Annotated in this window: 54 protein-coding genes; 33 read left to right on the top strand and 21 right to left on the bottom strand. The window is 73.3% G+C overall.

The genetic code is table 11. The annotated features are described in order from the left end of the window. Positions 1–46 precede the first annotated feature (46 nt). The 3 genes from ACFQ8C_RS14220 to ACFQ8C_RS14210 all read right to left on the bottom strand — a co-directional run bounded on the left by ACFQ8C_RS14220 (position 47) and on the right by ACFQ8C_RS14210 (position 7,047). The gene (locus tag ACFQ8C_RS14220) at positions 47–4,954 is read right to left on the bottom strand and encodes a DNA-binding protein (RefSeq protein ID WP_383456331.1); all 4,908 of its coding nucleotides are present in this window, start codon (positions 4,952–4,954) and stop codon (positions 47–49) included. After that, complete coding sequence (locus tag ACFQ8C_RS14215) at positions 4,951–5,808, bottom strand: DUF4132 domain-containing protein (protein ID WP_383456328.1); 858 nt, start codon at positions 5,806–5,808, stop codon at positions 4,951–4,953. The genes ACFQ8C_RS14220 and ACFQ8C_RS14215 overlap by 4 nt, the downstream gene beginning before the upstream one ends. A 315-nt stretch (positions 5,809–6,123) precedes the next feature. Continuing rightward, positions 6,124–7,047, bottom strand: a complete 924-nt coding sequence (locus ACFQ8C_RS14210; protein WP_383456326.1) for an NADP-dependent oxidoreductase — start codon at positions 7,045–7,047, stop codon at positions 6,124–6,126. Positions 7,048–7,186: 139 nt separating this feature from the next. Here ACFQ8C_RS14210 and ACFQ8C_RS14205 point away from each other — a divergent pair, with 139 nt between their 5' ends. Beyond that, on the top strand, positions 7,187–8,272 hold the full coding sequence (locus tag ACFQ8C_RS14205) for a GlxA family transcriptional regulator (protein WP_383456323.1): 1,086 nt from the start codon (positions 7,187–7,189) through the stop codon (positions 8,270–8,272). An 87-nt stretch (positions 8,273–8,359) separates the two neighbouring features. On the opposite strand, the gene ACFQ8C_RS14200 is transcribed toward ACFQ8C_RS14205, so the two are convergent. Both ACFQ8C_RS14200 and ACFQ8C_RS14195 read right to left on the bottom strand, forming a co-directional pair. Further along, positions 8,360–8,707, bottom strand: coding sequence for a hypothetical protein (locus ACFQ8C_RS14200; RefSeq protein WP_383456320.1), 348 nt, complete (start codon positions 8,705–8,707; stop codon positions 8,360–8,362). 62 nt (positions 8,708–8,769) lie between these two features. Further along, positions 8,770–9,165 carry a GNAT family N-acetyltransferase gene (locus ACFQ8C_RS14195; protein WP_383456317.1) on the bottom strand — a complete coding sequence of 132 codons (396 nt, stop codon included), beginning with the start codon at positions 9,163–9,165 and terminating at the stop codon, positions 8,770–8,772. A 205-nt stretch (positions 9,166–9,370) separates the two neighbouring features. Here ACFQ8C_RS14195 and ACFQ8C_RS14190 point away from each other — a divergent pair, with 205 nt between their 5' ends. Next, positions 9,371–9,811 (top strand): phage tail protein, encoded by a 441-nt coding sequence (locus tag ACFQ8C_RS14190; protein WP_383456315.1) that lies wholly within the window; start codon positions 9,371–9,373, stop codon positions 9,809–9,811. A 657-nt stretch (positions 9,812–10,468) separates the two neighbouring features. On the opposite strand, the gene ACFQ8C_RS14185 is transcribed toward ACFQ8C_RS14190, so the two are convergent. Further along, complete coding sequence (locus ACFQ8C_RS14185) at positions 10,469–11,044, bottom strand: TetR/AcrR family transcriptional regulator (RefSeq protein ID WP_383456312.1); 576 nt, start codon at positions 11,042–11,044, stop codon at positions 10,469–10,471. 147 nt (positions 11,045–11,191) lie between these two features. On the opposite strand from ACFQ8C_RS14185, the gene ACFQ8C_RS14180 reads away from it, so the two are divergent. From ACFQ8C_RS14180 to ACFQ8C_RS14160, 5 genes are all read left to right on the top strand, one after another. Continuing rightward, entirely contained in the window at positions 11,192–12,016 is an 825-nt protein-coding gene (locus tag ACFQ8C_RS14180) for an SDR family NAD(P)-dependent oxidoreductase (protein ID WP_383456309.1), read from the top strand. 199 nt (positions 12,017–12,215) lie between these two features. Then, a complete protein-coding gene (locus tag ACFQ8C_RS14175) occupies positions 12,216–12,464 on the top strand; it encodes a hypothetical protein (RefSeq protein WP_383456307.1) in 249 nt (82 codons plus the stop codon). After that, the gene (locus ACFQ8C_RS14170; protein ID WP_383456305.1) at positions 12,442–12,702 is read left to right on the top strand and encodes a hypothetical protein; all 261 of its coding nucleotides are present in this window, start codon (positions 12,442–12,444) and stop codon (positions 12,700–12,702) included. The genes ACFQ8C_RS14175 and ACFQ8C_RS14170 overlap by 23 nt, the downstream gene beginning before the upstream one ends. Continuing rightward, positions 12,648–13,169 (top strand): hypothetical protein, encoded by a 522-nt coding sequence (locus tag ACFQ8C_RS14165; RefSeq protein WP_383456302.1) that lies wholly within the window; start codon positions 12,648–12,650, stop codon positions 13,167–13,169. Before ACFQ8C_RS14170 ends, ACFQ8C_RS14165 begins: the two co-directional genes overlap by 55 nt. 410 nt (positions 13,170–13,579) lie before the next feature. Further along, positions 13,580–15,481 (top strand): rhamnogalacturonan lyase, encoded by a 1,902-nt coding sequence (locus tag ACFQ8C_RS14160; protein ID WP_383456299.1) that lies wholly within the window; start codon positions 13,580–13,582, stop codon positions 15,479–15,481. 39 nt (positions 15,482–15,520) lie between these two features. Here ACFQ8C_RS14160 and ACFQ8C_RS14155 read toward each other — a convergent pair whose 3' ends face one another. From ACFQ8C_RS14155 to ACFQ8C_RS14145, 3 genes are all read right to left on the bottom strand, one after another. After that, on the bottom strand, positions 15,521–15,760 hold the full coding sequence (locus ACFQ8C_RS14155) for a hypothetical protein (protein WP_383456296.1): 240 nt from the start codon (positions 15,758–15,760) through the stop codon (positions 15,521–15,523). Then, positions 15,757–15,936 (bottom strand): hypothetical protein, encoded by a 180-nt coding sequence (locus ACFQ8C_RS14150; protein ID WP_383456293.1) that lies wholly within the window; start codon positions 15,934–15,936, stop codon positions 15,757–15,759. The genes ACFQ8C_RS14155 and ACFQ8C_RS14150 overlap by 4 nt, the downstream gene beginning before the upstream one ends. Positions 15,937–16,098: 162 nt before the next feature. Then, positions 16,099–16,671 (bottom strand): RICIN domain-containing protein, encoded by a 573-nt coding sequence (locus tag ACFQ8C_RS14145; RefSeq protein WP_383456290.1) that lies wholly within the window; start codon positions 16,669–16,671, stop codon positions 16,099–16,101. Positions 16,672–16,843: 172 nt separating this feature from the next. Here ACFQ8C_RS14145 and ACFQ8C_RS14140 point away from each other — a divergent pair, with 172 nt between their 5' ends. Then, positions 16,844–17,977, top strand: coding sequence for a sensor histidine kinase (locus tag ACFQ8C_RS14140; protein WP_383456287.1), 1,134 nt, complete (start codon positions 16,844–16,846; stop codon positions 17,975–17,977). Next, positions 17,965–18,606: a response regulator gene (locus ACFQ8C_RS14135; protein WP_383456284.1), complete on the top strand. Its 642-nt coding sequence runs from the start codon at positions 17,965–17,967 to the stop codon at positions 18,604–18,606. The genes ACFQ8C_RS14140 and ACFQ8C_RS14135 overlap by 13 nt, the downstream gene beginning before the upstream one ends. Positions 18,607–18,808: 202 nt before the next feature. Here the strand turns inward: ACFQ8C_RS14135 and ACFQ8C_RS14130 are convergent, their stop codons facing one another. After that, positions 18,809–19,258: a MarR family winged helix-turn-helix transcriptional regulator gene (locus tag ACFQ8C_RS14130; protein ID WP_383456281.1), complete on the bottom strand. Its 450-nt coding sequence runs from the start codon at positions 19,256–19,258 to the stop codon at positions 18,809–18,811. Between the two features lie 52 nt (positions 19,259–19,310). Between ACFQ8C_RS14130 and ACFQ8C_RS14125 the strand changes: the two genes are divergently transcribed. The 5 genes from ACFQ8C_RS14125 to ACFQ8C_RS14105 all read left to right on the top strand — a co-directional run bounded on the left by ACFQ8C_RS14125 (position 19,311) and on the right by ACFQ8C_RS14105 (position 23,618). After that, positions 19,311–19,766 (top strand): hypothetical protein, encoded by a 456-nt coding sequence (locus ACFQ8C_RS14125; protein ID WP_383456278.1) that lies wholly within the window; start codon positions 19,311–19,313, stop codon positions 19,764–19,766. A gap of 104 nt (positions 19,767–19,870) precedes the next feature. Next, positions 19,871–20,308 carry a VOC family protein gene (locus ACFQ8C_RS14120; protein WP_383456275.1) on the top strand — a complete coding sequence of 146 codons (438 nt, stop codon included), beginning with the start codon at positions 19,871–19,873 and terminating at the stop codon, positions 20,306–20,308. A 77-nt stretch (positions 20,309–20,385) separates the two neighbouring features. Further along, on the top strand, positions 20,386–20,604 hold the full coding sequence (locus ACFQ8C_RS14115) for a hypothetical protein (RefSeq protein ID WP_383456273.1): 219 nt from the start codon (positions 20,386–20,388) through the stop codon (positions 20,602–20,604). A 251-nt stretch (positions 20,605–20,855) separates the two neighbouring features. Next, positions 20,856–22,316: a basic amino acid/polyamine antiporter gene (locus tag ACFQ8C_RS14110; RefSeq protein ID WP_383456270.1), complete on the top strand. Its 1,461-nt coding sequence runs from the start codon at positions 20,856–20,858 to the stop codon at positions 22,314–22,316. Between the two features lie 36 nt (positions 22,317–22,352). After that, positions 22,353–23,618 carry an arginine deiminase gene (locus tag ACFQ8C_RS14105; protein ID WP_383456268.1) on the top strand — a complete coding sequence of 422 codons (1,266 nt, stop codon included), beginning with the start codon at positions 22,353–22,355 and terminating at the stop codon, positions 23,616–23,618. A gap of 48 nt (positions 23,619–23,666) precedes the next feature. On the opposite strand, the gene ACFQ8C_RS14100 is transcribed toward ACFQ8C_RS14105, so the two are convergent. Genes ACFQ8C_RS14100 through ACFQ8C_RS14085 form a run of 4 tightly spaced genes read right to left on the bottom strand, consistent with a single transcriptional unit; the run spans position 23,667 to position 29,144 of the window. Next, positions 23,667–26,048 (bottom strand): beta-glucosidase, encoded by a 2,382-nt coding sequence (locus ACFQ8C_RS14100; RefSeq protein WP_383456266.1) that lies wholly within the window; start codon positions 26,046–26,048, stop codon positions 23,667–23,669. Positions 26,049–26,056: 8 nt separating this feature from the next. Further along, positions 26,057–26,875 (bottom strand): carbohydrate ABC transporter permease, encoded by an 819-nt coding sequence (locus ACFQ8C_RS14095; protein ID WP_383456263.1) that lies wholly within the window; start codon positions 26,873–26,875, stop codon positions 26,057–26,059. Then, positions 26,875–27,843 carry a carbohydrate ABC transporter permease gene (locus tag ACFQ8C_RS14090; RefSeq protein ID WP_383456260.1) on the bottom strand — a complete coding sequence of 323 codons (969 nt, stop codon included), beginning with the start codon at positions 27,841–27,843 and terminating at the stop codon, positions 26,875–26,877. The genes ACFQ8C_RS14095 and ACFQ8C_RS14090 overlap by 1 nt, the downstream gene beginning before the upstream one ends. Further along, on the bottom strand, positions 27,840–29,144 hold the full coding sequence (locus ACFQ8C_RS14085) for an ABC transporter substrate-binding protein (RefSeq protein WP_383456257.1): 1,305 nt from the start codon (positions 29,142–29,144) through the stop codon (positions 27,840–27,842). The genes ACFQ8C_RS14090 and ACFQ8C_RS14085 overlap by 4 nt, the downstream gene beginning before the upstream one ends. Before the next feature lie 148 nt (positions 29,145–29,292). On the opposite strand from ACFQ8C_RS14085, the gene ACFQ8C_RS14080 reads away from it, so the two are divergent. Then, positions 29,293–30,315: a LacI family DNA-binding transcriptional regulator gene (locus tag ACFQ8C_RS14080; protein ID WP_383456254.1), complete on the top strand. Its 1,023-nt coding sequence runs from the start codon at positions 29,293–29,295 to the stop codon at positions 30,313–30,315. Between the two features lie 230 nt (positions 30,316–30,545). On the opposite strand, the gene ACFQ8C_RS14075 is transcribed toward ACFQ8C_RS14080, so the two are convergent. Then, entirely contained in the window at positions 30,546–31,124 is a 579-nt protein-coding gene (locus ACFQ8C_RS14075; RefSeq protein ID WP_383456251.1) for a TetR/AcrR family transcriptional regulator, read from the bottom strand. A gap of 214 nt (positions 31,125–31,338) precedes the next feature. Here ACFQ8C_RS14075 and ACFQ8C_RS14070 point away from each other — a divergent pair, with 214 nt between their 5' ends. The 3 genes from ACFQ8C_RS14070 (at position 31,339) to ACFQ8C_RS14060 (ending at position 33,139) form a co-directional block, all read left to right on the top strand. Next, the gene (locus tag ACFQ8C_RS14070; RefSeq protein ID WP_383456248.1) at positions 31,339–31,986 is read left to right on the top strand and encodes a CatB-related O-acetyltransferase; all 648 of its coding nucleotides are present in this window, start codon (positions 31,339–31,341) and stop codon (positions 31,984–31,986) included. A gap of 95 nt (positions 31,987–32,081) precedes the next feature. Next, on the top strand, positions 32,082–32,423 hold the full coding sequence (locus ACFQ8C_RS14065) for a PadR family transcriptional regulator (RefSeq protein WP_383456246.1): 342 nt from the start codon (positions 32,082–32,084) through the stop codon (positions 32,421–32,423). Further along, positions 32,420–33,139, top strand: coding sequence for a hypothetical protein (locus ACFQ8C_RS14060; RefSeq protein WP_383456244.1), 720 nt, complete (start codon positions 32,420–32,422; stop codon positions 33,137–33,139). The genes ACFQ8C_RS14065 and ACFQ8C_RS14060 overlap by 4 nt, the downstream gene beginning before the upstream one ends. Before the next feature lie 223 nt (positions 33,140–33,362). Here ACFQ8C_RS14060 and ACFQ8C_RS14055 read toward each other — a convergent pair whose 3' ends face one another. After that, positions 33,363–35,441 (bottom strand): FAD/NAD(P)-binding protein, encoded by a 2,079-nt coding sequence (locus ACFQ8C_RS14055; RefSeq protein WP_383456241.1) that lies wholly within the window; start codon positions 35,439–35,441, stop codon positions 33,363–33,365. Continuing rightward, positions 35,438–36,451, bottom strand: a complete 1,014-nt coding sequence (locus tag ACFQ8C_RS14050; protein WP_383456239.1) for an amino acid ABC transporter permease — start codon at positions 36,449–36,451, stop codon at positions 35,438–35,440. The genes ACFQ8C_RS14055 and ACFQ8C_RS14050 overlap by 4 nt, the downstream gene beginning before the upstream one ends. Before the next feature lie 570 nt (positions 36,452–37,021). On the opposite strand from ACFQ8C_RS14050, the gene ACFQ8C_RS14045 reads away from it, so the two are divergent. From ACFQ8C_RS14045 to ACFQ8C_RS14010, 8 genes are all read left to right on the top strand, one after another. Continuing rightward, the gene (locus ACFQ8C_RS14045) at positions 37,022–38,149 is read left to right on the top strand and encodes an LLM class flavin-dependent oxidoreductase (protein ID WP_383456237.1); all 1,128 of its coding nucleotides are present in this window, start codon (positions 37,022–37,024) and stop codon (positions 38,147–38,149) included. Further along, positions 38,146–38,661 (top strand): GNAT family N-acetyltransferase, encoded by a 516-nt coding sequence (locus ACFQ8C_RS14040; protein WP_383456234.1) that lies wholly within the window; start codon positions 38,146–38,148, stop codon positions 38,659–38,661. The genes ACFQ8C_RS14045 and ACFQ8C_RS14040 overlap by 4 nt, the downstream gene beginning before the upstream one ends. After that, complete coding sequence (locus ACFQ8C_RS14035) at positions 38,658–39,608, top strand: ABC transporter substrate-binding protein (RefSeq protein WP_383456231.1); 951 nt, start codon at positions 38,658–38,660, stop codon at positions 39,606–39,608. The genes ACFQ8C_RS14040 and ACFQ8C_RS14035 overlap by 4 nt, the downstream gene beginning before the upstream one ends. 3 nt (positions 39,609–39,611) lie before the next feature. After that, complete coding sequence (locus ACFQ8C_RS14030; protein ID WP_383456228.1) at positions 39,612–40,559, top strand: amino acid ABC transporter permease; 948 nt, start codon at positions 39,612–39,614, stop codon at positions 40,557–40,559. Continuing rightward, the gene (locus ACFQ8C_RS14025) at positions 40,556–41,323 is read left to right on the top strand and encodes an amino acid ABC transporter ATP-binding protein (RefSeq protein ID WP_383456226.1); all 768 of its coding nucleotides are present in this window, start codon (positions 40,556–40,558) and stop codon (positions 41,321–41,323) included. Before ACFQ8C_RS14030 ends, ACFQ8C_RS14025 begins: the two co-directional genes overlap by 4 nt. A gap of 141 nt (positions 41,324–41,464) precedes the next feature. After that, positions 41,465–42,448, top strand: coding sequence for an ABC transporter substrate-binding protein (locus ACFQ8C_RS14020; protein ID WP_383456223.1), 984 nt, complete (start codon positions 41,465–41,467; stop codon positions 42,446–42,448). A gap of 18 nt (positions 42,449–42,466) precedes the next feature. Continuing rightward, the gene (locus tag ACFQ8C_RS14015; RefSeq protein WP_383456220.1) at positions 42,467–43,534 is read left to right on the top strand and encodes an LLM class flavin-dependent oxidoreductase; all 1,068 of its coding nucleotides are present in this window, start codon (positions 42,467–42,469) and stop codon (positions 43,532–43,534) included. 245 nt (positions 43,535–43,779) lie between these two features. After that, a complete protein-coding gene (locus ACFQ8C_RS14010) occupies positions 43,780–44,751 on the top strand; it encodes an alpha/beta hydrolase (RefSeq protein WP_383456217.1) in 972 nt (323 codons plus the stop codon). A 90-nt stretch (positions 44,752–44,841) separates the two neighbouring features. Here the strand turns inward: ACFQ8C_RS14010 and ACFQ8C_RS14005 are convergent, their stop codons facing one another. Next, positions 44,842–45,627 carry an NYN domain-containing protein gene (locus tag ACFQ8C_RS14005; RefSeq protein ID WP_383456215.1) on the bottom strand — a complete coding sequence of 262 codons (786 nt, stop codon included), beginning with the start codon at positions 45,625–45,627 and terminating at the stop codon, positions 44,842–44,844. 216 nt (positions 45,628–45,843) lie between these two features. Here ACFQ8C_RS14005 and ACFQ8C_RS14000 point away from each other — a divergent pair, with 216 nt between their 5' ends. Both ACFQ8C_RS14000 and ACFQ8C_RS13995 read left to right on the top strand, forming a co-directional pair. After that, the gene (locus ACFQ8C_RS14000) at positions 45,844–46,401 is read left to right on the top strand and encodes a hypothetical protein (RefSeq protein WP_383456213.1); all 558 of its coding nucleotides are present in this window, start codon (positions 45,844–45,846) and stop codon (positions 46,399–46,401) included. A 3-nt stretch (positions 46,402–46,404) separates the two neighbouring features. Next, positions 46,405–47,928 carry a NucA/NucB deoxyribonuclease domain-containing protein gene (locus ACFQ8C_RS13995; protein WP_383456210.1) on the top strand — a complete coding sequence of 508 codons (1,524 nt, stop codon included), beginning with the start codon at positions 46,405–46,407 and terminating at the stop codon, positions 47,926–47,928. Between the two features lie 62 nt (positions 47,929–47,990). Here the strand turns inward: ACFQ8C_RS13995 and ACFQ8C_RS13990 are convergent, their stop codons facing one another. Further along, positions 47,991–48,620 (bottom strand): TetR/AcrR family transcriptional regulator, encoded by a 630-nt coding sequence (locus ACFQ8C_RS13990; protein ID WP_383456208.1) that lies wholly within the window; start codon positions 48,618–48,620, stop codon positions 47,991–47,993. 107 nt (positions 48,621–48,727) lie between these two features. On the opposite strand from ACFQ8C_RS13990, the gene ACFQ8C_RS13985 reads away from it, so the two are divergent. Beyond that, a complete protein-coding gene (locus ACFQ8C_RS13985) occupies positions 48,728–49,588 on the top strand; it encodes a haloalkane dehalogenase (protein ID WP_383456205.1) in 861 nt (286 codons plus the stop codon). A 42-nt stretch (positions 49,589–49,630) separates the two neighbouring features. On the opposite strand, the gene ACFQ8C_RS13980 is transcribed toward ACFQ8C_RS13985, so the two are convergent. Further along, positions 49,631–50,593 (bottom strand): helix-turn-helix domain-containing protein, encoded by a 963-nt coding sequence (locus ACFQ8C_RS13980; protein WP_383456202.1) that lies wholly within the window; start codon positions 50,591–50,593, stop codon positions 49,631–49,633. A 345-nt stretch (positions 50,594–50,938) separates the two neighbouring features. On the opposite strand from ACFQ8C_RS13980, the gene ACFQ8C_RS13975 reads away from it, so the two are divergent. The 3 genes from ACFQ8C_RS13975 to ACFQ8C_RS13965 all read left to right on the top strand — a co-directional run bounded on the left by ACFQ8C_RS13975 (position 50,939) and on the right by ACFQ8C_RS13965 (position 52,096). Beyond that, positions 50,939–51,271 carry a hypothetical protein gene (locus ACFQ8C_RS13975; protein ID WP_383456199.1) on the top strand — a complete coding sequence of 111 codons (333 nt, stop codon included), beginning with the start codon at positions 50,939–50,941 and terminating at the stop codon, positions 51,269–51,271. An 80-nt stretch (positions 51,272–51,351) separates the two neighbouring features. Beyond that, a complete protein-coding gene (locus ACFQ8C_RS13970) occupies positions 51,352–51,684 on the top strand; it encodes a hypothetical protein (RefSeq protein WP_383456196.1) in 333 nt (110 codons plus the stop codon). Positions 51,685–51,802: 118 nt separating this feature from the next. Beyond that, the gene (locus tag ACFQ8C_RS13965) at positions 51,803–52,096 is read left to right on the top strand and encodes a hypothetical protein (RefSeq protein WP_383456193.1); all 294 of its coding nucleotides are present in this window, start codon (positions 51,803–51,805) and stop codon (positions 52,094–52,096) included. 46 nt (positions 52,097–52,142) lie between these two features. Here ACFQ8C_RS13965 and ACFQ8C_RS13960 read toward each other — a convergent pair whose 3' ends face one another. After that, positions 52,143–52,643, bottom strand: a complete 501-nt coding sequence (locus ACFQ8C_RS13960; protein WP_383456190.1) for a hypothetical protein — start codon at positions 52,641–52,643, stop codon at positions 52,143–52,145. A gap of 275 nt (positions 52,644–52,918) precedes the next feature. Between ACFQ8C_RS13960 and ACFQ8C_RS13955 the strand changes: the two genes are divergently transcribed. After that, on the top strand, positions 52,919–54,904 hold the full coding sequence (locus tag ACFQ8C_RS13955; protein ID WP_383456187.1) for an ATP-binding cassette domain-containing protein: 1,986 nt from the start codon (positions 52,919–52,921) through the stop codon (positions 54,902–54,904). The last annotated feature ends 98 nt before the right edge of the window (positions 54,905–55,002 follow it).

Here is a 55,002-nt window from a genome sequence, read left to right as displayed (position 1 = left end):
CCCGGCGCCCCGACGGAGCGGGACGCGCCGGGGCCGCCAGGGCCGGTCAGCGCCGCCGGCGGGTGCGCTTCACCTTGAGCTCCTCGAAGCGCGGCAGGTCGCCGTCGGCGATCCGCCGCCACGCCCGCGCGTACAGCTCGGCCACCGGCTCGGCCGGCACCAGCGGCCCGAGGACGGGCCGCCCGCCCCCTGCCAGGCCGAACAGCGACAGCTTCCACTGCTCGACGGGGAGCACCGGCGCCGACTGGTCCACCCAGGCACCCGGCAGGAACAGCGAGCGCCCCGCGCGGGCCCGGACGGCCGACACCACCAGGTCGGTGGCGGCGAGCTCGGCCCGCGCCGCCTTCAGACGCGCCGGCTTCCACCCCGTCCACCGAGCCGTGTTCCGGTCGGTCGGATCGGGCAGGGCCAGCAGCATCAGGTACAGCGCCGCCGCGTCGGCCCCCAGTCCGTGCGCGGCCGCCGCCTCCGCCACGAGCGCGGGCACCGAGCGCGACGGATCCTGCGGCCACCACGTGCCGTCCCCGTCGGCCGCTCCCGCCACGGGCGCGCCCGGATCGGCCAGCAGCCGCGCGAACGCCGGGTCGTGGCAGCGGCGCAGCGCCGCCTCGACCGACGTGGGCTCCTGGTCCGGCCCGCGCAGCGCCACCAGGTACGGGTCCGAGCCGGTGGAGTCCAGCAGCGAGGTCCGCAGCGCGGGCAGCGGCTGCCCGTCGTGCGTGGCCATCAGCACCGCCCCGTACCGCTCGTGGTCCGGTGCGGTCTCCGTCGGGGCACCCGCCACCTTCCGGAACTCCGCCAGGCTCGTGAAGTGCCCGACCGCGAGGAGCAGCTCCGGCGCGGCCAGCCGCTGCCGCAGGGCCGTCAGCGCGCCCGGCAGCGCCGCCCGCAGCGGGTCGCCCGCCGGAAGCCGGTGGGCCAGCCAGGTCATCAGACCCAGGGCCCCCGCCAGCACGGAGCCGGTGAACGGGGCTTCGGCGGGCGTCACCGGCTCCGGCCGGTCGTTCTGGATCCGCCACGCCACGTCCGCGCCGAGCTCGGGGGAGCCCGCCGGGTCCAGCAGCGCCGGCAGCGCCCGGGCCACGGGCCAGCCGCCGCGCACGGCCCGCGCGGCCTCGGCCGTCAGCCAGTCGGGGACCGGGACCCGGCGGCCGACCCGCGCGTTCCACACCGCGGCCGCCGCGGTCACCTCCGGGCCCTCGGTCCACAGGCGCGCCGGGTCGTCGGGCAGCAGCGCCGCCACCACCTCCTGGCGCACCTCGACCGACAGGGCGCGCAGCTCGTCCCGGGCGTGCCCGGCCTCGGCGACCTTCAGGCCGAGGGTCTTGCGCAGCTCCAGGGGCAGGAAGTTGTTCTCGTGGCTGTCGATCCCCGGCATGCCGGCCAGGACGAGCCCGGCGAGCGCCCGGGAGGCCCCGGTGAGCCGGCCGAACTCCTCGGCCGCCGCGGGCAGGAACGGCGCCGCGCCCCGAGCCTCCGCCTCCTTCAGGAACGCGGCCGCCCAGCCGGCACCGCGCTCGCGGTCACCGACGGGCCCGTCGGCGCGCACCGTGTACGGCCCGGGCACCTCGAACCGCCCGCTCGGGTCGTACAGCAGGGCACCGAACTCCCGGCCGTCCGGGACGCCGTCGCTGTGCTCGGTGAGCCCGAGGGCGGCACCGCCGCCGAGCGGCACCACGCTGCGGTGCGAGGTGTTCCGGCTCTGACCGTGGGGGTCGGTCAGATGCGGCTCGCCGAGGTGGAGCAGCACACGCCGCCAGCGGTCGGCGGATCCGGCCGCCGACAGGACGCCCAGGGCGTCGGTCATCGAGAGCAGACCGCGCAGCGCGGCCCGGTGCGCCTCGTCCGCGCCGGGCGCGACGGCCCGGTAGGCGAGCGCCGCGGGCCGGTCGAGGAGCTGCGTGAACGGCAGCCCGGACCAGGGCAGCGACGGCAGGTCGAAGTGGAGCCGGCCGGGCACGGCCGGGGCCTCCGCGTCGGCGCGCACCGCGGCCAGCTCCTCCAGATAGCGGTGGGTCACGTCCGACTCGGAGCCCCACCGGTAGTAGCCGGAGCCCACCACGCCGTTGAGCGCCTGGGCGAGGACCCGGTCGGACGGGCCCGCGACCCGCTCGACGACGGGCTCGGCCGTCGGGTGGAGCCGGGCGGCGACCGTGTCGAGCCTCCTCTGCTGCCAGACGGCGAAGAACAGCACCTTCACGACACCGGCGACGAGCTCGGGCGCGGTGACCGCGGGGAAGGCGGTGCCCACGAGGGCCACGACGTCCTCGACGCGCTCCGCGTCGACGGCGGCCTTCAGCAGAGTGCCGGCGGTCTCCGCGTCGGCCACGCGCAGCGCGGCCGACCCCTGCGGGTCGCGGGGGCGGAGCGCGTACAGGAAGGGCAGCGGCGGCAGCGGCGCCGCGGCGGTCTTGAACAGCTCGCTCCGGCCGCTCTCGGCCGTCGCCGTGACGACGCCGTCCGGGTCGGTGAGCGACAGCTTCCGCCACTCCCGGCTCAGCGCGCGCGGGCGGTCGTCGCCGGGGAACACCAGTGCCGCGATCGGCATGTCGGCCCCCTCGGGCAGCACCACCTCCCGTCCGGCGGTGTCACCGGCGTGCCAGCCGTTCCCCCGCAGCCGCACCACGCGCCAGCCCAGCAGCCCGTCGACGGGCGCGCCCACGGCGGAACCCTCGACGGCCGGCGCCGGCCGCAGCCAGGAGGAGAACGCCGCGAGCGTGGCGTCCGGGGCGTGCGGCCGCAGCGCGTCGGCCAGGAAACCGGGCTGCGAGCGCCGCCCGTAGGCGCCCTCGGCGGGGTCGTACTCGACCCAGCCGCTCTCGTCCGGCCCGGTGCCGTTCTCGAACACCCAGTACGACGTCCCGTCGGAGATCACGGGGACCTCCATGGGGAGCCGGGTGTCCCCGGCGTGCAGCACGCCGCGGCCGGTGGTGCGGCCGCCGCCGGGCAGCGCCAGGCTGACCTGGCCGGACCGCAGCGACCACGCGTTGACGTTCTCGTCGAGCGTGACCAGCCGGTCGGGCGCCGTGTGCCAGTACCCCTGCGCCGGGCCGTTGCCGTACCCGCTCCAGAAGACGAACAGGGCGCCGTCCACGTAGTGGAAGCCGCGGCTGCGGACCGAGGACGCCGCGGAGGACGGGATGCGCAGGTCATGGACGAGGAGGGTGGAGTCGGCGTCGATCACCCGGACCTGGGTGGCGTTCGACACGATCAGATGGGGCCAGGCCTCGACCACGGTCAGCTGGTCCGGATCCGACGACAGCTCCGCCACCGTCCGCTCCCACTCCGGCCAGTGGAACTCCTCCCACACACCGCCGCGCAGGGAGCGCGCCAGCGTCTCGCCGAGGTCGGCGCCCGCCGCTGCGGCCACCTCGTCCGGCGCGAGCGCCAGGGCCTCGGACGGCAGCCACGCCAGGGTGGACAGGGCCTTCGGCAGGGCGGGAAGCCCGGCCGCCCCCGACTTCCGGGCCACCTCGCCGGTCCAGCGGGCGAGCAGCAGGCGCCCGCCGGACGAGGCGGCCAGCCGGCGCAGGACGTCCGCGTCGTGGCCGCCTCCGCCGAAGCCGTCCGCACCCCGGTCGAAGGACCGGTGGAAACGCGGGTCGGCGGCGAGCGCGGCCAGGTCCCGGGGCCGCTCGGACTGGTGCCAGTCCATCAGGTCCAGCGCCGTGTCACGCGGGCGGTCGTCCCGCTCCGGCGCGGTCACGGGGACGTCCAGGGCGAGCAGCAGGTCCAGCAGGTTGACGTCCTCCACACCGACCCGCAGCGCGCGCCGCCCCTCGGGGCGGGCCGCCAGATCGGCGCGGATCCGTGCCGCCGCCCGCTCGACCAGCTCCAGCAGCGCCGTCGGGGTCGGCCGCCGGCCCCAGCCGCGGTGCCGGGCGGCGTGGTAGCGCTCCAGCCAGCCGGCGGCACCGTCGGCGCACTGCTCCTCGGCGGGCCGCTCCGCGTCGGCGAGGCCCGCGTCGGCACCGGACTCCGCGAGGATCTCCAGCCACAGCTCGCTCAGGGCGCCGTCGTCCGACGTCGGCGTCAGCGTGAGCAGGCTGCCCCGGACCGCCGGCACGCGCCGGGCCAGCGCGACGAGGGGGGCGCGGTGCGCCTTCCACCAGCCCGCCGCCGCCCGGAGGGTGGCCGGCAGCGGCAGCAGCTCGGCGAGGAAGTCCTGCTCGGCCTCGCCGCCGGACCGGCCCGCGGCGCGGGCGAGCCGCCGCAGCTCCGTGGTGGCCTGCGCGGACGGGGCGAGCCCGCCCGCCGTACGGCGCACGCACAGCCGCCGGAACCGCTCGTACGCCTCCTCCGGCGCGAGCCGCGCCGACAGCTCCTTGCCGTAACCGGACAGCACCTTCACCGGCAGCGCGCCGGCGAGCGCGAACTCCAGGAACACGGCGTCGAGCCGGTCCTCGTCGACCGCCAGCCCGTGCTGCGCCTCGCTGGTGCGGGCGCGGCCGAACAACTGCCCCGCGTACGTGGTGTTCTCCACCGCGAGGAAGACGCGCGCGGCCTGCTCGTAGAAGACGGGCAGGAAGTGGGGCACGGAGGAGGCGAGCCGACCGGCCAGTTCGAGGCAGGCGTCGAGCGCCGCCTTCGGCTTGGTCTTGGCCTGCCGCGCGAGCCGGTCCAGCTCGGGCACGACGGCCAGCGCGTGATGCCCGTCCTCCGGGTGGTGCACCAGCACCCACTCGGGGAAGCCGAGCTCCTGACGCCGGCCCAGGCCCACCACGACCGGTTCGGCCGCGGGTTCGAGCCCGAGGAAGCCCGCGGCCAGGTCCTCGGCGGCGCCGAGTTCGGCGGCGGTGAGCCGTACGACGACCCGGTCCTCGCCGAGCACCGGATGGCGGTAGACCCGTGCCGTCAGCTCCACCGCGGAGGGCCCGGCCCCCACGGTGTCGGCCGGGAGCACGGCCCCGGCGTCCAGCAGCTCCGTCTCGTTCGTCGTGGTCGTGCCGGTCACGCGTTCCCACCCTCTTCGATCGTGCGGCCGGCGTAGAGCGCGGCGGCCATGCGCATCCCCTCGGACCAGGCGACCGGTCCGACCCCGTCGAGCCGCACCGCGCGGCCGTCCTCGTCGTGCCAGCTGAGCCCGCCGGTCTCCGACTCCCCGTCCCAGTACGGCTCGCCGATCCACACCGAGGCCTCGGTCGTCCGGCCGCCGTCGCGGACCTTGCAGGTGGCGTACCCGCCGGAGACCCGGTAGCCGAGCCCGGTGGCCCGTGCGGCGAGCCCGAAACGGGAGGCGAACTTCCCGCCCGCGTAGTCGCGGACCTCCGTCGCGTTCGCGGCGTGCGCCTCCGGACGCGTCCAGGTGGCGCGGTGGATCTGCTCCACCCGCTGGGTGATGCCCAGTTCGGCCGCGAACTCCCGTACGTCGTCCAGATCGGGGAGCAGCACCGGATGCGGCAGGGTGACCGCGCGCGGCGCCAACCGCACCGTCTCGCCGTCGAGATCGACCACCTTGAGCCCGCCGTCGTCCGACACGTCCCTCAGGAAGCCGACCTCGTCCGGGTCGTCCCCCACGACGGCCATGTCCCGCAGCGCGGACCGCCACGCCTCGTCCGGCCACACCCGGGCGACCAGTGCCGTCGGCACCGGCAGCGAGGACACCATCCAGGCGTCCACCTGGGCCACGCACGCGTCCGCGTGCCGGTCCAGCCACTCGGAGAGCCGCTTCAGCCGGTCCACCCCGGGGTCGTCCCGAAGCGCCTTCGGCACGGTCTTCAACTCCCGCCCCCCGGACCGGCGGGCGACCACCCGCCCGCCCTCGCCGAGGGTCACCTCGTACCCCTCGCCCGCGTCCACCCACGCCATCTGCCGCGCCCCTCCACCCGTACGTCACTCGTCCACGCAGCCGGAACCAGGGGCACAGCGCCCCTTGAACTGCGGTAGGAGCACGACACTATGCGGCGCCACTGACAACGCGTCCGCCCGCCCTCACCGGCCGCCGTTCAGGGCGGCCCGGCAAGGACGGGCGGCTGGACGGCGGGTGAACGGGCGGACGGGCGGGTGGCGGACGGACGGGCGGACCGGCGGCGTACGGAAGGCGGGGCGGAGGCCGGCGCGGAAGGCCGGCGGACGGGCGGACGGACGGGCGGACGGGCGGACGGGCGGACCGGCGGACGGGCGTCAGACCACCGACAGGACGATCTTGCCGGTCGTACGCCCCCGCTCCCCGAGCTCGTGGGCCTTCGCCGCCTCGGAGAGCGGCAGCACGGTGTCGACGACAGGACGCAGCGCCCCCCGCTCCACCAGCGCCGCGATCTCGCGCAGACCGAGGTGGTCGGGCTCGACCAGGACCCAGGAGGCGCGCACGCCCTCGGGGGCGGCGGGGACGTCGTCCGGCCCCGGCAGGGTGACGAGCCGGCCACCCGCCCGCAGCACCTTCAGCGAACGCTCGGCCGTCTCCCCGCCGAGCGCGTCGAGGACGACGTCGACGTCGGACACGGCGTCCTCGAACCGGACCTCGCGGTAGTCCAGGACCTCGTCCGCACCGAGCTCCCGGAGCAGCTCGTGCTTGGCCGCGCTCGCCGTGCCGATCACGTACGCCCCGCGCGCCTTGGCGATCTGGACCGCCAGGTGCCCCACCCCGCCGGCCGCCGCGTGCACCAGCACCCGCTCGCCCGGCCGCACCCGCGCCGCGTCGACCAGCGCCTGCCAGGCGGTCAGCGCGGCCAGCGGCAGGGCCGCGGCCTCCACGTGGCTCAGCGACGCCGGCTTCGGCGCGAGGTGGCGGGCCGGCGCCACGACGTACTCGGCGTAGCCGCCCGCCTGCCGGGGAAACAGCGGCATCCCGAAGACCTCGTCACCCGGACGGAGGACCCCGACGCCCGGTCCCACGGCCTCGACCGTGCCGGAAACGTCCCAGCCGACCACCGGCAGGGCGTCCCACGCGATGAGCGCGCCACTCGCCCGGGTCTTCCAGTCCACCGGGTTCACACCGGCCGCGTGAACCCGCACCAGGACCTCGTTCAGGCCGGGTACGGGGCGCTCCACCTCGCGCTCGACGAGCACCTCGGGTCCGCCCCACTGCTCCACGACCATCGCACGCATGTTCTTTCCTCGTTCTCTCACCGTCGGTGTCCACCGGATCCCTTCCGGCGGCGACCCGTCCACCATCGCGCCTTCCGCCGTCGTCCGGTGTTGGCCCGCTGGCCACTATGTGACAGGATTTGGCCAGGAGGCCCCGACCATGACCGACACCGAGAAGACCGAGAAGACCGAGACGACCGGGCGGACCGAACAGGCCGGGCGGACCGAGCGGACCGGGAGTGCGGCGGACGCACCCGCCCACCGCGTCGCGGTGCTCGCCCTCCCCGGTGTGCCGCCCTTCGAGCTGGGCATCCCGTCCCGCGTCTTCGGCAGCGCCGAGGACGCCGGGGGCCGCCCCCTGTACGAGGTCACGGTCTGCACCGCCGACGGCGCCCCCGTCCTGAGCGACGCCGGATTCGTCGTCCAGCCGGCCGCGGGCCCCGAGGCGCTCGCCGCCGCCGACACCGTGGTCCTCCCGCCGACCCACGCCATGCCGGAGCTGGGCCGCGGCGGCCCGCTTCCCCCCGAGTTCGCCGCCGCCATCGCCGGAATCCGGCCCGGCACCCGTCTGGTCTCCATCTGCTCGGGCTCGTACGTGCTCGCCGCCGCGGGGCTGCTCGACGGGCGCCCCGCCACCACGCACTGGAACCTCGCCCCCGAGTTCCGTCAGGCGTACCCCCGGGTCAAGGTCGACGAGGAGGTCCTCTTCGTCGACGACGGCGACGTCCTCACCTCGGCCGGCGTCGCCGCCGGCGTCGACCTCTGCCTGCACATCATCCGCCGCGACCACGGCGCCGCGGCCGCCAACCGGGCGGCCCGCATGTGCGTCGTACCGCCCTGGCGCGACGGCGGGCAGGCCCAGTTCATCGACCGCCCCGTGCCCGAGCCGACCCTGGCCAGCACCACCGAAACCCGTGCGTGGGCCCTCGAACGCCTCGACGAGCCCCTCACCCTCGCCCGCCTCGCCGAACACGCCCGCATGAGCCTGCGGTCCTTCACCCGGCGCTTCCGCGACGAGGTCGGGATGACCCCCGTGCAGTGGCTCACGGCACAGCGCCTGGAACTGGCCAGACAGCTTCTGGAGACCACCGACCTCCCCGTCGACCTCGTGGCCCACCGCGCCGGCATCGGCTCCGGCAACTCCCTGCGCGCCCACATGCGGACGGCCTTCGGCGTCTCGCCCGCCGCCTACCGCCGGGCGTTCGGCGCCTCCGACCCCGTCACGGCACCGGAACGAACGGCCTGATCAAGGGCCACCGGTGGGTGACGCGCCGGTAGGCGGCCGGGTTCCCGGCGCGGTCACCGGGTCGCCGGTCCGGCGACCGGAGGGGCGTCACCGAGGGCCGGAGGGGCGTGACCGCCGGCCGTCGCCACCGGCGGCACCGAGGTGGACCACGGCGATGCCGTGGACGGCCTCCACCGCCTCCGGCACGAGCCGGGCCAGGACGGGCAGGGCGTGGTGCCGGCCGGCGGTCGCCAGGACGCGTCCGAGGGGCCCGAGGGTCGCCTCGGGCGCGGGGGACGTGAGCGGCGTCGCCCGCAGGGCCAGGTGCTGGACGGCGCGGGTGAAGGGATCCGTACCGCTCGGGCCGGGGACCGGGAAGGGCCGCACCGGCACGCGGGCGACGTGCGACGCCACCGCGGCCGGCGCCGCCGCCCGGTGACGCGGGACGGCGGGCATCCCGGCCACCTGCTCGGCCCCGGCTCCGCCGCCACCCGCAGCGGCGGTCGGTCCGTAAGGGTTCACAACGCGATGAGTCCTGCCGCCGTCTCCCTGAAACCGCAGGCTTCGAAGTAGAACGTCCGCACGTGCTCCTCGAAGTCGACGTGCAGCCACTCGCACCCCGCCGCCCGGCAGCCCTCGGCGGCCGCGCCGATCAGCGCGGACCCGACTCCGCGTGAACGCCAGCGCGGCGCGACGACCGTGTCCAGGACGAACGCGTGGAGTCCGCCGTCCCAGGCGACGTTGACGAAGCCCACCAGGCGATCACCGTCCCGGGCGCAGACCCAGCCGAGGCTGTGGCGCAGAAGCCTCGCCCGCCAGTCCGTCTTCCCGACCGGATACCCGAATCCTTCGGCGTGCAGCTCGTTGAGGGTCGGGTTGTCGACGTCGCCCCGCCACTCGTACGTGATCGTCATGGCCCGAACCTAGTACTCCGGCGGCGACCGGGCCCCGGCAGGCGCCGAGCCGGGCCCCGACGGAGCGGCAGGCCGACGATCCCCCGTCCGGGGCCTGTCCGGCGGTTCTTGTGCCCTCTGTTCACCTGCGGCGTTGGTACTCGCGTAGCGCGCCGGAGGGAACGACCGCCGGCCATCCAGTCATGAGCAGTGGGAGGCGTACATCGTGTTGACCGGTGACAGCTTCAGCAGCAGTACCTTCGCCATCGAACTGGGCAAGTTCCAGGTCGAGACCGTCCAGAGCGTCTCGGGACTCCAGTTGGAGCAGGACGTGGTGGAGGTCCGGCAGGTCTCACCGACCGGTGAACTGCTCGTGCGCAAGCAGCCGGGGGCACGCAGGACCGGCGAGATCACGATCACCCGCGGCATGGACAAGAGCACCGCGTTCACCGACTGGATCAAGGCCACCCTGGTCAACGCCGACCTCGACGGCGCCCGACAGGACATCACGATCGCGTTGAAGGACGCGAGGAAGCAGACCGTCCGCCGTATTCACCTCAGCAACGCCTGGGCGTCCCGCTGGGAGGGGCCGTCGCTGGGAGCCTCCGAGTCCGGGCCCGCGACGGAGCAGGTGACGATCACCTACGAGGACATCACCGTCGAGTAGCAGTCGGGTTCCGTCCGGCCGCTCCTGTCGCCGCCGGCGCGGTCCGGGCGTGCCTGGAGGCGCCCGAGCCCCTCGCCGGTGCGACGGTGTCGGGACGTCGTCCTTTCTTCGGGATCCGAGGCGTGGGCTTCGGGGCGTCGGCCGCGTGTGGGCGGGCCCGGTGCAGCACGCCGGCCTCGCGTGACCGCGCCGACGCGACTCCGACCGGTCGGTCGACCGGCCGGCCGACCGGCCGATCGACCCGCCTGGGCCTGCAACACCGCCTCGCCGTAAGCCACTTCAGGTCGATGACGTGCGTCCCCGCGGCCCTGCATGATGGGGCGAGAAGTGGCCGAGGGGAGGGGATGTCGTGTCTCAGGAGGAACGGGACGCGCGGTTGGGTCTCACGGGGCTGACCGGCGCGGAGCGGGCGGCTCGTGTGCGCGAGTTGACGGAGGAGATCCAGCGGAAGGCCGCCGCCGCGCGCGCGGCGTTGAGGGCGGAGCGGGCGGCGGCCGCCGGAGCGGCTTCCCGGGTGGAGGGCGGCGAGGAGGGGGAGACGCCGCCTCAAGGGGGTCGGGCTCGGTGAAGGGCCCGCGTACGGGGAGCTCGGGGGAGGGATGACCCCCCGTACGGTGCGAGCGTCGGCGGAGGGGGAACGACGGCCGGCGGGCCGGATCAGCGGCGTGGCCCGGCGCCGTGCAACAGGGTGTCGATGATGCGCGCGGCGAGGGTGTCGGGGTCGGCGCCGTCCGTGTTGCCGTGCAGCGACTCCCCGATGAGCGCGTAGTAGACCCGGCGCATCCAGTCGAGGTCGGCCGCCTCGTCGATGAGCCCGTCGGTCTGCGCGCGTCGCAGGACGGTGACGCAGCGGTGGGCGATGTCCTGCTGGAGGGCGAAGGCCTCGCTTTCGGGGTCCTCCGACAGGCCCAGGGCGAACGTCCAGGCGCCCTTGACCTGGAGGACGTTGGCCGTGATCCGGTGCATCGCCACCAGCGGCGGTGCCGTGTCCGGCCGGCCGTCGTCCACCGCCTGGGCGAGCTGGCGCGCCGCGGACGTCGCGAGCGCCTCGATCAGCGCCTGCCGGTTGGCGAACCGCCGGTGGATGGTGGTCCGGGCCACCCCCGCGGCCGCGGCGACCTGCTCCATGGACGCGCCGGGATCCTCGGCGAGCACCCGCTCCGCCGCCTCCAGGATGGCGCGGACGCTGCGCTCCGCGTCCGCCCGCAGAGGTGGTGTCGCCTTCTCGCCCATCGTGCCTCCTAGCAGGCCGTTTACCCACCCCCCACAGTACATCGGAGATGCACTGCGCACTCAATCTGCGACATTCATGTTGCAGTTAGTCGAAGAAGAGGTACTCTCGTATCCCAGTTGCCGTGTCATCGTCTGACGGAGGAACTCATGCGCAGCACTGCCCTCATCACCGGCGCGTCGTCCGGCCTCGGCGCGGAGTTCGCCGAGCAGCTCGCCGCCCGCGGGCACGACGTGGTCCTGGTGGCCCGCTCCGGCGACCGCCTCGCCGCGCTGGCCGGACGCCTCACCGCCGCGCACGGCGTCCGCGCCCACGTCCTGGTCCAGGACCTCGCCGAGCCGGACGCCGCCCGCCGCGTCGCCGGCGAGCTGGCCGCCCGCGGCCTCACCGTCGACCTGCTGGTGAACAACGCCGGCTTCGGCACGTGCGGCCGCTTCGAGGAGATCTCCGGGGCCCGCGACCACGACCAGCTGATGGTCAACGTCGTCGCGCTCGTCGACCTCACCCACGAGCTGCTGCCCGGCATGCTGGAGCGCGGCCGCGGCGCGGTGGTCAACGTCGCCTCCAACGCCGCCTTCCAGCCGTCCCCCTACTTCGCCGTCTACGGCGCGTCGAAGTCCTTCGTGCTGAACTTCGGCCTCGCCCTGCGCCAGGAGTACCGGCGCCGCGGCATCCGCGTGCTCACCCTGTGCCCCGGCCCCGTCGAGACCGCCTTCTTCGAGACCATCGGCACCCGGAACGCGGCCGTCACCGGCTCCATGACCACCCCGGAGCCCGTCGTCCGGGCCGCCCTGCGCGCGCTGGACCGCGACCGCGGCTACGTCGCCCCCGGATTCGGCAACGCCCTGACCGCGCACCTGACTCCGCGCCGGCCCCGGACCCTGGTCGCCGCCGTCGCCGAGCGCGTCACCCGCAAGGTCCTGACCCCTTCCGGCGCCGGTGCCGCCACCGCGCAGCCGGAGCGCGCGGCCTGAGAACCCCACGCGCCCCCTTCGGCGCGGCATACCCTCTACGCCCCCCCCGCTCCCGCCCCCCGCTCCCGCCCCCCGCCCCCGCCCGTGAGCGCCGTCTGACCTGCGGAATGTCACAACTCCCTTGCTCTGGAGCACTGTTGTGCAACGTCGGCACCATGTGGCGGCGGAAGTCCGGAGGCGAGAGAGAGGAGACGGCGGAGTGGACCCGGTCGTGGCGGGGGCGGTCACCACCGTTCTCGTCAGCATCATGAGCGGCGTGGTGAAGATCATGCGTTACAGGCTCGGCGCCAGAGTGGAGCTGGCCCGGATCGCGGACGCCGGTATCACCGAGCGCGTGCGCCACACCCTCCCGTGGGGGGCGTTCCAGGAGCACACGGAGGACCGAAGCGTCCAAGCGGCCCCCCGCCTGAACGGGGGTGGGCACCATGGAGGAGGCCACCGGTACTGAGGTCACCACGGCGCCGCCCAGGGAGTCCCCGGTCGCGTTACCGGGACGCCGGCTCGCCGAGGCGCTCCACGAGGAGCAGTACCCGGCCCTGGTCAGGTTCCTCCTCCTCAACGGCGCGTCCTGGGCGGCGGCCCAGGACGCCGCCCAGGACGCCTTCACGCAGATGTGCGCGCCGGGACTCGTGTGCACGCCTCGGTCCACCGCCTGGAGTCCCTCCTCGAACAGGCGGGGCACCTGACGGGGAACACGCCGCCGGCCGGCACCCCTGCCTCGGACTACCTCCGTGCGGTACGGGAGTCCCTGGAGATCCATGCGGCTCCGCTGCTGAGGGCGGTGCACAACGCCCGGCGGCTCCTCAGGGAGGAACTCGCCCCGATGCTCGCCGACCCCAGCGGCGCCACGGACCCCGAGATGGTCACCCGTGACCTCGCCGACGACCTCGACCAGGCATGGGTCAAGGCCCAGGACCTCTCCCGGGCGGTGTCGATCGTGCGGACGGTCAGCAACGACTTCACGGGGGACGACCTGCGGCAGGCCCGCCTCGAAGGGGCGGTCCTCGCGGGTGTCCGCTGGAACGCCTCGACCGCCTGGCCGGAGGCGTGGGAGCCGCGCATCCGCCGCGCCTCCACGCCGACGGACGAGGAGCCCGGCGTCCTCGTCATCGCGGCGGAACCGTGCAACGCCGCCGTCTCCGCCGAGGTGTGACCCTCCTGGTGCGTCCCGTGCGTCCCGTGCGTCCCGTGCGTCCCGTGCGTCCCGTGCGTCCCGTGCGTCCCCCCGCGTCCGCGCGTAGCCTCGGCTGCTTCGCGCGCCCCTGCCCCGACGCGCGAGGGGCGTGTCGGGGCGTCGGGTGCGCCCTCCTGATCGGTCGGGCACCCCGCCCGAGGGAAAGTCACGAATACCGACACCGGCGAACAACAAGACGCGACAGGATTCTTGACCCCACGTCAGCGCGTTCCTACGCTCGCACCGTATGGGAGCGTTCCCACATCCTCTCGGGTGGGCATCCGCCCGTCCGGGGCGGGCCCTTCCGCCCGGGGTGGTCGCGCCGCCCTGTCGTCCCACGGGCACCACCCCCACGCACCCTCGCGCACCCCCACGTCACGGAGGCCGTCATGTCCGCCCCGCACCGGAGTCCCCGCCCCCTCCCGCCGCCCCTCCGGACGGGAGGGCGGTCGAGGGGCAGGCTGATGCGCGGCGTCACGGCCGCCGCGCTGGCCGTCTCCGCGCTCGTCGTGCTGCCGCAGACCGCGCACGCCGCCACCGCGCGCCAGGTGGAGCGCCTCGACCGCGGACTGACCAGCACCGCCACCGGAAGCGGGAACCTGGTCTCGTGGCGCTGGCTCGCCACCGACCCGGACGACGTGGCGTTCAACGTCTACCGGGGCGGTACGAAGGTCACCCCCACCCCCGTCACCGCCTCGACCAACTACCTCGACGCCGGGGCCGCGGACTCCGCCGACTACACCGTGCGCGCCGTCGTCGACGGCGTCGAACAGCCGCCCTCCGAGGGGGCGTTGAAGTTCCGCTCCGGGTACCTGGACGTGCCGATCTCGCCACCCGCCGGCGGCACGACACCGGACGGCGTGGCGTACACGTACGAGGCCAACGACGCCAGCACCGGTGACCTCGACGGCGACGGCAGGCTCGACCTGGTGCTGAAGTGGCAGCCGACCAACGCCAAGGACAACTCCCAGTCCGGCTACACCGGCAACACGATCGTCGACGGCATCAGGCTCGACGGCACCCGGCTGTGGCGGATCGACCTCGGACGCAACATCCGTTCCGGCGCGCACTACACGCAGTTCCAGGTGTACGACTACGACGGCGACGGCAGGGCCGAGGTCGCCATGAAGACCGCCGACGGCACCCGCGACGGAACCGGCACGGTGGTCGGCGACTCCGCCGCCGACCACCGCAACGCGAGCGGATACGTCCTCTCCGGCCCCGAGTTCCTGACCATGTTCGACGGGCGGACCGGCAAGGCGATGGGCACGGTGGACTACGTCCCCGCCCGCGGCACGGTCTCCTCCTGGGGCGACTCCTACGGCAACCGCGTCGACCGCTTCCTCGCCGGCACCGCCTACCTGGACGGCGCCCGCCCCTCCCTGATCATGGCCCGCGGCTACTATACCCGTACCGTCATCGCCGCCTGGGACTGGCGCGACGGGCGGTTCACCCGCCGCTGGACCTTCGACACCAACTCCTCCACCAACGTCGGCAGGGGGTACGACGGCCAGGGCAACCACGCCCTCTCGATCGCCGACGTCGACGCCGACGGCAAGGACGAGATCGTCTACGGCGCGATGACCGTCGACGACAACGGCGCCGGGCTCTGGACGACCCGCCTCGGCCACGGAGACGCGGGCCACGTCGGCGACCTCGACCCGTCCCGGCCGGGCCTGGAGTACTTCAAGGTCTCCGAGGACAAGAGCAAGCCCGGATCCTGGCTGGCCGACGCCCGCACCGGCCAGATCCTGTGGCAGACGGCCTCGGGCGCCGACAACGGCAGGGGCGTGGCCGGTGACATCTACGCCGGCAGCCCCGGCGCCGAGGCGTGGTCGGCCTCCGACACCACCCTGCGCTCCGCGAGCGGCGCCTCCCTCGGCCGGGAGCCCTCCAGCGTCAACTTCCTGTCCTGGTGGGACGGCGACACCGTCCGCGAACTCCTCGACGGCACCCGCATCGACAAGTACGGCACCTCCGGCGACACCCGCCTCCTCACCGGCTCGGGCGTCTCCTCCAACAACACCACCAAGGCCACCCCGGCCCTCTCCGGCGACCTCCTCGGCGACTGGCGCGAGGAGGTCGTCTGGCGCACGTCGGACAACAGCGCCCTGCGCGTCTACTCGACGCCGCACCAGACCGGCACCAGGATCACCACCCTGCTCCACGACACCCAGTACCGCACCGCTCTCGCCTGGCAGAACACCGCCTACAACCAGCCCCCGCACCCCGGCTTCGTCATCGGCGCCGGCATGCCCACACCGCCGCGCCCCACCGTCTACACCCCCTGACCGCCGCACGGCGAGGGGGCGGCCTTCCGCGCGCTCCCCTCACGCTCCCTTGCGGAAGAGGTGCAGGAGGTTGCCCCCGTCGGCCTGACGGGGGATCTCCGTCCGCTCGTGGAGCCCTCCGATCGACAGGTCGACCGCCGCTTCCATCTGGTGGGCCAGGAGGTCGAGGCCCGCGCGGGCGCGCCGCCATGACAGCGGGGCGAGTACGCACGCGATGACGAGGGCGACGGGCCACCAGTCCCCGGCCTTCTCGACCAGGGTGTCCACCACGGTGTTCACGGCACGAGCCTCCGGCGGTCGTCCAGGTGACAGACCGGGAAGTCCTCTCCGGGGGTCCGGACCTCCTTGCGGTCGCGGAGGCCGACCGGACAGCCGTAGACGGTGGTGGAAGGCCGCCCCGTGCCGTGGGCGAAGCCGCCGGCCGCCGGACGGCCGAAGGACCGGGGTCCCGCCACCGGCACCCCGTGGTCCACCGTCCGCCCGCGACGTGCGGAGGGACGCCGCCGCGAGCCGTCCGGTTGCGCGGACTCGCGCCCGCGACCCCCGCTTCGCGTCGGCTCGCCGGAAGGGCGGGCCGGAGGGGTGCTCCGGCCCGCCTCGGGGCTTCGCCTCGGGGGTCAGCCCCAGATGCTGCCGTAGTCGTACCGCGTGTGGTAGCGGGGCGTCCACAGGCTCGGGTACGGCTCGGTGATGGTGCCGCAGGCGCGGAGCTCCACCGGGTTGCGCCGGCCGGTGTCGTGGAGGCAGAGACCGGTCTGGGCTTCGACGATCTCCCAGTGGTTGTTGCCCTGGTCGACCCAGCGGAACAGCTGGCCCGGGCCCTGGCAGTAGCCGGTCACGACCGTCTTGTAGTAGTCGGGGCCCGGGGTGAGGTTGGCGCCGATGCAGTACCGGCCCAGCGTGCCGATGGTGAACAGCCCCGGCGTCCCGCTCGGAGTGAAGTAGAAGCGCTGGTGCAGCTTGCCGTTGCAGTCGTAGCGCTGGATGATCGCGCCGGGGCTGGTGGAGCCGCCGCGCACGTCCATGCACTGCCAGGAGTACGAGGCGCGCATCTCGTAGATGGCGGCGTTGCGCAGCGATGTCGTGTAACTGATCGGCGGATCGGCGGCGTTGGCCGTGCCGGGCATCAGCACGGCCAACAGGGACGCCAGTACGGAGACCAGGATTCCTGCGCGAGCGGTTCGAGCCACTGTGGCTTCCTTCTCTGTCCGGTTTCCGACGTGCACGGGGTGCCCGGCGATGATCTGATGACTCGTCGCCGGAGGTGCCGACCAGAAAGCTACGGGCGGACGGGGGAGCGGCTGTACCGCCGGTTCAGGGGGGTTGTGTGCGGAGGGAACGGCGTGCATGGGGAGGCGCGCGGTGAGCTTGGGATCGGGGCTCCAGCGAGCCCAGCGGTTCATGATCCTGGCGACGGGGCTGTACCGGGCCAGCCATCTCGCGGCCGGGGTGGTCGCGGTCGCCCAGCACCAGCGGCACCGGCCGCTGGCGTGGCTGGCGCTGGCGACGGCGCTGACCGGCAGCGTCGCCGTGTTCGGCGTGGCCAGGCGCCGCGGCTGGTTCGCGGCAGGCCCGGCGGTCGCCGACGTGGTCGTGGTCGGCGGGGCGCTGCCGTTCGTCGTGGGCCTCGGTGGCGCGTCGACCGCCGAGGTCGCGTGGGCGATGATGCTGGGCGGTTCGGCGAGTGCGGTGGCGGCCGTGACCTTCCCCCGGCGGACGGTGGTCGCGGGCGTCGTCGTCGGCCTGTGCCTGGTGCACGCGGTCGGCTACCGGCTGACCGGCGCGGAGGCGGGCGTGATCGCGGGCAACCTCAACTCGATCGTCTCCTCGGCCGTGTTGGCGGCCGTCTTCTGGTGGTACCTCCGCCGCCAGGGCTCCCTGCTGGACGAGGCGACCGCGCAGGCACTCGCCGCCGAGGCCCGCCAGGCCCAGCTCGCCGAACGCGTCGCCCACCACCGGGCGCTGCACGACACCGTGCTGGCCACGCTCACGGCGATCGCGAGCGGCAGGGCCGATCCCGGGGCGGAGCCCGTGAGGGAGCGGTGCGCCAGGGAGGCCGCGTATCTGCGGCGGCTCGTCCAGCAGCAGGCCGACGGCGCTCCCGTACCCGGCACGGCGGTGGCGCTGGAGGCCTCCGTACGGTCGGCGGAGAGCCTCGGGCTGCGGATCAGCGCCCAGTACCACGCGGTCCCGGAGCTGCCGGCGCGGGCCGCCTCGGCCCTCGCCGACGCGACGACGGAGGCGCTGAACAACGTGCTGCGCCACTCCGGTACGTCGCACGCGTACGTCACCGTGACGGGGCGGGCCGAGGGGGAGGGGCACGCCCTCCTGGTGACCGTCGTCGACCGCGGGGCGGGCTTCGACCCGGAGGCCGCGGCGGAAGGCTTCGGCCTGCGGTGTTCGGTGCGGGGGCGGATGCGGGAGGCGGGCGGCGCGGCCGACGTCGACAGCGCGCCGGGGGAGGGCACACGGGTGGAGCTGCGATGGCCGGGGTGATCGACGTGGCGGTCGTCGACGACGACCGGATGCTGCTCGACGGGCTCCGGGCGTGGCTGGGCGAGGCTCCGGGCCTGCGCCTGACCGCCACGGCCGACACCGTGGACGCGCTGCTCGCCGCCGAAGGGCCGTTCGGCGTCGTCCTCCTGGACCTGCTGCTGCGGGACGGGTCCGACCCGGCCGACAACATCCGGCGGGTCCGGGCGACGGGTGCGCGGGTGCTGGTGATCAGCACCGTGGCGGACCGACGGCGGATCGTCGAGGCCGTCATGGCCGGCGCCGACGGCTATCTGACCAAGGACCACGACCTGCCGGCCCTGGTGCGGGCCGTCGAGGAGGTCGCCGCGGGCGGCACGGCGCACTCGCCCGAGCTGGCCTTCGCCTGGGCCCACGACGAGGGACCGGCCCGTCCGCGTCTCTCGCCCAAGGAGATCGAGATCCTGCTCGCCTACGCCTCGGGCCTTACCCTCAAGGCCACCGCCCGCCGCACCGGCATCAGCCCGCACACGGCCAAGTACTACCTCGACCGCGTCAAGGACAAGTACCAGCAGGCGGGCAGACCCACCTTCACGAAGACCGACCTGGCCCACCGGGTGCGCGAGGACGGCTGGGCCCACGAGGGGGCGTGAACCCCCTCCGGGTACCGACCCCGCCCCGGAAGTCCGGTGTCCGTACGGGGCGTTGAGGCCGACCCGGGCCCACGGGGCGAAGGCGACGGCCACCGCCGATCCGGAGGGGGGCGGCCTGACGGTCCGGGTGGCGTTCTGACCGGCCGTCGAGTCCCTCCTCCCCGAGGACGCCGCCGCCCGCCGCGGCCGTCGGCGCGGCGGCTCAGCCCGTCCCGGTGGCCTCGGCCAGGGCCCGCAGCGATCTCAGGAACCCCTCCCGGTCCGCGCGGGGCAGGCGGGCGAGCAGCCGTTCCTCGTTCAGCCGGACGGCGGCCTGGACGGTGTCCCGCAGCCGGCGCCCCCCGGCGGTGAGGGACAGCAGGCGTACCCGGCGGTCCTGGGGGTCGGGCACGCGGCGGATCAGCTCGCGCGCCTCCAGGTCGTCGAGCACGGGGATGATCCGGGTCTTGTCCGCGCGGACGGCCTCGGCGAGTGCGGCCTGTGTGCGGATGGGGGCCTCGTCGAGGTGGAGCAGCACGGCGTACCCCCACATGGTCAGGCCGTGGGCGTCGAGCACCGGCCGCTCCGCGGCCATCAGGGCGCGGCCGAGCGGTACGACCATCGCGGCGAGGTCGGGGCGAGGCTCCTCGCGGGGCGTTGCGTTCTCGGACATGGGCACGAAAATACCCGTTGACAAATCATACGCCCGAGCAGATCGTAAGCGCATGCATACGAATCCCGAAGGGCCCGGAACGGACCGGCCGCGGCGTCCGCGCGCCCGCGTGCTGAGGTCCTCCTGGACACCCGGCGCGCTCCCGCGTCCCGCCGCCCCCGTCGGCCCGGTCCTCGTCAGCGTCACCGACTTCCGGCCGGACCGGATCTCCGACCTGCCCGGAGTCCACCGCGCCGCCCGCACCCTGGCGGCGCGGTGGACCGAGCTGGAGGGCGCGTACGGGATGTGGCTCTGGACGCGGCAGCCGGGCCGCCGGGTGGGCTCCGTCGCCGTCTGGCGCGACGAGGCGGCCCTGCGCGCCTTCGTCGGCTGGCCCCCGCACGTCGCGATCATGCGCGCCTACCACGGGCGGGGGTCGCTGGCCTCGACCACCTGGCAGGCGGAGACGTACGACCCGGCGGCCATCTGGACCCACGCCCACTCGATCCTCTCGCGCCCGCGCGCGTAGAACCTTGCCGAAACCGCCGAGAACGGTGTCGAGACCGGGTCGCCGGCCCCGTCCCCGGTATACCGGTGGTCTCGAAGGCCGCGCGAAGCAGAGGGAGAACGGACATGACTCTTCAGCGGATGGACAACGTCGGCATCATCGTCGAGGACCTGGACGCCGCCGTCGCCTTCTTCACCGAGTTGGGCATGGAGGTCGAGGGCAGGGCGCAGATCGAGGGCCTCTTCGCGGACCAGGCCGTCGGAATCGACGGGGTCCGCAGCGAGATGGCGATGATGCGGACCCCGGACGGCCACGGCAAGCTGGAGCTCGCGCAGTACCACGCGCCCGCGGCGGTCGGCGACGGGTCGTACGCCCCGCCGAACACCCTGGGCCTGCACCGGGTCATGTTCGCCGTCGACGACCTCGACGACACCCTCGCCCGCCTGCGCCCCCACGGTGCCGAACTGGTCGGCGAGGTGGCGCGGTACAAGGACATCTACCGCCTCTGCTACCTCCGGGGTCCCTCGGGGATCCTCCTCGCCCTGGCCGAACAGATCGGCTGACGTCCGGGAGATACCGAAGGGGCCGTCCGGGCGTTGTTCCCCGTGACAGGTACGCATCCACGCCGAGGAGGCCCCGCATGACCCGAGAATCCACCCCCGTCTGCCCGACCTGCGCCCAGGAGGTCCCCCGGGGCGACGGTTCCCTCCCGGGCGGCGTCCGCGAGGGCGGTGCCGTCCGCCCGGCCCACCGGGAACCGGAGGAGCGGTGCGCCGCCCCCGCCGGCGGGAGCGCGGGCGACCGTGCCGCGGCGCCGGGCGAACCGGAGCACCGCCGGAACTTCCCGTTGTTCGGGTAGCGCCCGCGGGTCGGCCGCAGTATCGGTCCGCGGCCGACCGTGCGCCACCGCGGCGGTCCCCCTTGATGATGAACCGCCCATATCCGAATAAAACGGACGGAGCTCGGATAGGTTCTCATCCTGGCGGGGCGCCGCGGGCGCCGCCGCGTGTCCGTTCCTGGGATGGGGGTCTTCGTGAAGAAGGGCGTGTCGTCGAGCGCCGGGCCGTCCGTGCGGGGCCCGTCGTCGGATCGAGCACGGCGAGGTGGGGCATGACCCAGGCCGAGAGCAGTGCCGGGACCGCTGCCGGGGGAGCGCCACCGGCGGCCAAGCTCACCCTGGTCACCCTCACCGCGATGGTCGTCGGCTCCATGGTGGGCGCCGGGGTGTTCTCGCTGCCCCGGCGGTTCGCCCAGGAGACGGGCGTCGCGGGAGCGCTGATCGCCTGGGCCGTCGCCGGCGTCGGCATGCTGATGCTCGCGTTCGTGTTCCAGACCCTCGCCGTGCGCCGCCCCGACCTGGACGCGGGCGTGTACGCGTACGCCAAGGCGGGCTTCGGCGAGTACCTGGGCTTCTTCTCGGCCTTCGGCTACTGGGCGAGCGCGTGCGTCGGCAACGTCACCTACTGGGTGCTCATCATGTCGACGGTCGGCGCCGTCGCCCCCGCCCTCGGCGACGGCGACACGGCCCTCGCGATCGTCCTGTCCTCGGCGGGGCTGTGGGGCTTCTTCCTGCTCATCCGGCGCGGGGTGAAGGAGGCGACGGCGATCAACCGGATCGTGACCGTCGCCAAGCTCGTTCCCATCGTCGTCTTCGTCGTCCTGGCGCTCTTCCTCCTGGAACCGTCCGTGTTCGCGGACAACTTCGGTGGCGCGGACTACGCCGGCTCCCTCTTCGACCAGGTCCGCGGCACGATGCTGGCCACGGTCTTCGTCTTCCTCGGCGTCGAGGGCGCCAGCGTCTACTCCCGCCACGCCAAGCGCCGCGAGGACGTCGGCCGGGCGACCGTCCTGGGCTTCCTGAGCGTCTTCGCGATCTTCGCCTCGGTCACCATCGTGTCGTACGGCATCCTGCCGATGAGCGAGATCGCCGAGCTCCGCCAGCCGTCCATGGCCGGGGTCCTGGAGGCGGCCGTCGGCACCTGGGGCAAGGTCTTCGTCAGCGTCGGACTGATCGTCTCGGTGCTCGGCGCGTACCTGGCCTGGACGCTGATGGCGGCGGAGGTGCTGTTCGTCGCGGCCAAGGACAGGGACATGCCGCGCTTCCTCGGCCGGTCCAGCGGAGACGACGTCCCCGTTCCCGCCCTCCTGCTGACCACGGCCCTGAGCCAGGTCGTCCTCGTCGTCACGGCCTTCTCCGACGACGCGTTCAACTTCGCCCTCGACCTCACCAGCGCGCTCAGCCTCATCCCGTTCCTGCTGGCCGCGGGCTTCGCGGTGAAGATCGCCCTGAGGCCCCGACAGGAGAAGGCGACGGGACGGGCGACCCGCCGGGAACTCGTCGTCGCCGTCGTCGCCACGCTCTACACGGCCTTCCTCCTCTACGCCGCCGGCCTCAAGTTCGTCCTCGTCTCCTTCCTCGTCTACGCCCCCGCCACCTTCCTCTTCGTGCAGACCCGCAGGGAGCAGAACCGTCGCCTCTTCTCCCCGAAGGAGGCCGTCATCTGCGCCGTCTCCGTCGCCGGGGCCGTCGTGGGCGTCGTCGCCCTGGCGGCCGGCTGGATCGAGCTCTGACCTCACCGAAGTCCGGCGCCACCAGAAAGGCTGACCATGACCACCAGCGACTCCAGTCCCGCCGAGCCCGCGCTGGGTGTGCACTCCGAGGTCGGACGGCTCCGCAAGGTCCTCGTCTGCTCGCCGGGGCTCGCCCACCGCCGACTGACCCCGACCAACTCCGACGACCTGCTCTTCGACGACGTGATGTGGGTGGAGAACGCCCAGCGCGACCACGCCGACTTCGTGAACAAGCTGACCCAGCGCGGGGTCGAGGTCGTCGAACTGCACGACCTGCTCACCGAGACCATGGCCATCCCCGCGGCCAGGGAGTGGCTCCTCGACCGGAAGATCACCGCCAACGAGGTCGGACTCGGGCTCGTGGCCGACACCCGCGCGTTCCTCGACTCCCTCGCGCCCCGGGCGCTGGCGGAGTTCCTCGTCGGCGGACTGTCCACCGCCGACCTGCCGGACGACTTCCGGTCCGGATACGCGGCGCTGGCCCGGGAGGGCGTGGGAGCCCGGGAGTACCTGATGCCGCCCCTGCCGAACACGCTCTACACCCGCGACACCACGTGCTGGCTCTACGGCGGCGTGACCCTGAACCCGCTGTACTGGCCGGCCCGCCACGACGAGACCCTGCTGATGAAGGCGGTCTACACCCACCACCCCGACTTCGAGGACGCCACCGTCTGGTGGGGCGACCCCGAACAGGACTGGGGCCGGGCCACCTTCGAGGGCGGCGACATCATGCCCGTCGGCAACGGCGTCGTCCTCATGGGGATGAGCGAACGCACCTCCCGCCAGGCCATCACCCAGGTGGCGGCCTCCCTGTTCCGCAACGGCGCCGCGGAGCACGTCGTCGTCGCCGGCATGCCCCGGCTGCGATCGGCCATGCACCTCGACACCGTCTTCACCTTCGCCGACCGCGACCTCGTCACCCTCTATCCGACGATCATGGACGCCGTCCACACGTTCTCCCTGCGGCCCGGAGACGGAGCGCCGGGCGTGGAGATCACCGACGAGGGCACCACCCCCTTCGTCGACGTCGTGGCCAAGGCCCTCGGCCTGGCCAAGCTGCGGGTCGTCGAGACCGGCGGCGACGCGTACGCCTCCGAACGCCAGCAGTGGGACAGCGGCAACAACGCCGTCGCCCTCGAACCCGGCGTCGTCTTCACCTACGACCGCAACACCCAGACCAACACCCTGCTGCGCAAGGCCGGGGTGGAGGTCGTCACCATCGTCGGCGCCGAGCTCGGCCGGGGCCGCGGCGGCGGCCACTGCATGACCTGCCCCCTGATCCGGGACGCGGTCGATTTCTGAGCGGCCACCGACCGGGGCCTGACGCCCGGCGGCTCAGGCCCCGGCCGCTCAGGCCCCGGGCGCGGCCTCCGTCCGGGACTCGAACACCGCGTGCAGGTGACGCGTGTGGTCCGGTGCGCGTACCGCGCCGGTCAGGGTGACGCGGGCCGTCAGCCGGAGGTCGGTGCTCGACGCGGCGAACCTGAGCTCCAGGTCGCCGGGTTCGACCCGGCGGGCGCCGTCACGGCCGGTGAAGGACGCCAGGTCGGCGGGGACGGTGACGCGGAGGCGCCCGCTCTCGCCCGGGGCGAGGTCCAGCCGGTGGTAGCCGACGAGACGCTGGACGGGCTGGACCACGGAGGCCACCGGGTCGTGGAGATAGAGCTGGACGAGCTCGGTACCGGCCCGGGCGCCGGTGTTGCGGACGGTGAGGGCGAGGGCGAACGCGCCGTCCGTGGGCGCCGCGTCGTGCTCGACGGCGAGGTCGGTCCACTCGAAGGTGGTGTAGGTCAGCCCGTGCCCGAAGCCGTAGGCCGGGGTCGGGTCGATGCTGGAGACCTCGCTCGCCCGGCCGAGGCGCGCGGCCAGATAGGTGGACGGCTGGGCGCCGTGGTGGCGCGGCACGCTGACCGGCAGTCGGCCGCTGGGGTTCGTCCGCCCGCTCAGGACGGCCGCGACGGCGGCGGTGCCGGCCTCGCCGGGGAAGAACGCCTGGAGGATCGCCGCGCTTTCGGCGGTCGCCCGGCCCAGCGCGTACGGGCGTCCGGCCAGCAGCGTGGTGACGACCGGTGTGCCGGTGTCGAGCAGGGCGTCGAGGAGCCCCTGCTGTACGCCGGGGAGGGCCAGGGACTCCGCGTCGCAGCCCTCGCCGCTCGTGCCGCGGCCGAAGAGGCCGGCCCGGTCGCCGAGTGCGGCGATCACGAGGTCGGCGTCGCGGGCGAGCGCGACGGCCTCGGCGAAGCCCGACGTGTCGGGGTCGTCCACGCCGCACCCGTGGGCCGAGACCAGCTCCGCGGACGGGAACTCGGCCAGCAGCGCGTCGCGGAGGGTCGGCAGCTCGATGCCGAGGGCGGCGTCCGGGTGCTGCCCGCCGACGTGGACCGGGAAGGAGTAGCAGCCGAGGACGGCCTTCGGGTCGTCGGCGTTGGGGCCGATCAGCGCGATCCGGCGGGGCGCGCCCGGGTCGAGCGGGAGGGTGCCGTCGTTGCGCAGGAGGACGACCGCCTGCTCGGCCACCCGTGCGGCCAGCTCCCGGTTCGCGGCCGGGTCGAGGTCGATGGTGCCGCGGAGGCTCTCCGGGGCCGTGAGGTCCGCGCCTTCCAGCGCGGCGGGGACAGGACTCCAGCCGGGGTCCAGCAGACCCAGTCCGATCTTCTGGGCGAGCACCCGGCGCAGCGCGCGGTCCACGAGGGCCGGATCCACCTCGCCCTTCCCGACGGCGTCGAGGAGCGGGCCGCCGAAGGTCTTCACGGTCGGCAGCTCGACGTCGACGCCGGCGGCCAGCGCCGCTCCGGCGGCCTCGCCGAAGGTGCCGGCCACGCCGTGCAGGGTCTTGAGGAAGGCGATGCCGAAGTAGTCGGCGACGACGGTGCCGGTGAAGCCCCAGGTGTCGCGGAGCAGGCCGGTGAGCAGTTCCCCGTCGGCGGCGGAGGGGATGCCGTCGGTGTCGGTGTAGGCGTGCATCACCGACCGGACCCCGCTCTCCCGGACCGCCATCTCGAACGGCGGCAGGATCACGTCCGCCAGCTCCCGGCGGCCCATGCCGACCGGTGCGAGGTTGCGGCCCGCACGGGACGCCGAGTAGCCGGCGAAGTGCTTGAGGGTGGCGACGACGCCCGCGGACTCCAGCCCCTGGACGTAGGCGGTGGCGAGGGTCCCGACGAGGTACGGGTCCTCGCCGATGGTCTCCTCGACGCGCCCCCAGCGGGCGTCCCGTACGACGTCGAGGACGGGGGCCAGGCCCTGGTGCACGCCCATGGCGCGCATGTCCCCGCCGATGGCGGCCGCCATCTCCCGCACCAGCTCCGGGTGGAAGGTCGCTCCCCAGGAGAGGGGGACCGGGTAGGCGGTGGCCCCCCAGGCGGCGAATCCGGCCAGGCACTCCTCGTGGGCCACGGCGGGGATGCCGAACCGGTTGGCGGCGGCGACGCGCCGCTGGGTCCGCAGGAGGGAGAGGGCACCGAGCGCGGGGTCGACGGGGACGGTGCCGAAGGGGCGGGTGAGCTGGCCGAGCCCGGCGGGGAGGAGCGCGTCGAGGTCGACCGCCTCCTCCATGTCGTGCTGGTGCGGGGCGACTTCGGCCCCCTCGTCGGACGCCCCGACCCAGACGCCGAAGAGCTGGGCGAGCTTCTCCCCGAGCGTCATCGCCCCGACCAGGGCGTCGACGCGCGCCTCCGTGTCGAACCGGGGGTCGTTCCAGACGGGGAGCGGGGACTGGGGCTCTGGTGCCACGTTGTCGGTCACTTTCCTCCGACTCCCATCAGCCCCTGTACGAGGGCGCGACGGGCGAACAGATAGACGATCAGGATGGGGAGCATGGACAGGACCACGGCCGCGAGGAGGCCGGGGATGTCGACGCCGTGCTCCGTCTGGAAGTCGTACAGGCCCATGGTGATGACCTTGTTCTCCGTGGACTGGGTGAGCACGAGCGGGAACAGGAAGCCGTTCCAGGCCTGGAGCGAGGAGAAGACGACGACCGTCGACAGGCCGCCCTTCGACAGGGGCAGCACCAGCCCGCGGAAGATCCTCCAGGGGGAGGCCCCGTCGATCGTCATGGCCTCGTACAGCTCGGGAGTGATGTCCCGCATGGCACCGGAGAGGACCAGGGTGCAGACGGGCATGGCGAAGGCGGCCGTCGGCAGGACGACGCCGAGCAGGTTGTCGTACAGGCCGGCCTCGTTGATCAGGTAGAACATCGGCACGATCACCGCCTGGGACGGGATGGCCAGTCCCAGCAGGAAGAGCCGGAAGACCCTCCCGGTGGCCTTGCCGTCGCCGCGGACGATGGCGTACGCGAGCGGCGGCACGAGCACCAGGACGATGGCCACCACGGAGACGGTGACGACGACGGTGTTGAGGAAGTACTGCGCGAAGCCGCCCTGGAGGTCGTTGACGTAGTTGTCGAGCGTGAGGCTCCCCGGGAGTCCGAGGGGCCCGTTCGCCGCGTAGTCCGCCCTGCTCCGGAACGTGGCGAGCAGCATGACGTACAGCGGCAGGCCGACGACGAAGAGCCAGACGAGCGAGCCGAACCCGGCGAGGTAGTGGGGGCGCTTCCGCATCAGACGCCCTCCATGGTGCTGCGCATCCTGTCGTATCCGCTGACCCTGACCATGACGAGGGAGACGAGGGTGGCGACGAGGACGAGGAGGAGCGCGATCGCGGAGGCCGCTCCGAAGTCGAAGCTCTTGAAGGCCTTCTGGTACATGTAGTAGGCGCTGTTCGTGGTGTCGGTGCCCGGTCCGCCCTGGGTGAGGATCAGCACGGTGTCGAAGGTCGTGAGTCCGCCGACCACCATCAGGACCGTCGAGGTGACGACGGTGTTGCGCAGCTGCGGCAGGGTGATGTGGAAGAACCGGCGGTACCGGCCGGCGCCGTCGATCTGGGCGGCCTGGTAGAGGACCTCGGGGATGGCCCGGGCGGCGCCCTGGTAGAGCAGGGTGTGCAGGGGGGTGAACTGCCACGTGCTCACGAAGACGAGGACGCCGAGGGCGCCGGCCTGCACGCCGAAGAGGTTGCCGTCGCCGAACAGCCACTTCGCCTGGGAGGGGACGCCGAAGTTGGGGTCCAGCACGGCCCGCCACAGGACGGACACGGCGGTGATGGAGAGCAGCAGCGGGACGAAGTAGATCGCGGAGAGGACGGCGCGGTTGCGCTGCCGGCCGGCCGCCCATACCCCGAGCAGGATGCTGATGGGCGTCTGGACGAGGACGCCGAGGACGGTGAGGAGCAGGCTCAGCCAGAGGCTCTTGATCATCACGGGGTCGTCGAGCAGCTTGCTCCAGTTCTCCAGACCCGCGAACTCGGGCGAGCCGAGGCCGTTCCAGCGGGTGAAGGAGAGCACGACGACCAGGGCGAGCGGGACGAGGGCGAACAGGCCGAAGAAGACGGCGGCGGGCGCCGCCCAGGCGAAGCCCGGGCGGCCCACACCGGTGCCGGGGCGGAGTGGCCGCCGTCCGGTCCCGGGCTTCTCCACGCTGTCCACGGCGGGGGCTGTGGCAGTGGTCATGTCGGTTGTTCCGGTGGTCATGCCGCGGGCAGGCTCTGCATGGCGGCGATGAAGGCGTCGGTGTCCATCTGTCCGTTGAAGAACTGCTGGACGGCCTGGTGGAGGGTGGTCGTGGCGGCCGGGGGGAAGGCCTGGTCCCAGGAGAGCTGGAAGGCGGGGGCCTTCTTCACCAGGTCGTACTGGAACGTCGAGTAGGCGGGGTTGGCCGAACCGTCCAGGAACTTCGCGGTGTTGGTGGTCGTGGGCAGGTTGCCGACCGCGAGCTGCGCCTTGACGAACTCGTCGGAGTACATGAGCTTCAGGAACTCGGCGACGGCCTCGGGGTGCCGGGTGGTCTTGAGCACCGAGTAGAAGTTGTTGGTGTTGCCCGCGACGTTGTCCGGGTCGCCCTTGCCGCCCGCGACGGTCGGGAAGGCGCCGTAACCCAGGTCGTTCTTGACGAAGTCGGGGTGGGCGTCCTGGAGGGTGGAGTACTCCCACGAGCCCATGAGCTCGAAGGCGGCCTTCCCGGTGGCGAGCAGGGCGGGGGAGCCGCCGTCGGTGAACTTCACCGAGTCGTAGTTGGTGCCGAAGGCGCCGGCGTCGATCAGCTCCTTGAGCATCCCCAGCGCCTTCCTGCTGTCGGCGCTCGCCCACACCTCCTTGTCGCCGCCGACGGCCTTCTGGAAGAGCTCGGGACCGGCCACCCGGTCGTAGAGGTACTGGAACCACATCTGGGTCGGCCACCGGTCGCCGCCGCCCAGGGCGATCGGGGTGACGCCCTTGGCCTTGAGGGCCGTGACGGCGGCCAGCAGCTCGTCCCAGCTGCGCGGGGCGGTCACGCCGGCGTCCTCGAGGACCTTGTCGTTGCTGAAGAGCAGGACGGGCTGGGTGCCGCGCATGGGGATCCCGTACGGCTTGCCGTCGACGACCGCCGTGTTGAAGACCGACGGCAGGAAGGAGGACTTGAGGTCCGGGCTCTTGGCGATGAAGTCGTCGAGCGGCATCAGCAGGCCCGCGTCGACGTACGGCTTGATGCTGCCGCCGCCCCAGTTGAAGAACACGTCCGGCGCCTGCTTGCCGCTGATGATCGTCTGCAGCTTGGACTGGTAGTCGGCGCCGGGGATGGTGTCGAGGACCGCTTTCACCTTCGAGGTCTTGTTGAAGGTGTCGACGAGCTGCTTCTCCACCTTGTTCGTCGCGTCCCCGTACACCAGCACGTGGATCGTGTCGGAGTCGCCGGACGCCTCGCCGGAGCCGCCGCAGGCGGCCAGGGAGAGGGTCATGGCCAGCGACGCCCCACCGACGACAGCGTTCCTCAGCAGCTGACTGTGTCGCTTCATCGCCCACCTTTCGAAAGAGTTTCGGTGATGTTTCCGAAACTTCATGCCGGGGACGCTAGGGTCGAGCGGCGGACCGGTCAACCCTCCGGGGGCGAGTTACCAAAGCGTGACCAGTCGTCGCCAGGGGGGTGTGCCCTATGCTGCGCAGATGGGAGAAGACGAGGACGTACGGCGGATCACGCTCGCGGAGGTCGCCCAGAAGGCCGGCGTGTCGCTTTCGACAGTTTCGAAAGTCCTCAACGGCCGACAGGACGTGTCACCGGTGACACGCGGCAAGGTCGAGCGCCTGCTGGAGGCGCACGCCTACCGGCGCACCACCCGCGCGGCCGGTGAGGCGCCGCTGATCGAACTCGTCTTCCACGAGCTCGACAGCGTGTGGTCGATGGAGCTGATCCGAGGAGTGGAGAACCTCGCCAAGGCGCACCAGGCGAGCGTGGTCCTGACGGAGAGCGGCACCCGGCACGCCCCCGCCCCGGACTGGATCGAGGGGGTGCTCCAGCGCCGGCCCATCGGCGTGGTCCTGGTGTTCTCCTCCCTCCCCGACGCCGTCAAGCGCCAGCTCGGCGCGCGGTCCATCCCGTTCGTGATCGTCGACCCCGCCGGCGACCCCGAACCGGACGTGCCGTCCGTCGGCTCGGCGAACTGGTCCGGCGGCGTCGCCGCGACCCGCCACCTCGTCGACCTCGGCCACCGCCGCATCGGCATCATCACCGGCCCCGAGGACATGCTCTGCTCCCTGGCCCGCCTCGACGGCTACCGGTCCGCCCTGAACATGGCCGGCATCTCCCCGGACGCCTCACTCCTCCGCTTCGGCGACTTCCACGTCGAAGGCGGCTACCGGCACGCCATGGAACTCCTGCGGATGCCGGACCGCCCCACCGCGATCTTCGCGGGCAGCGACCTCCAGGCGCTGGGCGTCCTGGAGGCGGCCCGGGTCTGCGGGCTGCGCGTCCCCGAGGACCTCTCCGTGGTCGGATACGACGACGTGATGATCGCCCGCTGGTCGAGCCCCGCCCTCACGACGGTCCATCAGCCGCTGCGCGCGATGGGGGAGGAGGCGGTGCAGATGCTGCTCCGCCTGCGCGCCGGGGAACCCTCGGTGACCCGCCTGGAGCTGGCGACCAGCCTCGTGGTCAGGAACAGCACGGCCCCGCCGGCGGACGGCGGGTAGCCGGCACCCGCCGAGGGGGCGCCGGGGGTCGGGCGCGACCCTCCGAAAGTGTTTCGGGTACGCACCGGGAGGCGGCCCGGGGCGGCCCCGCCCGTCGCGTACGGCGATCCCGACATCGGGAACACGTACGGCGATCCCGGCATCGGGAACGCGTGCGTGATGACGCGCGAGACGGGCTCATGGGGGTCGCGGTCGTGCCGACCGCCGCGGAGGACGACGGGGACCCCGTGTCACGGTCGTGGTCCCATCCCCGTGAAGAGGGCGTCGAGGACGCGGTCGACGTAGGCGCGGGTCAGCGGTTCCTGTGTGATGAGCAGGCGGAAGTACAGCGGTCCGGAGAGGATCGCCATCGCCAGGTCCAGGTCGAAGTCCGGGGACAGCTGGCCCCGCTCCCGTGCCGTCCTCAGGCGTGCGACGGTCTTCTCCGCCTGCGGGGCGATGAAGCGCTCGTTGAGCGCGGCGGCGACGCCGGGGTCGTGCTGGGCCTCGCCGACCAGGGCCTTGAAGAGGGGGCCGAGCGGTTCCCCCGCCAGGAGGTCGACGGCCTCGTGGATCTGCCGGCGCAGGTCCGCGACGAGATCGCCCGTGTCGGGGTAGTCCAGGGACGACTCGCCGCGCGACAGCAGCGAGTCGAGGAGCAGGGCGCCCTTGGACGGCCACCGGCGGTAGACGGTGTGCTTGCCGACACCGGCCCGGGCGGCGATGGCCTCGATGCTCAGCTTGGCGTAGCCGAGCTCCTGTCCGAGCTCCAGCGTCGTTCGCATGATCGCTTCGGTCAGGTCGGGGCCGCTGCGGCGGACAGGGGTCATGGCTCCATCTTATCGGCACGGCACGTGCCGTGCTTGACAGACGTCCGGGGCCTGGGCACGCTTCGGTCAACGGCCCGGAACGGCACGGCACGTGCCGTTCCTTGGAGGGCGGGATGCCCTCCGCCCGGTGCGGGCCCGTGAAGGCGCGCGGAACCGCATCCCCGGCCGGCCACGGACCGCGCGCGGCCCGGTCCGCCACCCGAAGGAGTCCGTCATGCCCGTCCCCGCCGACCCGACCGTCCTCCACCCCATGCCCGGCCAGCCCCGAGTGGTGCAGCTGAAGCCGCTGGTCACCTCCCCGCTGATCGAGGTGGGGGAGTACTCCTACTACGACGACCCGGACGACGCGACCGCGTTCGAGACGCGCAACGTGCTCTACCACTACGGCCCCGAAAGGCTCGTCATCGGCAGGTTCTGCGCGCTGGGCACGGGTGTCCGGTTCCTCATGAACGGCGCCAACCACCGCATGGACGGCCCCTCGACCTTCCCCTTCCCCACCCTGGGCGGCTCCTGGGCCGATCACTTCGACCTGCTCGCCGGGCTGCCGAACCGCGGGGACACCGTCGTCGGCCACGACGTCTGGTTCGGCCACGGCGTGACGGTGATGCCCGGCGTACGCATCGGGCACGGCGCGATCGTCGCCGCCGGCGCCGTGGTCACCAAGGACGTCCCCGACTACGGCGTCGTCGGCGGCAACCCGGCCCGCCTCGTGCGCACCCGGTACGACGACCGCGACATCGCCCGGCTGCTCGCCCTCGCCTGGTGGGACTGGCCCGCCGAGCACATCACCGAGCACGTGCGCACCCTCATGTCCGGAAGCGTCGACCAGCTGGAGAAGGCGGCGCCCGCGTCGGCGACGTGAGCACGCCGGTCCCCGCCGCCGGTCACTGGCGGCCCGATCCAGCCAGCAGTCCGACCTAGGTTGCGTTCCTACCTATCTAGTGTTGGAATACAGCCATGGCCACAGACCGCAGATCCAGCTGGCTCAAGGGAGTCCTCGACCTGCTCGTCCTCTCCTGCCTGACCGACGGTGAGAGTTACGGGTACGAGATCGCCAAGGCGCTCGACCGGTCGGGGCTCGGCGAGATCAAGGGCGGGACGCTCTATCCCGTGCTGAACCGGCTGGAGGAAGCCGGCCTGGTGGAGGCCGAGTTCAGGGCCGCCGAGCGGGGACCGGGGCGACGCTACTACCAGCTCACCGAGCAGGGCAGGGCTCACCTCGCCGCCGAGAGCGGGGCGTGGCTGACCTTCCACACGGCCGTACGGACCATGTTGCAACCAGGGGGAACGGGACCATGACCACGGACACCTACTTCGAGGCGCTCTCCGCCGCGCTGCGCACGGCGGGCGTGACGGAGGACCAGATCGCCTCCACCGTCGCCGAACTGCGCGGCCACCTCGCCGAGACGGACTCGCCGCCGGAGGAGGAGTTCGGCACGGCCGAGGAGTTCGCGGCGCGACTGGGAGGCACCGCACCCCTCGCCGCGGAGCCCTCGGACGGGGCGGAGACCTGGGTGTGGACGGCCGACCTCTACAGCGACCGGCGCCTGCTCGCGGTCCACGGCGACCAGGGCTGGGAGGTCGAAGGACTCGACCCCCTCGGCCGCTTCGTGTGCCGCCGGGTGCCCGGGGCCGCCCTCCGCTGGGAGTACCGCCGCGAGCTGATCGGCGGGAAGAGGCGGGACGGGGTGCTCGACCGGCTGACGCCGGAAGGCTGGGAGTTGTGCGGGGAGTGGACGGTCTTCGCCTACTTCAAGCGCCCGAAGGCGGCGAGCGAGGGTCCTGCCGGCGCTCTCGACGTCCTGCCCGAGCGGCCCGGCCGCCGGCTCTTCCTCAGCCACAAGGGCAAGGCGCTCCTGGCGATCTGGACGCTGCTGGTGGTGGGGGTGGTCGGGGTGACCCTCGTCAACGTCTTCGACATGCCGGCCTACACGACGCCCTTCGTGGCGATGCTCGGCGCGACAGGCGCGCTGATCGGCCTCAGGCGCGACGCGGCCAAGGGCCGCCAGGGCTGAGCCCCGCCGGACGCGCGGCGGCCCCCGGCGGCCTTCGCCCCGCGCGCCGACCGCACGGCTGCGGCGCCCGCGGGGGAGCGGGACCGGGCCGGACGGTGCCGCGGTCGCGACCACCGTCCGGCCCGGATGCGTCCGGCCTGCCCCCCACTCCCGGAAACGTTCCTCCGAAAGATCCGCGGCCGCCGCGTCACCGCGCGGCAGCAGCGCGCCCTCGCCACCGCCGTCAAGAACGTCCGCGAGACGGCGCCGCTGCCGTACTCCAGTCGCTGACGGCACCGGGACGCGCACCGGGACGTGTACCGGCACCGGCACCGGCACCCGCGCCGACGTCGGCTCCGTCCCCCCGCCCCCGCGTCGGCGCCCCGCCGCTCAGGGGTGCCGTGTCGAGCTTCCGCAACAGGGCCCGGGCCACCGCGTCGTTCTGGCGGAAGGCGGGGGCGTCGGTGCGGGGGCGGGCGAAGGCGGCCACGGCGCGGCTGTCGGTGGGGGCGCCGAGGGCGAGGCGGCGGGGGTGGGGGCCGTCGAGCCCGGGGTCGATGATCCGGGCGTCCGCCGGGGCGACGGCGAACCGGCCGGAGCGGTGGGTGTGGTCCGGGCCGCTGACGACCTCCTCGGTGAGCGCGCCCGCGCGGTGCAGGTGCCGCAGCAGCGGATCCTCGGTGCGGGCGATCTCGGGACCGGGCAGGTACGCCTCGATCAGCGCCGTGGCGCGGACCGTGTGGCCGGGCACCGTGGCGCCGGTCGCGGTGAACGTGCCCGTGAGTTCGTCGGTGCCGACGCGGACGTCGGCGCCGAGGAAGCGGACGATCCCCGCACGGGAGAGGGCGAGGAGCTGGCGCAGCCGGAAGCCGGGCGGGCCGGAGGCGAGGAAGCTGAAGAAGCCGTGCCACCAGCCGTCGAGGTCCTCGCCGATCGACCGGGCCGTGAGCCGGCCGGAGGAGACCAGCCGCGGCAGCTGCCCGTACACCGAGAGCAGGGCGAGGAACGCGCCGAGGTCGGCGCTGAACCGGGCGTTCTCGCGGCGGGCGACGTCCTGGGCGATGTGGTCGCCCAGGTGGGCCTGGAAGGCGTCCGCCGTGGGGAGGACCAGACCGCCGAGGGGATGGTCCAGGGCCTCGAAGTCCAGGCGGTCCGCCGGGTCGGGGACGGCGGCGGCGACCAGGTCCGTCATCGCGTCGGAGTACCAGTCGAGGCGGTCGTACGCGGCCAGGAACTCGTCCCAGGGGGTCGCCGTCCGCTCGGGGTGGCCGTGGAACAGCTCGTGGTAGTGGCCGAAGCCGACCTCCTTGGCCATCAGCGGCCACACGTCGAGGCGGAGGTCCAGCGCCCGCGGCCCGGCGGTGAGCGCGTCGACGGCCTCGGGCCCGAAGTACCGCGGCAGCGGCGGACGGGGGCCCCTGAGCCGGTAGTTGGTCTTCGCGTGGTACGGCACTCCGCGCCGCGATCCGACGTGCAGGACCGGCTCGCGGCCGGACGGCAGGTAGGTGAGCGAGCCGTCGGGCTCCGTCCGGTAGGAGCCGCCCCGTCCCTCGGTGAGCAGGACCATCAGGTCGACGAAGGCGAGTCCGAAGCCGCGCAGTACGGCGTGCTCGCCGGGGCGGAGCGCGGACAGGTCGGCGTCGGCGGAGAAGCCCGGAGGAAGGTGGAAGCGGCCGTGGCGGCGCGCGAAGGCCGCGTGCGCACGGTGCGCCGGGCCCGGCGCGGACTCCAGATGACCCTGGGCGAGGACCACCAGGTCCGCGCCCAGAGGGGTGGCCCGGTCGGCCAGGTGCACCTGCTGGGGGCCGTCGGGCGGGCCCGTGACCGCGGTCGCGGTCGTGCGGTGCCATGTGACGGTGACCGACGCCGGGAGTCCGGCCGTCACCCGCCGGAACACCCAGTCCAGGTACGCGCTCTGGGCCCGCCGGGTGGGGAAGTCGGTGCCCGCGAGCGTGCGGAGCTCGGACAGGACCAGCGGGTCGGCCGGTTCCGCGTACGGCGCGAACCGAGGGCCGCCCGCGTCGGCGAACTGGGCGGCCCACTCCGCCAGGGAGGGGCCCGGCCGTACGGGGCCGTCGACGGTGGAGGTGTCGTCGGTGAACATGGTGACGTCCTCGGCCATGGAGTTCATCCGCAGCAGCGGGGACTGCTCCTGTCGCCAGATCCGCCCCGGACCGGGCGGGTGGGGGTCGACGAGATGGATGCGCAGGTCCCTCGTGCCCGACCACAGTTCGGGCAGGCTGGCGGCGAGGCGCTCCAGCAGTCCGGTGGCGCGCGGACCGGCACCGACGAGGACCAGGGAGGCGGTGGGCCGCGCGCTCACCGGTCACCGCCGAGGCGGGGATCCGTGCCGGCGGGCGTCGCCCCGCGCGGTGGGGGGCGCAGGGCGGTGACGCGGGCGCGCAGCCGTGCCACCGGGGTGGGCGGGAGCCTGCGCGCGGAGCCCCGGGCGTAGTGGCGCTCGACGTAGTACTGGCCGACGCCGAGGACGGAGGTCACCCCGACGTACCAGAGGGTGGCGACCAGCAGCAGGGGAATGACCTGGTACGTCTGGTTGTAGACCAGCTGCACCGAGTACAGCAGGTCGTGGACGGCCAGGACGCTGACGATGCTGGTGCCCTTCAGCGTCCCGATCAGCATGTTCCCGGCGGTCGGCACGATGGAGCGCATCGCCTGCGGGATGACGATCCGCCGTAGTGTGCGGAGCTTGCCCAGCCCGAGCGCCTGGGCGGCCTCGGTCTGGCCGGAGTCCACGGAGAGGATGCCGCCGCGCACCACCTCGGCGGCGTACGCGGCCTCGTGCAGGGTCATGCCGACGACGGCGGTGAGGGTGGGACCGAGCAGGTTCACGGTCTCGACGGTGAGGAACTGCGGCCCGTACGGGATGCCGAGACCGAGCGTCGGGTAGAGGGCGCCGATGTTGAACCAGAACAGCAGCTGCACCAGCAGCGGTGTGGACCGGAAGATCCACACGTAGCCCCAGCCGAGGCTGCTCAGCACGGGGTTGCCGGAGAGCCGCATCACCGCGAGCGGAATGCCGAGCAGGAAGCCGAGCGCCATCACCGCGCCGGTCAGCCACAGGGTCAGCAGCAGTCCGTCGAGCACGGCGGTGGTGGTGAAGTACCGCCCCACCACGTCCCATTGGAACGCGTCGTTGCGGACGACGGAGTCGAGCACCAGGGCGAGGACCAGCAGCGCCACGACGGAGGCCGCCCAGCGCCCTGGGCGCCGGCGCGGAACGATCCGCGGCAGGTCGCCGCCGGTCGGGCCGACCGGTTTCAGGAGCTTCCGGGCAGGAGCGGTGGTGGGCGTGACGTCGGCGGGCGTGACCATGGGGAGGCGCTCCGGGAGAGGGAGGGGCGGGCGTGGGTGGACGTGCGGGCGCTCGTACGCGGGTACGGTGCGCCGGGCCGGCATCGTCACGCTCGCCGCGTCCCTCAACGCGGCCGGAGGAGCCCTCGCGCACGGCGGAGCCCGTCCTCGGTCGATCGTATGGGCGAGGGGACCGCCGGTCCGTCAAGCGCGTATGACGGGCCTGTGAACACCGCTCCGGCATCCGGTCGCCGGTTGACGGGACGGACGACGTCCTGCTCAAGTAAGTGCATGGACGCCCTTCAGCGCTTGGTCTCGCGCAACCACATCGACTTCGGTCGGGTGTGGTCCGCCTCCTGTCGCGGCTGACTCGGCAGCGGGCCGTACGACTCGGCCCTTCCCTCCCTCGGTGACCCCGTCGCGGTCCGAGTCCCCGTCACGCGCGCTGCCGTAGCACCGCCCCTTCCGACGCCCGTCGTCGTCACGCCCGCACAGCCACGCCGCCGTCCTGCCGACGGCGCGTCACCCACGCCCCGCGCCGGGCCGCCTCGCCCTGCCCGCGTGCGCCAACGCTTCCGAAAGGTCCCTCCCATGCCCGTGGAGTTCCTCGGCATCGCCGCCACCAACGACGGATCCGAAACCACCCCGCGCTCCGGCGCGGCCTTCGACAGGGAGTACACGCTCCGGCTCGCCCGGGCGCACGAGGACCACGGCTGGGACCGGGTGCTGTTCGCCTACGGCTCCGGATCCCCGGACCCCGCGCCGGCCGCCGCGTACGTCGCGAGCCGGACCGAGCGGCTGGGGATCCTCCTCGCCCACCGGCCCAACGTCTCCTACCCCACCTTCGCCGCCAAGACCTTCGCCACCCTCGACCAGATCAGCGGGGGCCGGCTGACCGTGCACTTCATCACGGGCGGCAACGACCACGAGCAGCGGCGCGAGGGCGACACCCTCACCAAGGACGAGCGGTACGCGCGCACGCTCGAGTACATCCGGATCGTCAAGAAGATCTGGACCACCCGCGAACCCTTCGACCACGAGGGCGAGCACTACCGCTTCCACGACTTCGTCAGTGACGTCTTCCCCGCGCAACAGCCCCGCCCCGAGGTCTCGTTCGGCGGATCCTCGCCCGCCGCGTACGCCGCCGGAGGGGCCGAGGCCGACATCTACTGCCTGTGGGGCGAACCCCTGGCGAAGACCGCCGAGCAGATCGAGGCCGTGAAGGCCGCGGTCCGCGCGGCCGGCCGGACCGACGAGCCCCGCATCCAGGTGGCCTTCCGTCCGATCATCGCCCCGACCGAGGAACTGGCCTGGGAGAAGGCCCACCGCACGGTCGGCGCGATCCGGGAGCGGCGCGAGCGGGGACTCGTACGCCACCACCGCGACAACGCGCCCGAGAACACCGGCTCCCAGCGGCTGGTCGCCATCGCCGAGGCGGGGGAGCGCTACGACCGCGCCCTGTGGACCCCGACCGCCGCCGCGACCGGTGGAGCGGGCAACTCCAACGCCCTGGTCGGCACCCCCGAGACGGTCGCCCAGGCGCTCCTCGACTACTACGACCTCGGCGTCGACATCCTCTCCGCCCGGGGCTACGACCTGCTGGACGACGCGATCGACTTCGGCCGCCACGTGATCCCGATCGTCCGCGAGGAGGTCGCCAAGCGCGACGCCGAGCGGGCGGCGCGCGGCACGCGGAACCTCGCGGCGGTGAGCGGGTGACCACCGCACCCGAGGTGACGGTCGTCCGGGTACCGGTCTCCGACCCCAGGGTCCGGCCCCTGCTGCGCGAACTGGGCGACGAGTACTCCCACCGCTACGGCAGGGACGCCCACGCCGAACTCAGCCGCTACCCCGACGAGGAGTTCACCCCTCCGCACGGCGGCGTCCTGCTGCTGCTCCTGGAGCGCGGCGAACCCGTCGCGGGCGGAGCCTTCCGCAGGTACGACGCGACCACGGCCGAGCTGAAGCGGATCTGGACGCACTCCGCCCACCGGCGCCGCGGCCTCGCCCGGCGCGTCGTCGTCGAGCTGGAGCGGGAGGCGGCCGCCCGCGGCTACCGGCGGATCCACCTGACCACCGGGCCGCGCCAGCCGGAGGCCCGCGGCCTGTACCTGGCCACCGGCTACACCCCGCTGTTCGACACCGGTGCCGACCCGGAGTCCATCGGACCGCTCCCCTTCGAGAAGCACCTCCCGGCCCCGGCACCCACAGGAGAGGGCGCAGACCTGTGAAACCGGCGACCAGCCGCCGCCCGCGCGCCGCGGCCCTCGCACTGCTGACGCTCCTGGCCCTGACCGCCTGCGGCTCCGGCACGTCGAGCGGCACGGCGCCGGTGGGGGCCCAGGCTCCCGCGGCACCGTCCGACGACCCGGTCGCCGCCGTGCGGACGGTGGACTCCGTCGCCGCCCTGCTGCCCGCGGACGTCCGCGAGAAGGGAGTGCTGAGGCTCGGCAGCTCGATCGGGAACCCGCCCGGGGCGTACTACCCCGACGGCCCGGACAAGCCGCCCGCCGGCCAGGACATCGACCTCGCCGACGCGGTCGCGAAGGTCCTCGGCGTGAGACTGGAGCGCCAGGACGCCTCCTTCGAGACGATCCTGCCCGCCCTCGGCAGTGGCAAGTACGACGTCGGCACCGGCAACTTCGGCGTCACCACCGAGCGCCTGAAGACGATCGACTTCGTCACCTACATCAACGACGGCCAGGGCTTCGCCGTGAAGAAGGGCGACACCAGACTCGGAGGAAAGGTCACCGACCTGACACGGCTGTGCGGGCTCACCATCGGCACCGGCGCCGGCACCACCTTCGAGGCCACCCTCACCGCGCGCAGGGGCGTCTGCGCCGAGACCGGCAGGAAGCCCTACGACGTCAAGGTCTACTCGGAGAACGCGGCCGTCCTCACCGCGCTCCAGCAGGGCCGCATCGACGTCGTCATGTCGACCATCAACGGCCTGCGCCACCAGGCGGCCCAGCCCGCCGCCCGGACCGACTTCCTCGGCGAGTACCACCGGCTCGACGTCGGCTTCGCCTTCAGGAAGGGCTCCCCGCTCACCACGGCGTTCCGGGCCGCGGTCGACGAACTGATCAGGAACGGCACCTACGCCCGCATCCTGAGGAAGTGGGGAACCACCGCCTCCGCGATCGACGCGTCCCGGATCAACCCACCCGAGCACAGGTGACCCATGAGCAGCGACACCCTCGTCCCGCCGGCCGCGACAGCGGCCGAAGACCCGGCCCCCACCCTCAAGGTCGTCCCGGTCCGCCACCACGCCCGCTGGGTCGCGGCCGCCGTCGTCGTCGTGCTGCTCGCCCAGTTCGCACACGGCCTGGCCACCAACCCCGTATGGGAATGGCACGTCTTCCGTGCGTACGTCCTGTCCGAGACGATCGTCGAGGCGGTGTGGGTGACCCTGCAACTCACCGCCTACGCCACCGTGCTGGGCTTCCTCCTGGGCACCGTCCTGGCCTTCATGCGCCTGTCGCGGAGCCCGGTCCTGAGGACCGTCGCATGGGGGTACGTCTGGGTCTTCCGGTCGATCCCGATGATCGTGCAGCTGGTCTTCTGGTTCAACCTCAGCGCCCTGTACCAGCGGCTGGGCGTCGGCATCCCCTTCGGCCCGGTGTTCTGGTCCGTCGACAGCAACACCCTCATCGGCACCATCGGCGCGGCGATCATCGGCCTGACGCTCCATCAGGCCGCCTACGCGGCCGAGATCGTCCGCGGCGGCGTCCTCGCCGTCGACCACGGCCAGCTCGAGGCCGCCGCCGCGCTCGGCATCCCCCGCCTGCGACAGATCCGCCGCATCGTGCTGCCGCAGGCCATGCGCGCCATCCTGCCCACCGCGGGCAACGAGATCATCGGCCTTCTCAAGGGCACCTCGGTGGTCTACGTGATGGCCATCGGCGAGCTGTTCTACCAAGTCCAGGTCATCTACGGCCGCAACGGGCGGGTGATCCCGCTGCTGCTGGTCGCCACCTTCTGGTACGTCGTCCTCACCACCCTGCTCTCGGTCGCCCAGTACTACGTGGAGCGCCGTTACGCCCGGGGCGCCGACCGCACCCCGCCACCCACCCCGCTCCAGCGCGCCCGGCGCGCCTTCCGCGGGCCGTCCCTGGGAGGGAACCGATGAGCACCGACGCGATGGTGGACGTCCGCGGCGTCCACAAGAGCTTCGGCCCGCTGGAAGTGCTGCGCGGCGTCGACCTCAGGGTGCGGGCCGGCGAGGTCACCGTGGTCCTCGGGCCGTCCGGCTCGGGCAAGTCCACCCTGCTGCGCACCATCAACCACCTGGAGAAGGTCGACCGGGGCTGGATCAGCGTCGACGGCGAGCTCGTCGGCTACCGCCGTCACGGCGACAGGCTGCACGAGCTGAGGGAGAAGGACGTCCTCAGGCAGCGCACCCACATCGGGTTCGTCTTCCAGAACTTCAACCTCTTCCCGCACCTGACCGTGCTGGACAACCTGACCGAGGCCCCCGTCGCCGCCCTGCGCCGCCCGCGCGGGGAGGCGGAGGAGACCGCCCGCCGGCTCCTCGCGCGCGTCGGCCTCGCCGACAAGGCGGACGCCTACCCGCGGCAGCTCTCCGGCGGGCAGCAGCAGCGCGTCGCCATCGCCCGCGCCCTCGCCCTGGAACCGAAGGTGCTGCTCTTCGACGAACCCACCTCGGCGCTCGACCCGGAACTGGTCGGCGAGGTCCTCGACGTCATCAAGGACCTGGCCCGCACCGGCACCACCATGATCGTCGTCACCCACGAGATCGGCTTCGCCCGCGAGGCCGCCGACACGGTCGTGTTCATGGACGACGGGGTCGTCGTGGAACAGGGGCCGCCCGCGGCCGTCCTGGACGACCCGCGGCACGCCCGTACCCGCGCCTTCCTCTCCAAGGTCCTCTGACCGCCCGCACCGTCCGCGCCCACCACACCGCCCGCACCGTCCGCGCCCGCCGCACCGCCCGCGCGGACGGCACCGTCCACGCCTCCCGCCCGTACGGCACCCGCCGCACCGCTCACCCCACCCGACGCAAGGAGAACCACCGTGTCCACCACCCTCGCCGACCGCACCGCCGCCGCCGCGCTCGGACTCGCCTCGGCCCTCGTCCTCGCCGCCTGCGCGAACCCCTCCGCCGGCGCCACGACCGAGGTCGCGGCCCCGAAGGGAGGGACCACGAAGATCAACCTCGGCCCGGACCAGAACCGCGTCACCACCGCCAAGGTCGACTCCATCGCCGCCAAGGTCCCGGCGCGGATCCGCGACCGAGGCACCCTGGAGATCGTCAACTCCTCCGGCTCCGCCGCACCGCTCACCTTCCGCGCCACCGACGACAAGACCGTGATCGGTGTCGAGGCCGACCTCGCCCACCTCGTCGCCGACGTCCTCGGCCTCAAGCCGCACGTCAACACCGTCTCCTGGGAGAACATCTTCGTCGGCCTCGACAGCGCCAAGTACGACGTCGGCTTCAGCAACATCACCGTCACCGAGGAGCGCAAGGAGAAGTACGACTTCGCCACCTACCGCGAGGACAACCTCGGCTTCGAGGCGAAGAAGGGCAGCGGCCTGAAGATAACCGGCCCGGCGGACGTGGCGGGCCGGACCGTCGCCGTCAGCAGCGGCACCAACCAGGAGAAGCTGCTCGTCGCGTGGAGCGAGGAGAACGAGAAGGCCGGCCGCGCGCCGGTGGACGTCAAGTACTACCAGAACGACAGCGACACCTACCTCGCCCTCCAGTCCGGCCGCATCGACCTCTACCTCGGCCCCAACCCGACCGCGGCCTACCACGCCGCCGTCACCGGCAGAACGGAGGTCGTCGGCACCTACTCCGGGGCCGGCGCCACCCTCCAGGGCCTCATCGCCGCCACCACGAAGAAGGGCAGCGGTCTGGCCGGGCCACTCGCCGAGGCCCTGGACGAGGTCATCGAGAACGGCACCTACGCCGAGGTCCTGGAGCGGTGGGGCCTGTCCGACGAGGCCGTCGCCACCTCGCAGGTCAACCCGCCCGGCCTGCCGAGGACCAACAAGTAGGCACCAGGGAGATCCGCGATGAGATTCCAGGTCCTCACCCTCGTCGGCCACGCCCCCCACCCGCTGACCGGCCGGCTCGACCCCGCCGCCGACCGTCTGGCGGAGGCCGTCGAGACGGGCGTCGCCGCCGAGGAGCTCGGCTTCGACGCGTACGCGGTCGGCGAGCGCCACGCCGGGCCGTTCCTGTCGTCCAGCCCCACGGCGCTGCTCGGCGCCCTGGCCGCCCGCACGTCCCGCATCCGGCTGCTCAGCGGCGTCACCGTCCTGGCGATCGCGGACCCCGTGCGCGTCGCCGAGGACTACGCCACCCTGCACCAGCTCTCCCGCGGGCGGCTCGAACTCGTCGTCGGCAAGGGCGCGGAGGCGGGCCACTTCGACCTCTTCGGCCTCGACGAGGGCCTCCAGTGGGAGTACCAGGCCGAGAAGTACGAGCTGCTGCGCAGGCTCTGGCGCGAGGAGAAGGTCACGTGGCAGGGCGAGTTCCGTCCTCCGCTGGTGGACACGACCACCGTGCCACGGCCCTACGGAGGCCGCGCGCCGCGCGTCTGGCACGGATCGGCCACCAGTCTCGACTCCCCGGAACTGGCCGCCCGGCACGGCGATCCGCTCTTCAGCGCCAACGCCGTCCAGCCCCGCGAGGCGTACACACGGCTGATCGCCCACTACCGCGAGCGCTTCGAGGCATACGGTCACGACCCCCGCACCGCCCACGTCGGGGCCGGATCGGGGGGCCTGTTCGTCGCCGACACCACCCAGAAGGCGATCGCCCGCTTCAAGGAGTACTACGAGGCACGCGTCCGCCAGACCCACAAGCCGCACCTGGAGGGCAAGCCCGGCTACAACACGCCCTTCCGCACCGTCGAGGAGGCCGTCGAGAACGGACCCCATCTCATCGGCAGCCCCCAGCAGATCATCGACAAGATCCTCGACTTCCACCAGGCGTACCGCCACGACCTGCAGTCCGTCACCGTCGACAGCTCGGGGCTCGCGTTCCCCGAGCAGATCGACCAACTGCGCCGCTTCGCCGAGGAGATCGCCCCGACCGTACGACGGGAGGCCCCCACCACCCTGTGGCAGCAGCCGTAGGGGCGTCCGGACCCCGCGGCGGTCGCCGGGCGCGCCCGGTGATCGACTGTGCGACGGCCCGCCCGCGATCCGGCCCCCGGGAGCGGGCGCCGGTCACGCGGCTTCCCGGCACGTCAGCCCGTGGACGCGCCGGCGAACGGCCGTCGCGGCGCCCGCGTCCGGCCGCGGACGGCGGTTGTCCTGCTCCCCGGCGGGCGGTGAGGGTGAGGGCCTTCGCCGCGATGGCGCGCGAGGGGAGAGGAGTCATGATGCCGAGCTCCGTCACGGCCAGGCCGCCGTTCGATCCGGAGTTGGACGCGGTCCTGTCCGCCGTCACCGAACAGTTGCCCACCCTGACACCGGAGACCATCCCGCGGTTCCGGGAGATGCCGACGCCGGGCCGACTCACCGACGACATGCTGGAGTCCTCGGGTCTCGTACGCCGCGAGGTCACCGTCCCGGGCCACCGGGGCGCGCGGCTGGCCGCGACGGTGATCTCGCGGCGGGACCACACCGCCCCGGGGCCCGGGATCTACCATATCCACGGGGGCGGCATGGTCTTCGGACACCGTCTGCTCGGCCCGGTCCAGATGCTGCCCTGGATCGTCGAGCACGACGCGGTCCTGGTCACCGTCGAATACCGGCTCGCCCCCGAGTTCCCGGACCCGTACCCGGTCGAGGACTGCTACGCGGGTCTCGTGTGGACCGTGGAGCACGCCGCGGAGCTCGGGATCGACCCGGACCGGATCGTCGTCGCCGGCGCGAGCGCCGGCGGGGGACTCGCGGCCGGCACCGCCCTGCTGGCCCGCGACCGCCAGGGCCCGGCGCTGCTGGGCCAGGTGCTGATCTGCCCGATGCTCGACGACCGGGGGCAGACGCCCTCGACGTACCAGTACGCCGACACCGGCACCTGGAACGGGGACAGCAACCGGATCGGCTGGAGCGCTCTCCTCGGGGAGCGGCGCGGGAGCGAGGACGTGTCGGTCTACGCCGCGCCGGCCCGCGCGAGGGACCTGGCCGGTCTGCCCCCCGCGTTCGTCGACTGCGGCTCCGCCGAGCTGTTCCGCGACGAGGACATCGCCTACGCGTCGGCCCTGTGGGCGGCAGGCGTGCCGACGGAACTGCACGTGTGGGCCGGCGGTTTCCACGGCTTCGACCTGCTCGCCCCGGACACCGCCCTGGCGCGGGCCGCGACCGAGGCCCGCGACAGGTGGGTGGCGCGCCTGCTCGACTCCTGAGACCGCGGTCGGTCGGCCGTGACCGGCGGCCGGGTGGAGCGGGATCCCGTCCTGCTCCACCCGAGCGCCGTCCCCGCGTATCCGGAGGGTTCAGCTCTCCGGCGCGGGATGCTTGGGCCCGTTCGTGGCGCGCCGCTTGTCGCGGACGTAGATGACGGTGTCCTTGCCCTCTCCGGGGGTGCGCCGGTCGAGCTCGAAGAGGGCTATGGCGGTGAGCAGGTCGCTGAGCTTGGTGTACCCGTAGGTGCGCGAGTCGAAGTCGGAGCGCTGCTTCGTGATGATGTGGCCGACACTCGCGAGGTGGGCCCAGCCGTCGTCGTCGGAGGCCGCCTCCACCGCGTGGCGCAGAAGGTTGACCAGGGAGGTGTCGCCCTTCAGCCTGGCCGTCGTGGCACGCTCGACGGGACGGGCCTCGACCGGAGCGGTGGAGCTCTTGAGGTTCTCGATGTAGATGAACTTGTCGCACGCCGCCACGAACGGCTGGGGCGTCTTGCGCTCGCCGAAGCCGTACACGGTGAGGCCGGACTCGCGGATGCGGGCCGCGAGGGCGGTGAAGTCGCTGTCGCTGGAGACGATGCAGAACCCGTCGAAGCGCCCCGTGTACAGCAGGTCCATCGCGTCGATGACCATGGCGGCGTCGGTGGCGTTCTTGCCGGTGGTGTAGGCGAACTGCTGGATGGGCTGGATCGACTGGGCCAGCAGATGGTCCTTCCAGCCCTTCAGGTGCGTTCCGGTCCAGTCGCCGTAGGCGCGTTTGACGTGGGCGGTCCCGTACTTGGCGACCTCCGCCAGCAGCTCCTCCACGGCACCGGGCTGAGCGTTGTCGGCGTCGATGAGTACGGCCAGCTTGGCGGTGTTCTCCCCTGCTCTCTCCATGGCCGTGACCGTAGTCGAGCGGACGCGCGCTCAGGGAGGGTTTCGGCCCGACCGGATTCCTCACGGCGGCCCCTTCGGGGGACCGGTCCGTGGCGGCCGGGTGATTTCCGGAGCCGACGGGCGGGCCACGGCCCCCTGACGGCCGGTGCTCCCCAGGATGGGGCGGGTCACATGTCCGTTCGTATCTCGCACGAGAAGCCGATTCCGGGAGCCCGCATGTCCACCGACCCACGCGCCCTGCCGCTCCGCCGCCCGCGGCGTCCCCTGCCACGAGCCGCGTGCGCGGCCCTCCTCTCCCTGCTCGCCGTCGTGTCGGGGGCGGCCCCCGCCTTCGGGACCGGTGGCACGGAGCTCTCCCGCTGCGCCCCGTCGCAGCGGCTGACGGTCCGCCACTGGGCCGCGGACGAGGCGCTGGCCCGCGTCGACGTCGGCTTCGTCGCCTGTGCCTGGCGGATGCCGGACGAGTGGACCGTACGCGCCGAAGCCCCCCGTCCGGCCGAGCACCTCGGCTTCCGGTGGCGGGTCGACACCGCCGTACGCGACGAGGTCATCGGCGGCACCCACCGGCGCTTCGGGGTGGACCTCTCCCTGACCCGCTGCGACCCGGTGACGGACCGCTGCGACGACGCCCCCGAGGCGTCCTGGACCGTGCGGTACACCCTCGTCAAGGACGGGGACCTGATCTCACTCGAACAGGAGGTGGCCGGACCGTGCGCCCGCCCGGGCTGCTCGTACCGGCTCACCGCGGGCGCCGCCGCCGGAACGGAGCTGTGACGGATGTCCGGATCCCGTCGCCACGGCGTGCGCGGAGGACGCGTCCCGGGGCGCCTGCGGCCCGCGCTCGTCCTCTCGCTGGCTGCCGTGATGGCCGTCACCGGCCTGACTCCCACGTACGCGGCGACGCCGCCCCCGACCCCGTCGGCGCGCCCGTCCCCTTCCGGCGGGGCCGCGGAGCCGGGAGGGGACGGGCAGTCGTTCGTGAGGATCGGGATCGGCAACGACACGTCCCGCACCGCCGAGGAGATCCTCCGGGAGCTCAGGACGGGAGCCTCGCTCCGGTCCCTGGGCTACGGCGAGCTCCCCGAGGTCCCCCGCACCGCCGACGAGGTCGCGGAGTTCCGCCGGACCACCGCCTCCACCTACGGCGTGAACGCGGCCGACGCGACGACCCGCGCGCTCTACGACCCGGTCACCCACGAGGAGTGCCTGGCGGACTTCCGGCGCGGTGGCCGCTCCGGCCTGCCGGAAGGATGGGTGAAGAACCACTACGCCTGGTGCGCCGTCAAGGTCGTGGTCATCGCGCACTACTACAAGGTCGGCCCCTTCACGATTCCGGTGCCCGTCGGCACCTCCAAGATGCTCCTCACCTTCCTCGGCAACGGCCGTGCCGACGGCCGTCGCGTCGACTACACCGCCCAGGGCTCACAGCTCGACATGTCGGGCTTCCCCGGCGACCCGAGGTTCGGCCTCGACTTCGAGTGCACCAGCACGTACGCCGCGGTCGTCGGGGACGTGTGCGAGGACTCCTCGTCGGGTTCCGCCCTGACACCGCTGGCCACATGGGTGCTGGCCCCCGCCCGCTTCACGGCGAACGCGCCCGCCACCGCGGGCGCCGAACACGAGCGCATCGTGAGGGCCGTCTTCTCCTTCGGCATGTGGGCCAGGGCCGGGAGCAGTTCACCCCAGCTGAGGGACGGGCCCCGCAGCACCGTCCGCTTCGACACCAGCGACTACATCGCCCATCCCGAGCCCGAACCGGACGTCCACGACGAGCCCACGCGGTCCCCGGGCCGGCGGGAGGAGCCGCAGCAGCGGCCGGAGCTCGTCGACGGCGCCGTCTTCGACAACACGGTGCCCCACCTCGTGTACCGGCTCGGCGGCAAGGAGGCGGCTGTCGCCGAGCACATCCGCACCGCGCTGGAGGACCCCGCGGCCACCGTCCCCGCCCGCACCGATCCGCCCAAGCGGATCCCCGGCGGGTCGGCCCGGTCCCCGCTCCACCGCCTCGTACGCAAGAAGAACCCGCAGCGCGTCCGGGACAACCGCAAGGCCGTACGCGCCGAGTGCGCGAAGCTGCTGAAGCCCGGCGTGCAGAGGCCCGAGTGCGACGAGTTCCCCTTCGCCTCCAGCCAGGAGGGCGCGGGCCTGCCCACCTACCGGCCGACCGCCCCGTACGGCGACTTCTCCGTCAGGTACGTGCCCGGAGCGGACAACAGCAGCGCCGGCGGGGCCCTGGGCGCCTGGTACCAGCGCGACCGCATCCTCGACGGCGACCCCTTCTTCATCCGCGTCGTTCCCTGATCGGGTGTCCCGGCCCCGCGTCCGGCGGGTCCGGACGCGGGCCCGGACACGGCAACGCCGCCTCACACGGCGGGCGGCGTTCCCGGGGCCGGGGCCGAGGCCGTGCCGCGCAGGTAGGCGGCGAGGATGGTGTGCGGCGAGGCGGTCGGGTCGACGGCGGTCCGGTAGAACACCAGCGAGTCCGTGAGGGCGATCAGTTCCTCGACGCGCGCCTCGGAGGCGGGGAGGCCGGCTCTGGTGAGGGCGGACGCCGTGATCCGCCGGGTGAGGGCGTGCACCTCGGAGTCCGCCGTCAACTTCGCCCGGAGACGCGGTTCGTCGTCGAGTTCGAGGAGGAGGGCGTAGCGGGCCCTCATGTCGTCGCGACGGGTCGTGAGAGCCTCGACGAGTCCCGCGACCAGCGCGGCGAGCTCCTCGACGCCGAACCGGCCCTCGGGTGTGAACGACGTGTCCAGGGAGTCGGCGAGCCCCTCGGCGTCGGCCTTCGAACGCGCGGCGAGCGCGTCGACGATGAGTTCCATCAGCGCGATCCGCGTCTTCGCGTGGTACGAGGTCGACCCCTGCGGGATCCCCGCCTCACGGTCGACGGCCCGATGGGTCAGGGCGCGCACGCCGTCGCGGGCGATGACGCGAATGGCTCCGTCGGTGATCGCCGCCCGCCGGTCACCGGAATTCGTCGCATGCGAGGACACGATCCGATGCTACAGGTGTAGAGTTCGAGCGCTCCACGGCTCTACACCTGTAGTGGCGACGCGGGGTCGCGACGGCAGGACCCGGCGCAGACCAGGAGGAGAGCGCGATGATGATCGACTTCGTTCCCGACCCGAGCCTGTACCCCTTCGCCTCACGATGGTTCGACTCGTCCGCCGGACGGGTCCACTACATCGACGAGGGGACGGGCCCGCCGATCGTGTTCCTCCACGGCTCTCCCACCTGGAGCTTCCTCTACCGCCACCTCGTCAAGGGCCTTCGCGACCGGTACCGCTGCGTCGCCGTCGACTACCTGGGCTTCGGCCTGTCCGAGCGCCCGGCCGGCTTCGGCTACACGGTCTCGGAGCACACGGCGGTCGTGGGCGAGCTGATCGACCGTCTCCGGCTCGACGGCTTCGTCCTGATGGGGCAGGACTGGGGCGGCCCCATCGGGCTCGGCGCGGCGACCACGCGGGCGGACCGCGTCAGGGGGATCGTGCTGGGCAACACCGCGTTCTGGCCGATGGAGACGGTGGCGAACCGGGCGTTCAGCGTGATCATGAGCAGCCGCCCCATGCGGCGGCGCATCCTCGAACGGAACCTTCTCGTGGAACGGTTCCTGCTCGGCAGGACCGGTCCCGCCCTGACGGCGGCCGAAGCCGACCACTACCGCGGGGTGCAACCCACCGAGGAAGCCCGGCACGGCCTCACGGTCGCCCCCAGGGAGATCCGCGCCGCACGCCCGCTGCTGGAGAGACTCGCCCAGGACGTACCGGCCCGCCTCGGCGACAAGCCGACCCTGGCGGTATGGGGCATGCGGGACATGGTCTTCCGCCCGAACGCGTGCCTTCCCCGCCTCCGTTCGTCCTTCACCGCACTCGACATCGTCGAACTCGGCCAGGCGAAGCACTTCGTCCAGGAAGACGCGCCGGACGAGATCGTGGCAGCGATCACCGAACGATTCCCCTGAGACGGGCTCGCCGAACCGGACGGCGCGGAGGCGGTCTGAAGGTCAGCCCCACCGCTGACGGTCCGTATCGGCGCACGGCAGCGCCCGCAGCCCCCTGGGGGCGCTGTCGTCCAGGCAGGCTCCAGTGGTCTGGTTCCGCACCCGCACCGAGTCGTCGGGCCCGGCGGTCACCTGCCACTTCTGCGAGGTCTGCGACGGGGAGCAGGGGACGGCCCGCAGGCCGACCGCCTCGCCGTGGTCCAGGCACGCGCCGGTCGCGTGGTTCCTCAACCGGTGGGTGCCGTCCGCGAGCCGGTCCACGGTCCATCGCTGGTAGCTCATCCCGTTGCAGGCGTACGAGCGCAGGTCCTTGTCCAGGCTGTGGTCGAGACAGCTGCCGGTCGCACGGCTCACGAAGGCCCTGACCGATGTGGCCGCGGCGCTGCCGCCACCGGCGCCGCCGCCGTCCCCCGCCCGCCCCTCCCGCGCGGAGCCGGCGAGGACCCCGGGCGCGGGAAGGGCGAGCCAGGTGCCGATCGAGCCGAGCGCCGCCCCGACCAGTAGTCCCGCCACCAGCCAGCCGGCCCGGCCGGGCACCGCCGGACGGGCGAGGAGGCGGCGGCGGGGGACGTCGGGGCGTTCCTGCCCGCCGACGGATCCGCCGACGGATCCGCCGACGGATCCGCCGACGGATCCAGTCGGCTCGGCGGGGGAGGCGGTCGCGTCGCCGGAGGGAGGGAGCGGGGCAGGGGCGGGGAGCGGGGGAGGGCGGGGCTGGTTCCGGTCCGCGGCCTCCCACAAGGCCCGGTACGCGGTGGGGTCGGCGTCCAGCGCACCGCACAGGTCCCGGACGAGGGGCCAGGGCGGGACGGTGCTGCCGCGGAAGTACCGCGAGAGGGACGAGTCGCTGACCTTCAGACGGTCTTCGAGGTCGCGCAACGTGCACCCCGATCGCTGCTGCAACGCCCGCAGGGCCGCACCCAGCCTGCGGGCCGCGTCGTCGTCGGAAGTGTGACCGGCGGGCATGTCGCCATCCCTCTGTCCTGGCCGCGGCCGATGCTTCGGCAGGGCGTCCCACGTCCCGGGACAAGCGCGTCCCAGCAGGTCAGAACCTTAGGGATCCCGACATCACGGAAGCAACCGGGACAAGCTTGCGACCCCCTGACGCGCCGCCGCAGACTCGGAACCCCCGGCTCGCCAAGACGACCGACGGACGGTGGCCACACCTGCCACCCGACGGCCGTACGCCGGTGCCGGCCCGCCCGTGAACCCCTGAACACCCCTTCACCCACGGTCGGACCATGCCCGAAACCGTCACCCCAACAGGTGACGGACGAGCCGTTCCAGTCGACCGACACATCAAGGAGAACCATGCGATCCAAGCTGAGGTCCCTCACCGTGGGGGCCCTGCTCCTCGCCGGCACCGTCCTGCAGGCGGCTCCCGCCGAGGCGGCCGTGATGCGCCCGCCCGGCAGCGGCGAGTCGTGCACGTACTCGGTGGCCGCCGACGGCAAGTACGGCACGGGCATCTGCAAGAACGTCGGCGACCACATGATCGAGGTCAAGTTCATCTTCGTCTGCGGATGGGCCCCCGACCTGGAGAGCCCGTGGATCGCCCTCGCCCCCGGTGAGAGCGACGGCGGTCACGGGACCTGCGGCGGCACCGGAATCGGCAGCATCATCGCGGAGGTCCGCGACCTGTGAGCGGCAGCCGGGCGCCGCTCACCACCCCTCACACCCCATCGAACACGGCAACGACCTCACCCACAGCAAGGAGAGACACCATGGGTATCCGACGACGGGCCCTGACCCTGGCAGCCGTACTCGGCCTGGCCACCCTGGCGCAGCTCGCGCCCGCCGAAGCGGTGCTCAAGCGCCCGCCGGGCGGCGGCGAGTCGTGCACGTACTCGGTGTCCGACGACGGGTACAACGCGACCGCGGTGTGCAAGAACAACAACAACCACCCCATCGAGTTCCGCGCCGTCATCGTCTGTGGCTGGGACTGGGACACGGAGGGTCCGTGGGTCACCCTCCAGCCGGGCAAGCGGAAGAGTTCCAGCGGCCGTTGCGGCGGCTCGGGCGTCGGCGGCGTCTCCGTCGACGTGCGTGACCTCTGACCGAACCACCGGCGAGTAGTCCGCCCCGGCCGGCAACGCCCGGCCGGGGCGGGTCGTCGGACTTCACGCCGAGGAGCCGAGGTACGCGGCCCCTCGGCGACAGGAGACGGAGAACACCATGACCACCCCACCCCGTCCGGGCGGCGACCAGAGGGGCGTCGTCCTCACCACGGCGGTCGTCGCGGGCCTCTGCGGCGTCGTCACCCTCGTCACCCTGCTGTGCCTCCACCTCTTCGGCGTGACCGGCTCCCAGGAGACCGGCTCCGAGCCACCGCCGACGAACACCGGGCAGACGTCACCGGACCGCCCGTACGACCCGTTCCCGCCGCCCCCGCCGCCCCCGCCGCCCCCGCCGCCCCCGCCGCCCGCGCCGTTCCCGCCGCTCCCGCCCGGTCCCGGCACCTACCGATGACCCGTCAGACGGTCCGCCACAGCCCTCGGTCCTCGGTCCCGAGTCCTCAGCCGTCCGTGGTCGAGGGGTACAGGACGGTCGCCGCGACGAGCCCCTGGTAGTGGTTGGCGGGGGCCTGCTCCTCACATACGAGGACGCGGAAAGCGGTGGCGTCCGCGTAGTACTCGAACGCGAGGTCGCCCGTGACGACGGCACCGGCCTTGACGGCCTTCGCGAAGACGTCGGGGTCGTCGAGGCCGAACGACGTGTGAGGGAGGGAATCGTTCCCGTCCTGGTCGAGGACGTAGAGAGAGCGGTCCTGGTGGACGTCGAACCGCCGGCTTTCCCCCGTGAGGTTGGTGACCGAGACCGTCAGGACGCCCTTGCGCTTGCCCTCCTTGTCGAGGTCCGCCTCGATGAGGTCGTCGTCCTCCGGGACGTCGAGCCGGACGTTCTCGATGGCTCGGCGCGGCCGATCACCCGTCCAGGCTACTCGTCCCGCCTGACCAGAGGGGCGGCATCGGCGTTTCGGCCACCCCCGGCTTCGGGCCCGGCCCGGGCCCCGCACGGATCGATGTACAGGGAACGAACTCGCTTTCGCCTGCTTGCGGGGTTCGAACGCCGTCCGAATCGGATGTGCTCGGCAGGGGACACCGCGTCGTTGAGACGTCCGAAACCCCCACTCGCCTGCCTGGAGGCCGTGATGCATCCCCGTCTCGTCGCTTCTTCCCTCCTGTCCCCCGTCCCACCGCCCCGCCCCGCCCCTCTTCGGCACTCCGCGGTGCCCGACCGGCCGATCACCGGTTCTCGCCGTGCGGCCCGCCCGGACGCGGGGTGGGGCGCGTGAGCGAGCGGGCCGAAGAGACGGTCGTGTCCGAGGGCACCGTCCCCTCCCCGCGTACGGCGACGCTCGGCCCGCCTCCGCGGTCGACTCCCGCGGGAGCGGAAGGCGGGGACATCACCGAGGGAATGGAAGAGGCGTACTGGTCCGTACACGACGGAGCCGCCGCGCGGGCGACCGTCCGGCAGATCCTCGGTTCCCTGCCGCGGATCACCCGCCGGATCGGACTGCTCGCCTGGCGGGCGGACGCGGGTGCCGCCCTCGCCGTGGTCGGGTGCCGGCTCGCGTCCGCCGCCATGACCGCCTGCGGGCTGGTCGCCTCGGTGGGCGTGCTCCAGGAGCTGTTCGCGCAGGGCCCGACACCCGAGCGCGTCCGCGCCGCCGCCCTCCAGGTCGTCCTCGTCGTCGGCCTTCTCGCCCTGCGGGCCCTGACAGAGGCGGGGGCCTCGATGGCGCAGGCGCGGGTGACGCCGAAGATCCGGACCGCGCTGGAGAAGGAGTTCTTCCGGCTGACGGCCCACGTGCGGCTGGAGGCGGTGGAGGACGCCGACTGGCACGACGAGGTGTTCCGGGCCCATGACCGCGGGCTGTTCTACGCTCGTGAACTCGTCGGGCAGGTCGTCTCGCTCGCCTCGGCCGCCCTCGGCCTGGCCGGCACCGTCGGCGTCCTCGGCCTCCTGCACCCCGCCCTGCTGCCGCTGATGCTGCTGTCCGTGCTGCCGGTCGGAGCGGCGGCGATCCGCAGCGCGCGGGCCCGGTTCCACTCCTTCAAGCGGTGGAACGCCCTGCAGCGCCGCGTCCGGGTGTTCACCTGGCTGCTGCTCGACCAGGACGCGGCCGCCGAGGTGCGCTCCGACACCGTGCAGACGGCCCTGCTGGACGAGCACGACCGGCTGATCACCCGCATCGCCGAGGAGGACACCCGGCTCCGGGTGCGGGCGGCCTGGCTCGACCTGGCGGGCCGCGGAGCCGGCGGTCTGGGCACCGCGGTCACCTACGGTGCGCTCGCCGCCATGCTGATCGCCGGCTGGCTCCCCCTCGCGGCCGGCGCGGGCGCCGTCCTGGCCGTGCAGACCGGACAGGCCGCGCTGACGCGGCTCGTCGAGGTGGCCCACCTGGTGTACGAGCACGCCTTGTGGGTGGCGGACCTCGAAGCCGTACTCGAACGCTGCCGCGGGCTGCAGATGCGGCGCGGCGAGGTCCTGGCGCCCGAGCGGGTGGGGACGATCGAGCTGGACGACGTGTCGTTCACCTACGGCGGCAAGCGGGAACCCGCACTGTCCGGGGTGTCGATGACGCTCAGGGCGGGGGAGACGGTCGCCTTCGTCGGTTCGAACGGTGGCGGCAAGACCACGGCGTCGAAGCTCCTGGCCGGACTCCACGAGCCGCGGAGCGGAACGATCCGCTGGGACGGCGTCGACGTACAGGCGATGGACGCCCAATCGCTCCAGCGACGGGTCGCCTTCGTCCTCCAGGAGCCCGTGCGGTTCCCGTTCAGCGCCCTGGCCAACGTCACCGCCGCCACCGGAAGCCTCACCGAGGCCGACCCGGAGCGCGCACTGGCCGCCGCGCGCGCCTCCGGCGCCGACCAGGTCATCGCGCACCTGCCCGACCAGTGGGACACGGTGCTGTCCAAGCGGTTCCGCGGGGGCCAGGACCTGTCCGGCGGACAGTGGGCGAAGATGGCCGTGGCGCGGGGCCTCTACAACGACGCTCCGCTGCTCCTGCTCGACGAACCGACCGCGAGCATGGACCCGCCGTCGGAGCACGCCGTGTACGAGGCGGTCCTGCGCGGGCGGCTGCGCGAGGACCGGATCACCGTCCTCATCTCCCACCGCCTCGCCAGCGTCGTCGGCTGCGACCGGATCTACGTCTTCGACGCCGGGAGGATCGTCGAGGAGGGCACCCACGCCGAACTCATGGCGGGCGACGGCCTCTACGCCCGCATGTTCAGCCTCCAGGCCGCCGGATACCACCCGTCGCCCTGACGCCCCCAGGCGAAGGGAGCCGGCCGGCCTCGAAGGCGGCGTGGCCTCCTCGTCGGCCGCGTGGGTGCCGGCGAGCGGCCGGCCCGGGGACAACGCCC

Origin of the sequence: Streptomyces sp. NPDC056503, from assembly GCF_042794995.1 — a bacterium.
In the GTDB taxonomy this organism is placed as follows: domain Bacteria; phylum Actinomycetota; class Actinomycetes; order Streptomycetales; family Streptomycetaceae; genus Streptomyces.
This window is presented reverse-complemented; position numbering and strand designations above follow the sequence as displayed.

Coding starts and splice junctions, on each gene's coding strand:
- ACFQ8C_RS14015 (WP_383456220.1), top strand. CDS start 42,467: ATGAGATTCCAGGTCCTCACCCTCGTCGGCCACGCCCCCCACCCGCTG.
- ACFQ8C_RS14010 (WP_383456217.1), top strand. CDS start 43,780: ATGATGCCGAGCTCCGTCACGGCCAGGCCGCCGTTCGATCCGGAGTTG.
- ACFQ8C_RS14045 (WP_383456237.1), top strand. CDS start 37,022: ATGCCCGTGGAGTTCCTCGGCATCGCCGCCACCAACGACGGATCCGAA.
- ACFQ8C_RS14070 (WP_383456248.1), top strand. CDS start 31,339: ATGCCCGTCCCCGCCGACCCGACCGTCCTCCACCCCATGCCCGGCCAG.
- ACFQ8C_RS13995 (WP_383456210.1), top strand. CDS start 46,405: ATGTCCGGATCCCGTCGCCACGGCGTGCGCGGAGGACGCGTCCCGGGG.
- ACFQ8C_RS14105 (WP_383456268.1), top strand. CDS start 22,353: ATGACCACCAGCGACTCCAGTCCCGCCGAGCCCGCGCTGGGTGTGCAC.
- ACFQ8C_RS14075 (WP_383456251.1), bottom strand. CDS start 31,124: ATGACCCCTGTCCGCCGCAGCGGCCCCGACCTGACCGAAGCGATCATG.
- ACFQ8C_RS14030 (WP_383456228.1), top strand. CDS start 39,612: ATGAGCAGCGACACCCTCGTCCCGCCGGCCGCGACAGCGGCCGAAGAC.
- ACFQ8C_RS14180 (WP_383456309.1), top strand. CDS start 11,192: ATGCGCAGCACTGCCCTCATCACCGGCGCGTCGTCCGGCCTCGGCGCG.
- ACFQ8C_RS14050 (WP_383456239.1), bottom strand. CDS start 36,451: ATGGTCACGCCCGCCGACGTCACGCCCACCACCGCTCCTGCCCGGAAG.
- ACFQ8C_RS14085 (WP_383456257.1), bottom strand. CDS start 29,144: ATGAAGCGACACAGTCAGCTGCTGAGGAACGCTGTCGTCGGTGGGGCG.
- ACFQ8C_RS14060 (WP_383456244.1), top strand. CDS start 32,420: ATGACCACGGACACCTACTTCGAGGCGCTCTCCGCCGCGCTGCGCACG.
- ACFQ8C_RS14215 (WP_383456328.1), bottom strand. CDS start 5,808: ATGGCGTGGGTGGACGCGGGCGAGGGGTACGAGGTGACCCTCGGCGAG.
- ACFQ8C_RS14115 (WP_383456273.1), top strand. CDS start 20,386: ATGACCCGAGAATCCACCCCCGTCTGCCCGACCTGCGCCCAGGAGGTC.
- ACFQ8C_RS14090 (WP_383456260.1), bottom strand. CDS start 27,843: ATGACCACCGGAACAACCGACATGACCACTGCCACAGCCCCCGCCGTG.
- ACFQ8C_RS14110 (WP_383456270.1), top strand. CDS start 20,856: ATGACCCAGGCCGAGAGCAGTGCCGGGACCGCTGCCGGGGGAGCGCCA.
- ACFQ8C_RS14080 (WP_383456254.1), top strand. CDS start 29,293: ATGGGAGAAGACGAGGACGTACGGCGGATCACGCTCGCGGAGGTCGCC.
- ACFQ8C_RS14185 (WP_383456312.1), bottom strand. CDS start 11,044: ATGGGCGAGAAGGCGACACCACCTCTGCGGGCGGACGCGGAGCGCAGC.
- ACFQ8C_RS14200 (WP_383456320.1), bottom strand. CDS start 8,707: ATGCCCGCCGTCCCGCGTCACCGGGCGGCGGCGCCGGCCGCGGTGGCG.
- ACFQ8C_RS14130 (WP_383456281.1), bottom strand. CDS start 19,258: ATGTCCGAGAACGCAACGCCCCGCGAGGAGCCTCGCCCCGACCTCGCC.
- ACFQ8C_RS13970 (WP_383456196.1), top strand. CDS start 51,352: ATGGGTATCCGACGACGGGCCCTGACCCTGGCAGCCGTACTCGGCCTG.
- ACFQ8C_RS13985 (WP_383456205.1), top strand. CDS start 48,728: ATGATGATCGACTTCGTTCCCGACCCGAGCCTGTACCCCTTCGCCTCA.
- ACFQ8C_RS14065 (WP_383456246.1), top strand. CDS start 32,082: ATGGCCACAGACCGCAGATCCAGCTGGCTCAAGGGAGTCCTCGACCTG.
- ACFQ8C_RS13965 (WP_383456193.1), top strand. CDS start 51,803: ATGACCACCCCACCCCGTCCGGGCGGCGACCAGAGGGGCGTCGTCCTC.
- ACFQ8C_RS14000 (WP_383456213.1), top strand. CDS start 45,844: ATGTCCACCGACCCACGCGCCCTGCCGCTCCGCCGCCCGCGGCGTCCC.
- ACFQ8C_RS14205 (WP_383456323.1), top strand. CDS start 7,187: ATGACCGACACCGAGAAGACCGAGAAGACCGAGACGACCGGGCGGACC.
- ACFQ8C_RS13975 (WP_383456199.1), top strand. CDS start 50,939: ATGCGATCCAAGCTGAGGTCCCTCACCGTGGGGGCCCTGCTCCTCGCC.
- ACFQ8C_RS14195 (WP_383456317.1), bottom strand. CDS start 9,165: ATGACGATCACGTACGAGTGGCGGGGCGACGTCGACAACCCGACCCTC.
- ACFQ8C_RS14025 (WP_383456226.1), top strand. CDS start 40,556: ATGAGCACCGACGCGATGGTGGACGTCCGCGGCGTCCACAAGAGCTTC.
- ACFQ8C_RS14160 (WP_383456299.1), top strand. CDS start 13,580: ATGTCCGCCCCGCACCGGAGTCCCCGCCCCCTCCCGCCGCCCCTCCGG.
- ACFQ8C_RS14170 (WP_383456305.1), top strand. CDS start 12,442: ATGGAGGAGGCCACCGGTACTGAGGTCACCACGGCGCCGCCCAGGGAG.
- ACFQ8C_RS14095 (WP_383456263.1), bottom strand. CDS start 26,875: ATGCGGAAGCGCCCCCACTACCTCGCCGGGTTCGGCTCGCTCGTCTGG.
- ACFQ8C_RS14210 (WP_383456326.1), bottom strand. CDS start 7,047: ATGCGTGCGATGGTCGTGGAGCAGTGGGGCGGACCCGAGGTGCTCGTC.
- ACFQ8C_RS14120 (WP_383456275.1), top strand. CDS start 19,871: ATGACTCTTCAGCGGATGGACAACGTCGGCATCATCGTCGAGGACCTG.
- ACFQ8C_RS14125 (WP_383456278.1), top strand. CDS start 19,311: ATGCATACGAATCCCGAAGGGCCCGGAACGGACCGGCCGCGGCGTCCG.
- ACFQ8C_RS14005 (WP_383456215.1), bottom strand. CDS start 45,627: ATGGAGAGAGCAGGGGAGAACACCGCCAAGCTGGCCGTACTCATCGAC.
- ACFQ8C_RS13980 (WP_383456202.1), bottom strand. CDS start 50,593: ATGCCCGCCGGTCACACTTCCGACGACGACGCGGCCCGCAGGCTGGGT.
- ACFQ8C_RS14135 (WP_383456284.1), top strand. CDS start 17,965: ATGGCCGGGGTGATCGACGTGGCGGTCGTCGACGACGACCGGATGCTG.